Origin of the sequence: Pseudomonas putida, assembly GCF_002025705.1 — a bacterium.
Taxonomy (GTDB): domain Bacteria; phylum Pseudomonadota; class Gammaproteobacteria; order Pseudomonadales; family Pseudomonadaceae; genus Aquipseudomonas; species Aquipseudomonas putida_J.
Window position 1 is genome coordinate 6060201 of the sequence record NZ_CP018846.1, and the last position, 56191, is coordinate 6116391.

Sequence of the window (56191 nt, forward strand, 5' to 3'; positions counted from 1 at the left end):
GTCGGCGTTGGACAATCCGTCGATGAGCCTTTACCTGCTGCTGGAAACCTATCCGTGGAGCAAGACGGTGATCGCCGTGACGGTGTTCATCAGCTTCGTGTTCTTCGTTACCTCGGCCGATTCCGGCACCGTGGTGCTGTCGACCCTGTCTGCCAAGGGCGGCGGTGCCGACGAGGACGGGCCGAACTGGCTGCGCATTTTCTGGGGCGCGATGACCGCGCTGATCACCAGCGGCCTGCTGTTCGCCGGTAGCATTGACTCGCTGAAGTCGGCGGTGGTGCTGACCTCGCTGCCGTTCTCGTTGATCCTGCTGTGCATGATGTGGGGGCTGCACAAGGCCTTCTACCTGGAGAGCCAGCGGCAGATCGCGCAGATGCACTCGCTGGCGCCGTTCGCCCAGTCACGCCGTGGCCGTGGTGGCTGGCGTCAACGCCTGAGCCAGGCTGTGCACTTCCCGTCGCGTGATGAGGTGTACCGCTTCATGGACGATGTGGTGCGCCCGGCGATTGCCGATGTGCGTGAGGTGTTCGAGCAGAAGGGCCTGGTGCTGGTGACCCAGGACGACCCGAGCCATGACAACGTCAGCCTGAAGGTTGGCCATGGCGAGGAGCAGCCATTCATCTACCAGGTGCAGATGCGCGGCTACTTCACGCCGTCGTTCGCGCTGGGTGGGTTGGGTACGCAGGAGTTGAAGAACCGCCGTTACTACCGGGCCGAGGTGCACCTGAGCGAAGGCAGCCAGAACTATGACCTGGTGGGCTACAGCAAGGAGCAGATCATCAACGACATCCTCGACCAGTACGAACGGCACATGCAGTTCCTGCACCTGGTCCGCTAGATCGCCGGGGCCGCTTTGCGGCCATTTCCGACCGGTCCGGCGCCCCGGCAAGGCCGCTCCTACAAGGGAACGCGATCTCCTGTAGGAGCGGCCTTGTGTCGCGAAAGGAGGCCGAAGGCCTCCCCTGGGCCCATCAGAAAGGCGCATCCCCCAGGATGGTCGCCCGGTGCATCACCCGCCGGTTCGGCCGGTAGTCATCCACCGCAAAATGCTGGGTCACGCGGTTGTCCCAGAACGCCACGTCATTCTCCTGCCAACGCCAGCGAATGCTGAACTCCGGCCGCGTCGCATGGGTGAACAGCAACTTAAGCAGCGCCTCGCTCTCCAGCTCGCTCAGTTCATTGATGCGCGTGGTAAACCCTTCATTGACGAACAACGCCTTGCGCCCGCTGACCGGATGCGTGCGCACCACCGGGTGCGACAGCGGTGGGTTGTTGCGCCGGGTCGCCTCCCAGCGGGCCAGGTCTTCTGCCGTGGTGCCAAAGCGCTCCAGCGGGAACGACTTGGTGAAGTCATGGGTCGCGGTCAGGCCATCGAGCATCTCGCGCAGCGGCGCCGACAAGGCTTCGAACGCCGCAATACCACTGGCCCACAGGGTGTCGCCACCATAGGCCGGCAACTGCTTGGCGCTGAGCACCGCGCCCAGCGCGGGGGTCGGCAGGAAGGTCACGTCGGTGTGCCATACGGCATTGTCGCGCACGTCGGTGACCGCCGTGTCGAGAATCAGCACCTGCGGAGTCTCTGGCACGTTGGGGTAGATCGGGTGGATGTGCAGGTCGCCGAAGCGAGCGGCGAAACGCGCTTGCTGCTGCGGATTGATCGGCTGGTCGCGGAAGAACAGCACCTGGTGCTGAAGCAGCGCCTGCTCGATGGCGTCCCGCTGTTCGGCAGTGATGTCGCGGCTGATGTCCACGCCGCTGATCTGCGCGCCGAGCGCCGGGCTGAGGGGGGTGATGGTCAGGCTCATGTCGGTCTCTTCAATCAGGCGCCAGGCTGCTGGCGTGGTCAACAGGAATTCAGTGGCTCTGCCCGTGCCAAGGCACCAGCTTGCGTTGCAGGGCGCGCAGGCCCATCTCCAGGGCGAAGGCGATCAGGGCGATCAGCAGGATGCCCAGCACCACCACGTCGGTCACCAGGAACTGCGCCGCCGACTGCACCATGAAACCCAGGCCGCTGGTGGCAGCGATCAGTTCGGCGGCAACCAGGGTCGACCAGCCGACACCCAGGCCGATGCGGATGCCGGTCAGGATGTCGGGCAAGGCACTGGGCAGGATCACGTGGCGAATCAGCTGCGCCCGGGTCGCACCCAGCGACTGCGCAGCGCGCAGCTTGGCCGGGTCCACGGTGCGCACACCAGTGGCCGTGGCGATGGCGATCGGGGCGAAGATCGCCAGGTAGATCAGCAACACCTTGGACAGCTCACCGATGCCGCACCAGATGACGATTAGTGGCAGATAGGCCAGCGGCGGGATCGGCCGGTAGAACTCGATCAGCGGGTCGAGGATACCGCGGGCCACGCGGTTGTAACCGATGGCGATGCCGACCGGGATGGCGGTCAGGGTCGCGGCACCCAGTGCCACGCCAATACGGCCCAGGCTGGCGCCCAGGTGCTGCCACAGGCTGGCGTCCATGTAGCCCTGGGTGAGCAGGGCCCAGGCCTTGGCCAGGATGTCACCGGGCGAGGGCAGGAACAACGGCTCGATCCAGCCGGCGGCAGTCACCAGCCACCAGGCGAGCAGCAGGCTGGCCAAGGTCAGGGTGCTGATCCAGCGGGTAGACAATGGGCGGCGCGCCAGGGGGGCGGGCCGGATGTGGCTGTCGCGTTTGCCGGCGACCGGCAGATCCAGGCTGCTCATGCGCGCTCCTGCAGGCTTTGGCGTTGGGAGAACACGCGGGCCAGGACATGCTCGCGGGTTTCGATGAAACGTGGGTCGGACTTGATCGCCCGGGCCGACTCGCCAGCCGCATAGCGTTGGCCGAAGTCCAGTTGCAGGCGCTCGACCACGCGGCCGGGGTTGGGTGCCAGCAGCACCAGCTCGCTGGCGAGGAACACTGCTTCTTCGATGTCGTGGGTAATCAGGAATACCGGTTTTGCGGTGCGCTGCCAGACCTGCAGCAGCAGTTCCTGCATCTGTTCACGGGTGAAGGCGTCGAGCGCGCCGAACGGTTCGTCCATCAACAGCACCCGCGGGTCGGCGGCCAGCGCCCGGGCCAGGCCCACGCGCTGCTTCTGGCCGCCGGACAGTTGCCAGATGCGCCGCTCGCCGAAACCGTCGAGGTCGACCAGCGCCAGCATCTCGCGGGCTTTGGCTTCACGCTGGGCGCGTGGCACACCGGCCAGCTCCAGGCCGAAGGCAACGTTGCCCAGCACGTTCTGCCATGGCAGCAGGGCATCATCCTGGAAAACCACGCCACGCTCGGCACTCGGGCCCTGTACGGGCACGCCGTCGAGGGTGATGCGCCCAGCGCTGGGGGCGACGAAGCCGGCGATCAGGTTCAGCAGCGAGGTCTTGCCGCTGCCGGATGGCCCCAGGGCCACCAGCAGCTGGCGTGGGCCCAGGCTCAGGTTGATGTCGGCCAGCACCGGGGCGGTGGCGCCGGGGTACTGTGCGCTGATGCGCTCCAGTTCGAGCAAGGCCATGGCAGGCTCCGTGCAATTGCAGTCTTAGTTGGGGATGTACTGGGCGCTGACGTACGGCGAGTAGTCCGGCAGCACCGCTTCAACCTTGCCTTGCTGCTTGAGGAAGGTGGCCGTGTCGGTCAGCGCCTGGGTGGTTGGTGCGCCCAGTTCCTTGGCCTGGTCGGCGGCCAGCGGGTAGACGTTGCCCTGCAGCAGCACCGGGATATCAGCCGGTTTGGCACCAGACAGCTTGGCCAGCTTGGCCACGTTGTCCGGGTTGGCCAGCCAGGCTTGCGGGTCCTTGCGGTAGTCGGCGTAGGCGTCGAGGGTGACCTTGGCGAAGGCCTTGACCACGTCCGGGTGCTTGGCGGCGAAGTCCTTGCGCACGATCCAGGCATCGAAGGTCGGTGCGCCTTTTTCGGCCAGCTCACCCGAGGTGATCAGCACCTTGCCGTTTTCCTTGGCCACGCCCAGGGCCGGGTCCCAGACGTAGGTGGCATCGATGTCGCCGCGCTTCCAGGCCGCGATGATTGCCGGTGGTGCGAGGTTGAGGATCTGTACCTTGGACGGGTCGATGTTCCAGCTTTTCAGTGCGGCCAGCAGGCTGTAGTGGCCGGTGGAAACGAACGGCACGGCGACTTTCTTGCCAACCAGGTCCTGCGGGGTCTTGATGCTGTCGCGGGCGACGAGGGCCTCGCCGGCACCGATCTGGGTGGCGATGAGGAAGGTCTCGACCGGCAGCTTGCGGGTGGCGGCGGCAGCCAGCGGGCTGGAACCGAGGTAGCCGATCTGCACGTCGCCGCTGGCCACGGCAGTGATCACGTCTGCGCCGTTATCGAACTTGCGCCAGTCGATGCTGGCCTTGCTGGCTTTTTCGTAGTTGCCATCGACCTGGGCCACCTTGGCCGGGTCGACCGTGGTCTGGTAGGCAACGGTCAGGTCGGCGGCCTGGGCCAACCAGCTGGCGCTGGCGAGGGTCAGGGCGGCGAACAGGCGCAGCGGAGCATGCGGGATCATGGTGAACCTCTCGTCAGGCAATGGATGTCTTGGATGGCGAGAAGACTAGATGATCTAAGAAATCGAAAATAAATAACTTTTTAGAATTAGCTTAGGAGCCAAACGCTTTAACGCTGGCCAATGGCTGAAAAGGCGACTGGCGCAACAGCATTCCGCTGCTACTCTTTTTTCCCTTCGTGAGGGCGAGTAACCGGTTGTTGGTCGGCAAACGTTTGCAAATAACCTAAAGGTATGATTGACGGCGCCGATACAACTTTTCGCAGTAAAGGTTCCTACGATATTCCTTAAAAATCTTACAATTTCATAAAACGGTCATTTTGGATTTATAGGATTGTCATTATCCTGTAGCGCAGGGGGCGTCTTAGACCAAAGTCGAGAAACGTTTGGAAACGATTGACTAAATGGTCGCGCTTTGGGGCTAATCGCCCATCCACGGTAGAGCGGGGCAACAGATCCTGCCGCCAGAGATACACAAGAATTAGAACGTAGAGGAGCAAAACATGTACAAGTCCAGCCTGGCTCTGGCCGTGGCAGTGGGGGTTTTCGCCCAAGCAGCAGGTGCCGCCGGTTTCGTTGAGGACAGCAAACTGTCGCTGAGCTCGCGCACCATGTACTACAACAACGACAACCGTGACGCGCATGCCAGCAGCTCGACTAATTTCGAGCGTCCGGACCAGCGCGAGTCGGGTCAGGGCTTCAAGCTTGACTACATCTCGGGCTTCACTCCAGGCACCGTAGGCTTCGGTGTTGACGCTCAAGCCCTGTGGGGTATCCACCTGGATGGTGGCGAGGGTTACCACAAAACCGGTTTCTTCCCGGATGATGGCAAGGGCGCAGCTGCCCAGTGGGCTCGCTTCGGCGCCAACGCCAAGGCTCGTTTCTCGAAGACCGAAGTGCACTTCGGTAGCGCCCTGGCACCGAACCTGCCAATCCTGGTTGCCAACGACGGCCGTCTGCTGCCACAAACCTTCGAAGGCGGCACCATCCAGTCGAAAGAAATCGACAACCTGACCGTCAACGCAGGTCAGCTGACCCACGCCATGGGTCGTGCTTCGAGCAACCGTACCGGCCTGTCGGTCGCTGGCGCCACTGCTGACAGCAACAAGTTCCGCTACGGCGGCCTGGATTACAAGCTCACTCCAGACCTGACCCTGCAGTACTACTACTCGAACCTGGAAGACTTCTACAAGCAGCACTTCCTGGGTGCGACCCACGTCTTCAAGATCGCTGACGACCAGTCGTTCAAGACCGACCTGCGCTATTTTGACAGCAGCAGCGATGGCAACAACGGTCACGGCGGCGGTTACAACTTCAACAACAACGGTGGTTATGCCAAGAACACTGGCAAGGTGGATAACAAGACCTGGTCTGCCATGTTCACCTATACCCTCGGTGGTCACGCGCTCATGCTCGGCCGTCAGCAAGTCAGCGATGACGGCGGCTTTGTCTGGCTGAACCAGGGTAACGTGGTTGATGGCAATGGTGACAATGAAGGTGCCGCTGGCTCCAGCTTCTACCTGTTCACCGACAGCATGATCAACCAGTTCGCCCGTGCTGGTGAAAACACCAACTTCGGTCAGTACTCGTATGACTTCGCCTCGCTGGGCGTTCCAGGCCTGAAGGCTTCGATCGCTTACCTGCGTGGTGACGACATTCGCTACAAGAGCGGCCACGGCACCTACAACGAGTGGGAACGTGACGCACGCGTCGACTACACCATTCAGGAAGGCACCCTCAAAGGCCTGGGCTTCAGCCTGCGTCAGGGCGTCTACCGTGGCGGTAGCAACGAAGCCAGCGCTGACCAGGATCAGGCTCGCTTCATCGTGAACTACACTTACAGCTTCCTGTAAGTCGTAGCCACACAGAAAGCCTCGCCTAGTGCGAGGCTTTTTTGTGGCCGCAATTTCGTATGCTGAAAAGTTATAAATAAATCATTATTTATTCTTTTTGTTTCTCATCGATTGCGGGCACATTGAACCCATCAGCCAGAACACAGCACAGGAGCCGCACCCCATGAGCCTCAAACTCGGCGACATCGCCCCGGACTTCGAGCAGGAATCCAGTGAAGGCAAGATCCGCTTCCACGAATGGCTGGGCAGCAGCTGGGGTGTGCTGTTCTCCCACCCGGCGGACTTCACCCCGGTGTGCACCACCGAACTGGGCCTGACCGCCAAGCTCAAGGACGACTTCGCCAAGCGCGGCGTGAAAGCCATCGCCCTGTCGGTCGACCCGGTCGATTCGCACCACAAGTGGATCGAGGATATCAACGAGACCCAGAACACCGTGGTCAACTTCCCGATCATCGCCGACGCCGACCGCAAGGTGTCGGACCTGTACGACCTGATTCACCCCAATGCCAGCGACACCCTCACCGTGCGCTCGCTGTTCGTCATCGACCCGAACAAGAAGGTGCGCCTGACCATCACCTATCCGGCCAGTACCGGGCGCAACTTCAACGAGATCCTGCGGGTGATCGACTCGCTGCAGCTCACCGACAACCACAAGGTCGCTACGCCAGGTAACTGGCAGGACGGCGATGAAGTGGTGATCGTGCCTTCACTGAAGGACGAGGAGGAGATCAAGCAGCGCTTCCCGAAAGGCTACCGGGCGGTGAGACCTTATCTGCGGCTGACCCCGCAACCCAATCGTTGATGGATTCCTCGTTGCATTGCTCTTAGCCATAGCAGGGATATTCGGGCCGTTTCGACGGCCCTTTTTTTGTTTGCCTGGGCATTTGTAGCGCCAGTGAGATCGAGCGCCGCCCGCGCGGCGCATCGCGGATAAATCCGCTCCTACGTCCGTTTCGGGCCAGTCCATCCTGTGAGGTCACCGCTGTCCGCCTTGTTTGTTCCATTCGAATCGATTGGTGTCGCTGCTGCCGCTTCACCTATCTCCTGCCATGCACCAAGGGTGCGCGCGCCAATGGCGCAGGAATAAATAGCCCGAAACAGATGTAGGAGCGGATTTATCCGCGATGCGCCGCGCGGGCGGCGCTCGATCTTGCGGGCGATGAAAGCGTCACGGCGTAAGGATTAAATGGAATAAACAAATGAAAAAATATGATTTCTAGATATATGTGTGGCCTGTTAATGTCACTTCAACAGAACACAAGGCAACGCCGAAACCACTGACCGGCCGAGCCATCGCTCCACCACCTTACTCGCCCGTCAACGAGGCAAGCAGGTGCAACCCGAACCCCAATCGCACAGGAGAGCGCCATGCGCACAGTCTTCTTGCGTCGTGGTCTGGTCGCCCTGTTTGCGGCGGCTGTATCCTTCGGCGCCATCACCCAAGCCCAGGCCGAGAGCCTGCGTATCGGTTATCAGAAATACGGCACCCTGGTGCTGCTCAAGGCCAAGGGCACGCTGGAGAAGCGCCTGGCCGAGCAGGGCGTGCAAGTTCAGTGGACCGAGTTCCCCGGCGGCCCGCAGCTGCTCGAAGGGCTGAACGTCGGCTCGATCGACTTCGGCGTCACCGGCGAGACGCCACCCGTGTTCGCCCAGGCCGCTGGCGCTGACCTGCTTTATGTGGCCTACGAGCCGCCTGCGCCGCACAGCGAAGCCATCCTCGTGCCGAAAGGCTCGCCGATCCAGTCGGTGAAAGAGCTCAAAGGCAAGAAAGTCGCCCTCAACAAAGGCTCGAACGTTCATTACTTGCTGGTCCGCGCCCTGGAAGACGCCGGCCTCAAGTACAGCGACATCCAGCCCGTCTACCTGCCACCTGCCGACGCCCGCGCCGCCTTCGAGCGTGGCAGTGTCGATGCCTGGGTGATCTGGGACCCGTACCAGGCTGCCGCCGAGCAACAGCTGCAGGCCCGCACCCTGCGTGACGGCAAGGACCTGGTCGACAACCACCAGTTCTACCTGGCCACCCGCAACTACGCCACCCAGCACCCGGCGGTGATCAGCACCCTGATCGACGAAGTGCGCGCCGTGGGCCAGTGGTCCCAGGCCAACCCGCAGGAGGTCACCGACCAGGTCGCGCCCCTGCTCGGCCTGCCCGCCGACATCACCCTGACCTCGGTCAAACGCCAAGGCTACGGTGCCCAGCCGCTCACCCCGCAAGTGGTGGCCGCACAACAGAAGATCGCCGACACCTTCCAGGCGCTCAAGCTGATTCCCAAGCCGCTGAGCATCAAGGATGTGATCTGGACACCCCCGGCCAAGGTCGCCACAGCGCCTTGATTGATTCGCCTGCGCCGGGGCGCCGCCCCGGCTTGAGCCACCCTTGAGGAGACAACTCCAATGAGCCTTAATATTTTCTGGTTCCTCCCTACCCACGGTGACGGCAAGTACCTGGGCACTTCCGACGGCGCCCGCGCAGTCGATCACGGTTACCTGCAGCAGATCGCCCAGGCTGCCGACCGCCTTGGTTTCGGGGGTGTGCTGATCCCTACCGGGCGTTCCTGCGAGGACTCCTGGCTGGTGGCAGCGTCGCTGATCCCGGTGACCCAGCGCCTGAAGTTCCTGGTGGCCCTGCGCCCAGGCATCATTTCGCCGACCGTGGCCGCACGCCAGGCCGCGACCCTCGATCGCCTGTCAAACGGCCGTGCGCTGTTCAACCTGGTGACCGGTGGCGACCCGGACGAACTGGCGGGTGACGGCCTGCACCTGAACCATCAGGAACGCTACGAAGCCTCCGTCGAATTCACGCGCATCTGGCGCAAGGTGCTGGAAGGCGAAACCGTCGATTACGACGGCAAGCACATCCAGGTGAAGGGCGCCAAACTGCTCTACCCGCCGATCCAGCAGCCGCGCCCGCCGCTGTACTTCGGTGGCTCGTCGGAAGCGGCCCAGGACCTCGCGGCCGAACAGGTCGAGCTGTATCTGACCTGGGGCGAGCCGCCAAGCGCCGTTGCCGAGAAGATCGCCCAGGTGCGTGAGAAGGCCGCAGCCCAGGGCCGCGAAGTACGCTTCGGCATCCGCCTGCATGTGATTGTGCGCGAAACCAACGAAGAGGCTTGGGCCGCCGCCGACAAACTGATTTCGCACCTGGACGACGACACCATTGCCCGTGCCCAGGCCTCGCTGGCGCGCTTCGACTCGGTCGGCCAGCAACGCATGGCTGCCTTGCACAACGGCAACCGCGACAAGCTGGAAGTCAGCCCCAACCTCTGGGCCGGTGTCGGCCTGGTGCGTGGCGGCGCCGGTACTGCGCTGGTTGGCGATGGTCCGACCGTGGCAGCGCGGGTCAAGGAATATGCCGACCTGGGTATCGATACTTTCATCTTCTCCGGTTACCCCCACCTGGAAGAGTCATACCGCGTCGCCGAACTGCTGTTCCCGCATCTCGATGTGCAGCGCCCTGAGCAGGCCAAGAGCGGTGGCTATGTGAGCCCGTTCGGCGAAATGGTCGCCAACGACATCCTGCCCAAGTCCGTCGCGCAGAGCTGAGGGCCGGGCCATGAGTCGTGCAACCTCCACCACCCTGAGCCAGCGCCTGGCGCCGTGGGCCTTGCCAGTGCTGCTGCTGGCGGCCTGGCAACTGGCGGTCAGCGCCGGCTGGCTGTCGACCCGCATCCTGCCTGCGCCGAGCGCAGTGGTCAGCGCCGGCGTCGAGCTGGTACGCAGCGGTGAGATCTGGACCCATCTGGCCATCAGTGGCTGGCGGGCCGGGCTGGGCTTCGTGATCGGCGGCAGCATCGGCCTGGTGCTGGGTTTCATCACCGGCCTGTCGAACTGGGGCGAACGCCTGCTCGACAGCTCGGTGCAGATGATCCGCAACGTGCCGCACCTGGCGCTGATCCCGTTGGTGATCCTGTGGTTCGGTATCGACGAGTCGGCGAAGATCTTCCTGGTCGCGCTGGGTACGCTGTTCCCGATCTACCTGAACACCTACCACGGCATCCGTAATGTCGACCCGGCATTGGTGGAGATGGCCCGCAGCTATGGCCTGTCCGGCTTCGGCCTGTTCCGCCAGGTGATCCTGCCCGGTGCGCTGCCATCGATCCTGGTCGGGGTGCGCTTCGCGCTGGGGTTCATGTGGCTGACGCTGATCGTTGCCGAGACCATTTCGGCCAACGCCGGCATCGGTTACCTGGCCATGAACGCGCGTGAGTTCCTGCAGACCGATGTAGTGGTGCTGGCCATTGTCCTGTACGCCGTGCTCGGCAAGCTCGCCGACCTCGCCGCCCGCGGCCTGGAACGTGTCTGGTTGCGCTGGCACCCGGCCTATCAAGTGGCCAGGAAGGAGGGCGCATGACCGTGCTCAAGGAACAGCCGCCACGCCTGCTGCGTGGCATCCCGCTGGCCGCCAACGGCCTGCGCAAGGCCTTCGGCCAACGGGAAGTGTTGAAAGGCATCGACCTGCATATCCCGGCAGGCCAGTTCGTCGCCATCGTCGGCCGCAGCGGCTGCGGTAAGAGCACCTTGCTGCGCCTGCTGGCCGGGCTCGATCAGGCAACCTCCGGCGAGCTGCTGGCCGGTGCCGCGCCACTGAGCGAGGCCCGCGAAGAGACCCGTCTGATGTTCCAGGATGCGCGCCTGCTGCCCTGGAAGAAGGTGATCGACAACGTCGGCCTGGGCCTGCGTGGTGACTGGCGCCAGCGTGCGCTGGATGCCCTGGAGGCGGTCGGCCTGGCCGATCGCGCCAATGAATGGCCGGCGGCCTTGTCCGGTGGCCAGAAACAGCGTGTGGCCCTGGCCCGCGCCTTGATCCACCAACCGCGCCTGCTGCTGCTGGACGAGCCGCTGGGTGCGCTGGATGCGCTGACCCGCATCGAGATGCAGCAACTGATCGAACGTCTGTGGCGTCAGCACGGTTTTACCGTCCTGCTGGTCACCCACGACGTCAACGAAGCGGTGGCCGTCGCTGATCGGGTGATCCTGATCGAGGACGGCGAAGTCGGCCTGGACCTCACTGTCGACCTGGCACGGCCCAGGGCGCGCGGTTCGCACCGCCTGGCTGCGCTGGAAAGCGAAGTGCTCAACCGTGTTCTGTCGGCCCCGGGCGCTGCGCCCGAGCCGGACCCTGTAGCTCCCTTGCCCACGCAGCTGCGTTGGGCGCACTGAATGACTCACTTACCAGACTGAAGCCAAAGAGAAGGAATCAAGCCATGACTATCAAAGCGATCAACGTCCGCAACCAGTTCAAAGGCACTGTGAAAGAAATCCTCGAAGGCCCGGTACTGTCGGAAATCGACGTGCAGACCGCCTCCGGTATCGTCACTTCGGTGATCACCACCCGCTCTGTGAAAGAGCTGGAATTGCAAGTGGGCAGCGAAGTGATTGCCTTCGTGAAGTCGACTGAAGTGTCTATCGCCAAGCTGTAAGCACTCACCACCCGGGCTGCTTCGGCAGCCCAGATGGTAATGTAATCCAGCGTTAACTCGCCGGGCGCAGGTTGCCGAACAGCTGGTTGGCTTGTGTCTCGTTCATGCTGCCTCGCCACGCACCGTCACCCAGGTTGCGTTCGCTTGCCAGTTTCAGGTGGCCTGCTTCCAGTCGGGTAAAGCCTTGCGCTGGTCTCTGCCGGAAGTGGAAGTGTGCATACCACAACGGCTGCTGGCTACTCGTATCGGTGATGTGGTACTCCTCCAGGTATTCGACAGGTTTGCCTTTGCGGTCAAGCTTCGGCTTCAGTGTGCGTGACCAGCCAACTTCCACCTCTTTTTGTTCGAGCAGGTACTCCAAGTGACCGACTATTGGCTTGCTGGACGTTTTGGTCTGGGCGATCCGTAGCTGTCTGCCAAGTGCCTGCATCTGCTCAGCTGCAGCCTCCAGCCTTTGCGTGAGGGATACTTGCTCGAGAGAGATCGAGTTGCCGGCTTTCTGGCGAATCCTTTCGGCGATGAAGCGAAGTTGCTGTGAGTGCCCTTGGGCAATGTCCTCCAGGTCGACGGGTATCGCCTGGGGTGTCTGGTACTGACGCAACCGGTTTTGCTGCCTCGGGATATCGTCCAGTCGAGCAGTCGCCGTTTCAACCAGGCTCGATATCGTTTGTGTGGGTGCTTCACGACCTGGTGTGGATAACTGCCATTGGCCCGCCTCATTCCTGGCATAGACCGTATGGGTTTGATCGGAGTTGGGCTGGTTGATGCGCATGCGGGCCTGCCCGTGCTCGGCATATTCATTGCCGATCAGAGGCCCTTCGACGGTTTCGAACAGGCGGGGGCGGCTGGGGCCACGGCCGGGCTGAGCTTTGAGTTGCGGCCGGCGCGCATTGGCCCTGCTCAGGTTGTCTTCGATTTCAGCGATGAGTTGGCGCAGCAGCTGTCGCAACGACTGGGTTTCGTTTGTCGACAGCAGGCCCTGGAAGCTGTCCTCCCAGGCGGTGACATGACTGAGGAAGCGGGCATAGTGATTTTGCGCACTGCTCAGGAAACTGCGCTCCTGGGCACGGGTCAGGCTGGCCTGGGGCAGCTGCACGTGGCTGAAAAGCCTACTGCGCAGGGCAACGCCTTGTTCGTGGAAGTGCGCCATGAATACGCCCATCTGCGGATGCTCCAGGGCACTGGTGTTGAACAGTGTCGATGAAAGGATGGAAGCGCGCACGAGCCGTGCATTGGCCACATCGAGCGTCAGCCCCGTTTTTTGTACCTTAGTCAGGTAGTCGCTCAGCACGAGGCCCTGCAACTGATTGCACCTGGCATGATGACGAATGGCCAGGCGCTCTACCTCCAGCAACGTCTCGACCATTTCCTGATTCGCCCTCAAGGTATTCTGCGTCAGGCGTTTCGCCAAAGCGCTGGAGACTTGGCTCCCTTGTAGGGACCGGATGGCATCGATTGCCTGCTTCACCTGATCCGTGGCGAGGGTGAAACGATCGGACACCAGGTGCATGTCGAGCACGCTCAACTCGTTGATGTTTTCCTCGCACCGTGACGTGAACCTGGTGTAGTCCGACCTGTTCAGCGTTGAGCGGTGCTCCCTGAGGCGCGCTATGCTGCGCGTGTTGAATTCCAGGCTCTGGTTCAGCTCAATGCTCAGCTGCCGGCGTGCATTGACGATTGCCGACAGCTGAGCGTCGGTGGGTTGTGCGCCTTCGTTGGTTGCTTGCCCGGCTGCCTTTTCGGCCGAGCGCAGCGCCGCCTCTTTTGATTTCATGCGTACGACGATGCGTTTGAGCTCGTCGTTTATGTCGTGTACCAGTTCCATGCCGGTCAACTGTGGTGGTTGCCTGCGAAGCATCAGCCGCCAGTAGCCAACGCCCTGGTTGTAAAGGGTGGTGAGTGCGCCGCCGCCGCCAGCCAGGCCACTGTCGACCAGCAGGCCATCCAGCCGGCCCGGGGTTTCCCAGATGCCCTGCTCACTCAGGCGCACGGGTTGGCGATAGGTACGATTACCCTGAGGCTTGAGCCGCCAAGTGAAGTACGCCGGGTCCCACTCGACCCCATACCAGGCGTTGTTCCGAGCAATAAAACGCTGTTGAGTGGCCGCATGCTCGAACACGCCAGCCCCTTGCGGCAGCGTGACGTTCGTCATCGGGCCTGCTGGCAACTCTACCTCGTAACCCCTGAATGGGCTGGGAGGCGTCTTGCGAACATTCCCCACCGGCCTGAACGGCTCAAGACGCTGGCGTTTCTGGGTCAGCAGGCGCGCCGCCGTCGTCGGATTGCCTGGGGCAGCTGCCAGCGGTGCGAGTGTGAGGATGGCATCGGTGAACGATTGCAGCACGCTGACCAGGTGTTGAAGGCCCTCATCCAGGTTGCCTTTGCCGAATGCCGTGACCGCCGCGTTCGCTGCTTGCCAGCCATCGTACAGCGCCAGGACCGTGCCCGCGCCAGGCAACAGGCCGAGTGCCAATCTGAGCCCGAAGAAGAAATAACGATCGAACACTTCGGGGGCGCCAAGGGCCACGTCCGTCTGGCTGCGTGAAGTGGCACGGTGAGCGCGAATGAGTTCTCCCATGTCTTGGCGGCATTCAAGGGTGGGCAATGTTGCGACCTGTGACGGCCCGATCTCTATGAAGCCATGAAAGCCTTTCTGAAGTGAGGTTTTGATGTAGCTTTCATGGACATCAGGGTTGCCGGACTGGGTCTGGGTCGCCAGGTAGCGGGCCATCTTCGGGTCCACTGCCATGCTTTGCAACGCCTTACAGGCTGCAACGTCGCTTGCATACTGGCTGATGACGCTGCCATTGGGCGCCTCGGGCATATACAGCAGTACAGGGCTGCCCACGCCCTTGATGACATGAATGGCTGACAGCCCCACTTGGTTACTGGAGCCGTCCGCTGCGGTGCCCGGCCTGAGCACCAGGGAGTGGTACGCGATCGTTCTGGCAGAAGCGGTTTCGACCTGCTCGCGGCAGAATGTTTCCAGCAGTTGCTGGCCTTCGGCGTCGAGGGTGGCAGGCTTGCTCAGTGCCAGCAAACGCAGTCGAACTTCGTACGGGGCGCGAAGCGTCTCGTGGCGCCAATCCACTTGCCAGAGTGATTCATGCTCAAAACCCAGGTACGCATTGGTGATACGCGTCTCATATTTACCGGCGGCGTCCAGCTGCGTGATCAGGTCGGCAATATAGGTCGGCGTGAGGGCGCGTTCCAGTGACGAGTTGCCTGCCGGCTCGAACTTGACGGTGGCATTGTTCAGGCGCAGCCGTCGTTCATCGTCCAGTGCCACGAGGATGAAGGACTCGAGGCTGATGTCACTGCGCGCGGTGCTGAACACGGGCACGTCTCGTGAACCCGCCCCGCCCATTGCAGATTGGCCGGTCACTTTCTTCACCACGGTGACGCTGTCGGCGATGTCGAGGGTGATCCGCGGGATGTCCTGCACGCTGAATTTACTGCGCAGGTGCTCGTTCAGCGTGTGCCATGTGTATTGCTCACGTGATGGCAAGCTTGTCTTGAGTACGTTGGCCGATGCACCTAGCGCGTTGTGCAGTGCGTCAACCTGATCGGCCAGCTTAGCAAGCTGGCCGGCGTCCAGATGGTTCAATGACGTGAGATGTCGCTCGATGTGGCTGCTTCGATTCTTTTCTGCGAGCCGCGCCAAGGCGGTTGCCCTGGCGCGGTTTTCGCTAATGCACAGGCGCTGTCGGGCTTGTTCCCTTGGGGTGTTGGCAGGCAGGGCCTGGATGATGGCTTTCACGCAGTGCTGCATGAAGTGCGCGTAAATCGGCGGATGCTCGAAGCTGATCGATGGTGCATTGGCAAGCGCATCCAGCAGTGGCGTTGCATCGGATGAATGCGCCGACTCCAGCAGGCCGTCCGGCCATGTGCCCTGAAGTGTCGCAAGCAGGCAACGGGCAAGCGCTGGTTCGTCATCGAAGGCCATGAGGCCGCCCCGTTGGCCTGGCCGGTACAGCAGCAGGGAGGTGTCCTGGCTGTCATCGTCGTCCATGGGGGCGTTGCGGAAGGTCATGTACCCGGCTAGTTGCCATGTATGTTCTGCCACGCTCACCTGCAGTGCGCAGGCCTGCACGGAGCGCTGCAAGCTCGGCTCGGGCCGGTCGACAAGCTGCTCGATCCAGCCAAGGTGGGTTGCTGACAGGTCACCCAAGGTGTTCTGCAGGCGGGCTTCCTTCAGTAGGGCCTGGCATAGCCCTTCAGTGATCTGTTCGGCTCGGGTCTTTTCACCGAGACTCGCCTGCAGGTCAGTGGCGTTCACCTGGTCGGGCAACTCAAGAAGGTAGCTGTCGTGCGAGTCCTGAAGCAAGTCCAGTGCGGCTTGGCGCTCTCGTAGTAACGCCACCTTGGCGGACTCGGGCTCGGTGTCCTCACCGAGGTACTGTTCCAGCAGGGTTTCCTGGTGCTCGATGAGCGCTTGGCGCCACCCTAGCGGCAGGTGCTGCTCAAGGCTGGCAAAGTGGGCTTCTTCTTTTGCCAGCGCCGCATCGCTTGCAGTCACCTCATCGATTGCGGTTGCGACACTTGTGGCCAAGGTTTCGCGAACCATCGCGCTGCGCTGGCTCTCCCAGGTTTGCAGGTGGGTCAGATCCAGCAGGCCGGTGGTACTTTGCTCGATGGCTTGCTGCAGATGATGGTCGGCGATCTCCTGGTAATGCCACAGCGCGTGCGCCATCTGGGCGTCGATGCCGTCGCCTTGCAGCGTTGCGATGATAATGTCGTCAGCCGTGCCTGTGGTGACAGCAGACCTGGGGTCTGACCAAAGCCTGGAACGGTTTTGAAAGGCCCAATCGCGCAAACGCTGCAAATCGCTGAATACCTGAACACTGTCCAGCATGTCCGGTAGGTAGATCAGCCAACGTGATTCATCTGGCCCAGGGCCTACCAATAACGCGACAGCGCTGGTCAGCGTTGCGCCTGAAGCGAGCCGCCATTTCAGTTGCGCGAAATGTGGCAAAGGCTGGCTTCCTTGCAGCCAAGCGCTGGTATCCAACGTACCCAGGCCGTAGCCAATGTCCAGGCTGCTGTTGAAATGCTTGCGCAGCAGGTCGCTTGCGTGGCTTTGGCGGGAAACAGTGGTGCCTGGCATGCGCGCGTCCCAGTAGCCGCGCGCGGCATGCAATTTCGCAGCACTCACGATCGGGTTGAGATAGCGCGTCCAGTCAGCGACGGTCATTGTTGATTGTGCTGCGGTGTCAGCAAATCCCCAGGTAGACCAACCGGTAAACCGGTTGGCATGCACCGGCCCTGAAAGCAGGTAGGTGGCGAAAGTCAAAAGGGTCACTTGGCTGCCGCCGTGGCGAAGGCCGCACTGGTAGGGGTCTACCTGCAAATGGCTCAGCAATGCGCGATGCACGCAATGCTGCAAGCTGGGTGCATCACCCAACAGGCTGCGCAATTGCTTGGCGCTGTGGTCGCGGGTGTAGCGCGCAAGCGTGAGCAGATTGCCTTTGCCTGCCAATGGCTGGTCAGGGCTTGGGGTGCCCGTGAGCGGTAGTGTTTTGACGATGTCGGGCTTGCTGATATCGGATGTGGGCATGAGCGATGATCTCTCTGGGTCTGCATGTGCGGAACCCTTATTGAAATGGTCGCTGTGCTGCGCCTGGTGGTAGTTATATCAGTTCAGCCGGTGACTCTCTGGGGCAGGAAGGGCGGTAGGTAGAGTGAAAGGTAGGCCTCGAATACGCGCATGCCTTCCTCCGCCATGCGTGGCGTGATCTGTTCGAACAGCTGCATCGAACGGGCGTAGACGCGGTCGCTCAGTTCCATCGCCAGGGCGAAGACATCCACATCGCCCGGCATCGCCGGCAGCTGGAAATGCCGATCGAACAGGCTGTGCATCAACTCACCCAGCTCCATGTCGTGCTGACGGTCGGCCTGCACCACTTCGCTGAGCCCATGCTGGGCCAGGATCAACTGACGCGCCGCCGCATCTTCGTTGTAGATATCGAGCATGCGTTGCTCGATCAGGCGCGAGAGCTGGTGCCAGGTAGTGAACGCACGGCTGTCGATCGGTGCGCTCAGGGCTTCGCGAAATGCCCGGTGCACATCGGCGGTCAGCGCTTCGAGCAGCGCCGGAACGCTGGCGAAGAAGTGGTACACCGACGACGGTGGAATCTGTGCTCGCTCGGCGACGCTGTAGATCGATAACGCTGCCACCCCTTGCTCGGCCAGCAGCTCGCGTGCCGCCGCCAGGATCGCCTCGATCCTGGCCTGGCTGCTGGCGCGCGGCTTGCGCTGGGCGGCGGTGCGATTCATCAGTTGCTGATCGCCAGGATGCTGGCCTGGTAAGCGCCGACGAACAGGTCGAAGTCACCGACCTCTTCTTGTTCCAGCTCGGACTGCTTGGCCAGCGACTCGCGAGCCAGGGTCTCGAAGGCCAGTTGCTGCTCGGCCGACAGCGGTTGCTCGCGGAAGGTCTCGGCGTGCAGGCGGCTTTGGCGCAGGGAGAACTGGACGAAGTTTTCGTCATGCTCGGTCATGCGTGCCAGCACCTGGGCCGACGGGGTCAGCGAGGCGTCGTCGACTTTGGCTTGTTGTGCAGCCAGGGCCTTGGCGTGATCGTCACTGCCCTGAGCCTGGTCGAGCAGGTCGGCCAACTGGCCGATGCGTTCGATCAGTTCGCTGGCCCACTCACGCAGGCCGACAGGCTGGCCGTTGCGGTGCAGTTCCAGGCCGGGGCGGCGGCCTTCCTTGACCACGGTGAGGAAATTGCTGGTGCACTGGCCGCACTCGCCGTTGTCCAGTTGCGGGCTCTCTTCGAGGGCGCAGAACAGCAGGAACGCGTCGAGGAAGCGCGCCTCGGTCAGGTCGATGCCCACCGGCAGGAACGGGTTGATGTCCAGGCAGCGCACTTCGACGTACTGCACGCCACGCGAGGTCAGGGCCTGGATCGGCCGCTCGCCGGTATAGGTGACGCGTTTCGGGCGGATGTTCGAGTAGTACTCGTTCTCGATCTGCAGGATGTTGGTGTTCAACTGCACCCATTCGCCATCCACGTGCGTACCGACCTCGACATAGGGCGGGTAAGGCGTGCCCACCGCCTTGCGCAGGCTGTCGGTGTAGCTGGCGAGGTTGTTGTAGCAAGGCGTCAGGCCGGCCTGGGCGTTGCTCTGGTAACCCAGGTCGCTCATGCGCAGGCTGGTGGCGTAGGGCAGGTACAGGGTTTCGGCATCCAGCTCTTCGAGCTGATGCGGGCGACCACGCAGGAAGCCCTTGTCCAGCGCCGGCGAGGCACCGAACAGGTACATCAGCAGCCAGCTGTAGCGACGGAAGTTGCGGATCAGCGCAATGTACGCCGAGGACTGGTAGTCGCGGTCGCTTTCCTCGCCGCCTTCGGCATCGCGCAGCAGTGGCCACAGCGCTTCAGGCAGCGAGAAGTTGTAATGAATGCCGGCGATGCACTGCATGGTGCGGCCGTAACGCAGGGCCAGGCCCTTGCGGTAGACGTGCTTGAGCTTGCCGATGTTCGAGGTGCCGTACTCGGCGATCGGGATGTCCTCCTCGGCTGGCAGCGTGCATGGCATCGACGGGCTCCACAGGTATTCGTCGCCGAGCTTGCTGTAGACGAAGCGGTGGGTTTGTTCGAGGCTTTCCAGCACCTTGGCCGGGTCGGCCAGGGCCGGGGTGATGAACTCCAGCAGCGACTCGGAATAATCGGTGGTGATCTGCTCGTTGGTCAGCGCCGAGCCCAGTGCTTCCGGGTGCGGGGTCTGGGCCAGGCGACCTTCGTCGGTCACGCGCAGGCATTCGCGCTCAATACCGTGCAGGCACTGCTTGAGCAGGGGGAGATTGGCGCCGAGCAGGCTCAGGCGGCGGTTGAGGAGGTCGCTCAAGATGTATTCCTTCACGCGTCAGTCGCCCCAATATGGGGGTAGCAAAGACGGTCTACAAGGGTAGGAGAAAAGGAACTGGCGTTGTCGCCTGGTTTACGCGGTTCCGGCAGTGCCAGCGCACTGCCGAAAAATACCGCAGATACCCCTTGGTGAGCTAGAGAACCGCGAAGGTTCCTTGCGCTTTGGCCACCAGTTTGTCGCCTTGAACTACGTCGGCGTCGACCACCAGGGTGCGGCGCCCGGCATGCAGTACACGGGCCGTGCACAGCACCTCACCGTCGCTGACGGCGCGAAGGTAGTTGATCTTGCATTCGATGGTCACGCTCTGCTGGTCAAAACCATGGCTGGCCGAGCAGGCCAGGCCCATGGCGATGTCCACCAGGCTGAAGATGGCCCCGCCGTGCAGCTTCTGGCCGCGGTTGCGCAGATGCGGCTCCAGCGCCAGGGCCACCTCGGCCACACCTGTATCCAGGCGTTGCACGCGGCAGCCAAGGAGCTGGCTATAGGCGCTTTCGAGCAATTCCTTGGGAATGTCCATCACTTCTTCTTCAGCGTCTTGGCGTTGGCGAACAGTGCGGCCATGGCGTTGTTGGCCGGGGCGGCAGTGGCGGTTTCACGCTGACGTGGCGCCTGCTGCTGACGGTTGCCGCCATTGCCACGGTTGCCGCCGCGGTTGCCTTCGACCTTTTCGCCCGGGGTGTCGCCCATGCGCATGGACAGGCCGACCCGCTTGCGCGGGATGTCCACTTCCATGACCTTGACCTTGACCACGTCGCCGGCCTTGACCGCTTCGCGTGGGTCCTTGATGAACTTTTCCGACAGTGCCGAGATGTGCACCAGGCCGTCCTGGTGCACACCGATGTCGACGAAGGCACCGAAGTTGGTAACGTTGGTCACCACACCTTCGAGGATCATGCCGGGTTCCAGGTCCTTGAGGTCCTCGACGCCGTCCTGGAAGGTAGCGGTCTTGAACTCGGGGCGAGGGTCGCGGCCGGGCTTGTCCAGCTCTTGCAGGATGTCGGTAACGGTCGGCAGGCCGAAGGTCTCGTCGGTGAATTTCTTCGGGTCAAGGCGCTTGAGGAAGCCGCTGTCACCGATCAGCGAGCGGATGTCACGGTCGGTGCCAGCAGCAATGCGCTGCACCAGCGGGTAGGCCTCGGGGTGCACGGCGGAGGCGTCGAGCGGGTTGTCGCCGTTCATCACGCGCAGGAAGCCGGCGGCCTGCTCGAAGGTTTTCTCGCCCAGGCGGCTGACCTTCTTCAGTGCGGCACGGGTAGCGAACGGGCCGTTGGCGTCGCGGTGGGCGACGATGTTCTGGGCCAGGGTGGCATTGAGGCCGGAAATGCGCGTCAGCAGCGCCACCGACGCGGTGTTGACGTCGACGCCCACGGCGTTCACGCAGTCCTCGACCACGGCGTCCAGGCCGCGGGCCAGTTTGATTTGCGAGACGTCGTGCTGGTACTGGCCGACACCGATGGATTTCGGGTCGATCTTCACCAGCTCGGCCAGCGGGTCCTGCAGGCGTCGGGCGATCGACACGGCGCCGCGGATCGACACGTCCAGGTCCGGGAACTCACGGGCGGCCAGCTCCGATGCCGAGTACACCGAAGCGCCAGCCTCGGAGACCATGATCTTGGTGATCTTCAGTGCCGGGTATTTCTTGACCAGCTCGGCCACCAGCTTGTCGCTCTCGCGGCTGGCGGTGCCGTTGCCGATGGCGATCAGCTCCACCGAGTGCTTGGCGCATAGGGCGGCCATGATGGAAATGGTGCGGTCCCAGTCGTTCTTCGGTGCGTGCGGGTAGACCGTGGTGTGGTCCAGCAGCTTGCCGGTGGCATCGACCACGGCGATCTTGCAGCCGGTGCGCAGGCCCGGGTCGAAGCCCAGGGTGGCACGCGGACCGGCCGGCGCGGCCAGCAGCAGGTCGTGCAGGTTGTGGGCGAAGACGTTGATCGCCTCGCCTTCGGCATTGTCGCGCAGCTCGCCGAACAGGTCGGTTTCCAGGTGGGTGTAGAGCTTGACCTTCCAGGTCCAGCGCACCACCTCGCCCAACCATTTGTCGGCCGGGCGGCTGCGGTTTTCGATGCCGACATGGTTGCCGATCATCAGTTCGCACGGGTGCAGGGTGCCGGGCAGCTCTTCACCGACCTTGAGCGAGGCGCTCAACACACCTTCGTTGCGCCCGCGGAAGATGGCCAGGGCACGGTGCGAAGGGGCAGTACGCAGCAGTTCGTCATGGGCGAAGTAGTCGCGGAACTTGGCGCCTTCTTCTTCCTTGCCGGCCACCACGCGGGCGCTGAGCACCGCTTCCTGCTTGAGGAAGTTGCGCAGCTTGTCGAGCAGGGCAGCGTCTTCGGCGAAGCGCTCCATGAGGATGTACTTGGCGCCTTCCAGCGCGGCCTTGACGTCGGCCACGCCTTTTTCGGCATCGACAAAACGCGCTGCCTCGGTTTCCGGAGCGAGGTTCGGGTCGTTGAACAGGCCGTCGGCCAGTTCACCGAGGCCGGCTTCCAGGGCGATCTGGCCCTTGGTGCGGCGCTTCTGCTTGTACGGCAGATAGAGGTCTTCGAGGCGGGTCTTGGTGTCGGCCAGCTTGATTTCGCGTGCCAGTTCCGGGGTCAGTTTGCCCTGTTCCTCGATGCTGGACAGGATGCTGGCGCGGCGCTCGTCGAGTTCGCGCAGGTAGCGCAGGCGCTCTTCCAGGTGGCGCAGCTGGGTGTCGTCGAGGCTACCGGTCACTTCCTTGCGGTAACGGGCGATGAAGGGCACGGTCGAGCCTTCGTCCAACAGGCCCACGGCCGCCTCGACCTGCTGGGGGCGTACGCCCAGTTCCTCGGCGATACGGCTGTTGATGCTGTCCATGTAAACCACCTGACATTTGTGAATACGGGGGTCGCCGGTGGGCCTTCGGCCCGGTGGCGCTGGATGAAAGCCGCGCATTATACCCATCGCAAACGGCTTGCGGTGATGGCGCCCGGCCAGCCGGAACTGGCGCCCGGGGAAAAATCTGCTAACAATGCTCACGCAACGTGCAGCAATGGCTACGCCATAATGCGCGGCGAAATCAGAGGAGTTATTCATGACCGGCACCCCAAACACCGCTGAAGGTGACAAGATTCTCATCGTCGACGACGATCCGGGGCTCAGCAGCCTGCTGGAACGTTTCTTCACCAGCAAGGGCTATCGCGCCCGCGCGGTGCCCAACACCGAACAGATGGACCGCCTGCTGCAGCGCGAGGTGTTCAACCTGGTGGTGCTCGACCTGATGCTGCCGGGCGAGGACGGCCTGTCCGCGTGCAAGCGCCTGCGTCAGCAGAACAACCAGATCCCGATCATCATGCTCACCGCCAAGGGTGACGAGCTCAGCCGCATCAAGGGCCTGGAGCTGGGTGCCGACGATTACCTGGGCAAGCCGTTCAACCCGGACGAACTGATGGCGCGGGTCAAGGCCGTGCTGCGTCGCCAGTCGCCAAGCGTGCCGGGTGCCCCGGGCAGCGAGGACGAGTCGGTCACTTTCGGCGACTACGAGCTGTCGCTGGCCACTCGCGAACTCAAGCGTGGCGACGAAGTGCACATGCTTACCACCGGTGAGTTCGCCGTGCTCAAGGCACTGGTAATGCACGCCCGTGAGCCGCTGACGCGCGACAAGCTGATGAACCTGGCCCGTGGCCGTGAGTGGGATGCCCTGGAGCGCTCCATCGACGTGCAGATCTCGCGTCTGCGCCGCATGATCGAGCCGGACCCGTCCAAGCCTCGCTATATCCAGACGGTATGGGGTGTAGGTTACGTGTTCGTACCAGACGGAAACGCCGGCAAATGATGCTTCGTCGTCGATGAAAACACCGCTCTGGTTTCCGCAAAGCTTCTTCGCCCGCACGTTGTGGCTGGTGCTGATCGTTGTCCTGTTCTCCAAGGCACTGACGCTGGTCTACCTGCTGATGAACGAGGACGTACTGGTGGATCGGCAATACAGCCACGGTGTGGCGCTGACCCTGCGCGCCTATTGGGCAGCGGATGAAGAGAACCGCGACAAGATCGCCGAAGCCGCCGGGCTGATCCGGGTCACCGGTTCCGGCGTGCCGGAGGGCGAACAGCACTGGCCATACAGCGAGATCTATCAGCGGCAGATGCAGGCCGAGCTGGGTGAAGATACCGAAGTGCGCCTGCGTATCCATGCGCCGCCAGCGCTGTGGGTGAACGCGCCAAGCCTGGGCCCGGGCTGGCTGAAGGTGCCGTTGTACCCGCATCCGCTGCGTGGGCAGAAGATCTGGAACGTGCTGGGCTGGTTCCTGGCCATCGGCCTGTTGTCGACCGCCTCGGCCTGGATCTTCGTGCGTCAGCTCAACCAACCATTGAAGCGCCTGGTATTCGCCGCCCGGCAGGTCGGCCAGGGGCGCAGCGTGCGGTTGCCGATCAGCGACACGCCCAGCGAGATGACCGAGGTCTACCGCGCCTTCAACCAGATGGCCGAAGATGTCGAACAGGCCGGCCGTGAGCGGGAACTGATGCTGGCGGGGGTTTCCCATGACCTGCGTACGCCGCTCACGCGCCTGCGTCTGTCGTTGTCGTTATTGAACAGCGATAGCGAGCTGAGTGACGACATGGTCCGCGATATCGAGGACATGGACGCAATTCTCGACCAGTTCCTCGCGTTCATTCGCGATGGGCGGGACGAGCCGGTCGAGGAGGTCGACCTGGCCGATCTGGTGCGCGAGGTGGTGGCGCCCTATAACCAGCCGGAAGAGCGTGTGCGCCTTTGCCTGGAGCCGATTCCGCCGTTTCCGCTGCGTCGGGTTTCGCTCAAGCGCATGCTCGGCAACCTCATCGGCAATGCTCTGCATCACGCTGGCAAGGGCGTCGAGGTGGCTGCCTACGTGTCCGGTGACGAGAGCGCGCCTTATGTGGTGCTCAGCGTGTTGGACCGGGGTACCGGGATCGACGAGTCGGAGCTGGAGACCATCTTCAACCCGTTCATCCGCGGTGACCGTGCCCGAGGGGGCAAGGGGACCGGGCTGGGGCTGGCGATCGTCAAGCGGATCGCGGCGCAGCATGGCGGGAATGTGGAGTTGCGCAACCGGTCCGGTGGCGGGATCGAGGCGCGGGTAAGGCTGCCGTTGGGGTTGCTGCTGCCTCGCAATGCTGTGTGAGGTTCTCCGGCCTCTTCGCGGCTAAAGCCGCTCCTACAGGTGCTGCGCGGTCCCTGTGGGAGCGGCTTTAGCCGCGAAGAGGCCAGTGCAGGCTGGAATCAGCCTTTGCCCTTGGTCCGGGTCTGATTCGGCCCGCCATTCTTCTCCAGGTGCTCGAAGATCATCCCGGCGACGTTCTTGCCGGTGGTCACCTCGATGCCCTCCAGCCCTGGCGATGAGTTCACCTCCATCACCAAAGGCCCGTGATTCGAACGCAGAATATCCACACCGGCAACGCTCAGCCCCATCACCTTGGCCGCACGAATGGCCGTCATACGCTCTTCGGGGGTGATCTTGATCAGGCTCGCGACCCCACCGCGGTGCAGGTTGGAGCGGAACTCTCCTGGCTTGGCCTGGCGCTTCATCGAGGCGATCACCTTGTCGCCCACCACGAAGCAGCGGATATCCGCACCGCCGGCCTCCTTGATGTACTCCTGGACCATGATGTTCTGCTTCAGCCCCATGAATGCCTCGATCACCGACTCGGCAGCCTTGGTGGTCTCGCACAGCACCACACCGATACCTTGAGTGCCTTCGAGTACCTTGATCACCAGCGGTGCGCCGTTGACCATCTGGATCAGATCGGGGATGTCGTCCGGTGAGTGGGCGAAACCGGTGATCGGCAGGCCGATGCCGCGACGAGACAGCAATTGCAGTGAGCGCAGCTTGTCACGTGAGCGGGCGATCGCCACCGATTCGTTGAGCGGGTACACGCCCATCATTTCGAACTGCCGCAGTACCGCGCAGCCATAGAAAGTCACCGAGGCGCCGATGCGCGGGATCACCGCATCGAAGCCCTCCAGCGGTTTGCCGCGGTAGTGGATCTGCGGCTTGTGGCTGGCGATGTTCATGTAGGCCCGCAGGGTGTCGATCACCACCATTTCATGGCCCCGCTGGGTACCGGCTTCGACCAGACGGCGGGTGGAATACAGACGCGGATTGCGCGACAGCACAGCGATCTTCATGCAGCACCTGTGACAGGGGAGAGGGTGGCCGGATAGGCCGGTTTGTCTTGTACGTATTTCAGGCCAGGGTTGACCACCAGTTGGCCGTGTATGAGTGCCTTGGAGCCCAGCAACAGGCGATAGCGCATGTTCTTGCGACAGGCCAGGGTGAACTCGACTTCCCAGACGGCGTCGCCCAGGGCCAGTGTGGTGCGGATCACATAGCGGGCCTGCGCCTGGCCGTTGGAGCTCTTGATGTTCTTCATGGTCACCAGCGGCGCTTCACAGCGGCGGTGGCGCAATTGCACCACCGAGCCGAGGTGAGCGGTAAAGCGTACCCAGGGTTGGCCGTCACGCTCGAACGGCTCGACTTCGGTGGCGTGCAGGCTGGAGGTGCTGGCGCCGGTGTCGATCTTGGCGCGCAGGCCCGCCACGCCGAGGTCGGGCAAGGCCACCCACTCACGCAGGCCGATCACTGTCAGATGGTCAAATTTCTTCACGAAGCACACCCTGCGGATAAGGTGGTGAACTGTAAGCACGGCGGGGACTTTTTGCATCCGTCAGTTACGGTAGTACAGTTCGATGAAAGACAGAATTCGAGGTAACGAGATGGCACAAAAAGCCGAGGACGACGACAAGGTCCGCCTGGACAAATGGCTGTGGGCGGCGCGGTTCTACAAGACCCGTGCGCTGGCCAAGGCGGCGATCGAAAGCGGCAAGGTGCATTGCCGGGGCGAGCGCTGCAAGCCGGGCAAGGAGCCGCGGGTGGGGGATGAATTCGTGCTACGCACCGGGTTCGATGAGCGCACGGTCGTGGTCAAGGCGCTGTCGGTGGTGCGACGCGGGGCGCCTGAGGCGCAGACGCTGTACGAAGAGACCGAGGACAGCGTGCGCCGCCGCGAGCAGGCGGCCGAGATGCGCAAGGCGGGGGCGATGGGGGTGACCACCGATGGTCGGCCGAACAAGAAGCAGCGGCGGCAGATTCACCAATTGCACGGGAGCTTTGAATAGCCGGGGCCGCGGTGCGGCCCTTTCGCGGCACGAGGCCGCTCCTACAGGGGATCGTGTTCTTCTGTGGGAGCGGCCTCGTGTCGCGAAAGGGCTGCAAAGCAGCCCCAGGGGCCTAGCGGATCACCGCCAATCGTCCGACCAGCGGTAGTTTGGCCGCGATCGCAAGCAACGGCGCCGTCCAGCGCAGCAGCAAGGCACTGCCCTTGGCCGCCAACGGTGTATGGCAACTCCAGCCCAACGCCAGCACCGCCATCAGCAGGCCGCCGATGTAATCGTCCTGCCCCCAGTGCGCCCCGGCCACCAGCCGCGGCATCATGAACAGGAATGCCAGGCCCCAGACCACCAGGTGTTGCACCAGGCGGCGGCTGAACAGGCTCATGAACAATGCCCAGATTAACAGCACCGAGGCGTGATCGCCTGGGAAGCTGTTGCTGGACCGGTCCTTGAGTTCCCAGGCCTTTTCCAGGTTCGGGTAGTAGCTGCTGAGGTGCACCACGTTGTCGAATACCATCGATGGGCTGTCATGTTGCCAGCCCATTGCATCCACCCACTTGGAAAACAGCGCGCGAATCACCACTAATAGGAGCAGCGTGACCAGAAAGCCAAAGAAGGCTTCGCGAACCTGGCTGGCCCTGAACACCCAGTTGCCCCGAATCAGCACGGCCAGCAGGATCAGGCCGACGACGATATCGAAGGGGCGAAGGCTGCCGACGGTCCAGATGTAGCGCCAGGCCGTATGGTCGGCCAACGGGCCATTGAGGCTGTGGAACAACCATTCGTCGAAAGTCAGGCACAGGATCTGGCCAATGGGCCATAACCAGAAACACAGTAGGGCAATGGGCAGCAACGTGCAGGCTGCCAAGGGGCCCCAGGACCACCTTGCTTGGAACAGTGGTCGATTGTCCATAAAATACCTCGATCTCCAGCAGTAAATGAGCGCCTTGTGGGCGCTCTGCGACGGGACTTTCAAATCCCGGTAATTATTTTGTCATCATTTTCAGATAGCCAGACAACCATGAGCGACTTGCCAGATACAGATTTCACCCAACGTTTCATCTTCGACGAGCGCGATGTGCGCGGCGAGTGGGTGTCTCTCGATGACAGCTACGCCGCGGTGCTGGCGCGTCACGAGTACCCGCAGCCGGTGCAGGCACTGCTTGGCGAACTGATGGCTGCCACCGCCTTGCTGGTGGGCGCGCTGAAGTTCGACGGCCTGCTTATTCTGCAGGCGCGTTCCGAAGGGCCGATCCCGCTGCTGATGGTCGAGTGCTCGGGCGAGCGTGATATCCGTGGCATGGCCCGCTACGAAGCGGACCAGATCCCGGCCGATGCCACCCTGGAGCAGTTGATGCCCGGCGGTCACCTGACCCTGACCATCGACCCGGTCAAAGGCCAGCGCTACCAGGGCACCGTCGACCTGGACGGCGCCAACCTGTCGGAGTGCTTCACCAACTACTTCGTGCAGTCCCAGCAGCTCAATACCCGTTTCTGGCTCAACGCCGAAGGCGGCAAGGCCCGTGGCTTGCTGCTGCAGCAGCTGCCGCGCGATCGCCAGCCGGACGATGAGGAGCGCGAAGACAGCTGGCAGCATGTGATTGCCCTGGCCAAGACGCTCAAGCCTGAAGAGTGGTCGGAAGACAACGAAACCCTGCTGCACCGCCTTTATCACGAAGACGCGGTACGCCTGTTCGATATCCAGCCGCTGCGCTTCAAGTGCAGCTGCTCGCGCGAACGTTCCGGCAATGCGCTGGTCAGTTTGGGCGAGCACGATGCCAAGGCGCTTGTCGAGGAGTGCGGTGGTACGGTAGAGATCGATTGCCAGTTCTGTAACCAGCGCTATTTCTTCGATGCCAGCGATGTGGCGCAGCTGTTTGCTGGTGGCGGCACGGATGCGGCGTCAGAAACTCGCCACTGAAACGTTTAATTTCAGGAGAATCTCCTGTCGAATTGCGCAAAAGCGCGGTTCTGACAGGAGGGGCCTACTTTTTTTGGGCGTTTCTGGCATAATCCGGCCACTTTTTTCGCTGTAGTAGTTTTTTCGAGACAACTACAAAACGTTTGGAGCACTCGGCCTCGGGCCGGATGGGGTATCTCATGACGCAAGCCAACAACACCGTGTACACCGACCTGAGCGTCGATGAGCTGGTAAAAGAAGCGCTGCAACGCGGTGAAGGCGTGCTAGCCGATACTGGCGCACTGGTAGTCGAAACTGGCCACCGTACTGGCCGCTCGCCGGCTGACCGTTTCATCGTCGAAGAACCTTCCACCCAGGCCGCCATCGCCTGGGGCCCGATCAACCGCAAGTTCCCGGCCGACAAGTTCGATGCCCTGTGGGACCGCGTCGAGGCGTTCAACAACGCTCAGGATCACTTCGTTTCCTACGTTCACGTAGGGGCTGCTGCCGAGCACTACCTGCCGGTAAAGATGACCACCCAGACCGCCTGGCAGAATCTGTTCGGCCGCTGCCTGTTCATCAACCCGGAGCAAGGCCAGTTCAACCCGGCCAAGCGCGACCAGTGGCAGATCCTCAACGTTGCCAACTTCGTCTGCGAGCCTGAGCGTGACGGCACCAACTCCGACGGTTGCGTGATCATCAACTTCGCCGCCAAGAAGGTGCTGATCGCTGGCATGCGCTACGCCGGCGAAATGAAGAAAGCCATGTTCTCGGTGCAGAACTTCCTGCTGCCGGCCGCCGACGTGCTGCCAATGCACTGCGCTGCCAACATCGGCGAAGAAGGCGATGTGACCCTGTTCTTCGGCCTGTCCGGCACCGGCAAGACCACCCTGTCGGCCGACGAAAGCCGTTACCTGATCGGTGACGACGAGCACGGTTGGGGCGAAGGCGTTGTCTTCAACATGGAAGGCGGCTGCTACGCCAAGTGCATCGACCTGTCCGAGAAGAACGAGCCGGTCATCTGGAAAGCCATCAAGCATGGCGCCGTGCTGGAAAACGTCGTTCTCGACGCCAACAAGCACGCCGACTACGCCGATGTCAGCCTGACCCAGAACAGCCGCGCCGCCTACCCGCTGGAGCACGTCGCCAAGCGCGCCGAGGCCAACCTGGGTGGCGAGCCGAATGCAGTCATCTTCCTGACTTGCGACCTGACCGGTGTTCTGCCTCCGGTTTCGATCCTGAACAACGAGCAGGCGGCCTACCACTTCCTGTCCGGCTACACCGCGCTGGTCGGTTCCACCGAAATGGGTTCGGGCGGCGGCATCAAGTCGACCTTCTCCACCTGCTTCGGCGCACCATTCTTCCCGCGCCCGGCTGGTGAATACGCCGAGCTGCTGATCAAGCGTATCAACGCTTTCGGCTCCAAGGTCTACCTGGTCAACACCGGCTGGACCGGCGGTGGCTACGGCGTTGGCAAGCGCTTCAGCATCCCGACCACTCGTGGCGTGATCGCTGCCATCCAGAGCGGTGCTCTGGTCGGCGCCGAAACCGAGCACCTGGACATCATCAACCTGGACGTGCCGAAGGCCGTTCCGGGCGTTGATACCGAGCTGCTCAACCCACGCGCTACCTGGACTGACAAAGCAGCCTACGACGAGGCCGCTCAAGGCCTGGCCAAGCTGTTCATCGAAAACTTCAAGAAGTTCGAAGTTTCCGACGCCATCAAGGCTGCTGGCCCACAGCTGTAAGCTGAACCCAGCCGAAACGAGAAAGCCGCCCCTAGGGGCGGCTTTTTGTTTTTCTGAGGTGCTGCCCCGCCAGTGTGGGAGCGGCCTTGTGTCGCGAAAGGGGCGCGCAGCGGCCCCAGGATCTGGGTGCAAAAGCATAAATTGCTGGGGCTGCTGCGCAGCCCTTTCGCGACACAAGGCCGCTCCTACAGTAAATGGTGAGGCCAAATAGTCGTAGGGCGGTTCAGTCGAGACCTGATGGTTTGATCAATCACCCAGCAGTTCTTGACCTTTTCTTGCAAAGAAAATGGATGCTGTTTCGTCATCCACCACTACACCGTCATCGTTCAAACTTGCTTCAATCTGAATTTTGAACCACTCGGCATAGTCATCCTGAACCTCATCATCATGGACGGTCGTGGCGTTCTCAAGTGTTGTGCACATCACGAAGTACCTCGGCTATATGGGCTCATTGCTAGCGGCTGTATTGCTTGCAGTGCCAGCTATGCTCCATTGAATTGCATAAATGTCCTAAATGGATCTGACTCTCCTGTAGGGCAATTCCTCTTTAAATTTCTAAGGTTGAGCTCTGTGACCGAATCTCCGAACCGCACGGCCTTCTCCCACTTCCATCCGATCCTCACCCGCCCCCAGGACAACGACGTCAACGGCCACATCGCTGGCGCCACCGTGCATGGCTTCTTCGAAACCGCTATCCAGGCCTTCCTCGCCGAACAGGCGGATATGGACCTGCGCGATGGCGAGCTGGCGGCCTTCGTGGTGAGCTCGGCGGCAGACTTCTTCGCCTTGCCGGGCTTCCCGGATGTGCTGGAGGTGGGGCTGGGGGTGACACGGCTGGCAGGCAGTACGGTGGAGTACCGCCTGGCGCTTTACCGGCCAGGGGAGGCCGATGCGTGCGCTGCGGGGACGGTGGTGCAGGTGTTCATCGAGCGCGCCAGCGGCAGGCCGGTGCCACTGCCTGAGGCGTTGCAGGTGATCCTGGGCGGCCTCCAACTCGATACACAGGCATGAAAAAGCCCTGCCGGTGAGGGCAGGGCTCTTTTTACCCGTGGGCTTGGCGTCAGGTATCAGTCACGCCAGTGACGGTGCTTGCGGTGGCCATAGTGACGGCCACGGTCATAGTGGCGACGGTCGTCGTAGTCACGACGGTAGCGGCGGTCGTCATGGCGCTCGTCTTCATCGGCCTTGTTGCCCATGTAGTTGCCCAGCGCACCACCGGCACCGCCACCTGCGGCCGCACCAATGTAGCTACCAGTGGTGCCGCCCATCGAGCGACCTACCACGTTACCGCCTGCAGCGCCCAGTGCGCCACCAATGGCAGCCTCACCACGCTGGCGCTTGTCGGCACCCAGGGCACCGCCCGCCGCGCCGCCCAAGCCTGCGCCAATGGCACCGCCGGTGCTACCACCGATGGAGTTGCCCACTACGGAGCCGAGTACCCCACCCAATGCGCCGCCAATGCCGGCCTCGGTATTGCCACCGGCCATGGCAACGCCGCTGAGCAAGCTGAAAGACAACAACAGAATCGAGGAGTACTTCTTCATCAAGAGAGCCTCAGAGGGATGACGAGGGCGAATTTGAGGCTACGAAGGGCGGCTGGCAACGAAAATCCGACGAGTAACACGAGTTGTACACAATTCTCTAAGTTGCTGTATTTGCAGTGAAACTTTATCGTTTTTCGCTTGTCAGAGCTTATTGTGACAAAGCCCTGGACCTTGCGGTTCAGGGCTTTTTTCGTTTTTGCCGGGCTACTTTTACTTACAGGATCCGGCCATCGTCGCGCGCTCGTTCCAGCTTGATGGCAACGAATTTGGACGTCGGCGTATGGCTGCCGTCGCCGATGCTTTCCAGCGGAATCAGCGGGTTCACTTCCGGATAGTACGCCGCTGCCTGCCCGGCAGGGATGTCGAATGCCAGTAAAGTGAAGCCATGCACGCGGCGCACATGTTCATCGCCCCACAACGAGACGATGTCGACCTTCTGGCCCGGTTGGAAGCCCAGGCGCATGATGTCGGCCTCGTTGGCGAACAGCACCTCGCGCTGGCCACGCACGCCGCGGTAGCGGTCGTCCAAACCATAGATGGTGGTGTTGTACTGATCGTGGGAGCGCATCGACTGCATGATCAGGTCCGGCAACTGGCCGCTGGCGCGCACACGTTCGTCGATCAGGGTGTCGGGTAGCAGGTTGGCCTTGAAGTTGGCGCGGCCAGTGGTGGTTTTCCACTGGCGGCTGGCGGCGCTGTTGCCCAGGTAGAAACCGCCTGGGTGGGCCAGGCGCTGGTTGAAGTCGGCAAAGCCGGCAATGGTGTCGCCGATCAGGTCGCGGATGCGAGCGTAATCAGCCACCAGCCAGTGCCAGTCCACCGGTTGCTTGCCCAAGGTGGCGGCCGCGATACCGGCAACCACGGCAGGTTCCGAGCGCATCTGGGTCGACAGCGGCTTGAGTTGGCCATTGGAGGCGTGGACCATGCTGAACGAATCTTCCACGGTGACTGCCTGCGGCCCATCAGCCTGCAGGTCGATGTCGGTGCGGCCCAGGCACGGCAGGATCAGTGCCTGCTTGCCGTGAATCAGGTGGCTGCGGTTGAGTTTGGTGCTGATGTGCACGGTCAGTTCGCAGTTGCGCAGGGCCTGGGCGGTACGTTCGGTGTCCGGGGTGGCCTGGGCGAAGTTGCCGCCAAGGCCGATGAACACTTTCGCACGGCCGTCGAGCATGGCGTGGATCGCTTCGACGGTGTTGTGGCCGTTGTGCCGTGGCACCGGGAAGTTGAAGCGCTTTTCGATGGCATCGAGCAGGGCCACCGGCGGGCGCTCGTTGATGCCCATGGTGCGGTCGCCCTGCACGTTGCTGTGGCCACGTACTGGGCACAGGCCGGCACCCGGGGCGCCAATGTTGCCGCGCAGCATCTGCAGGTTGACGATTTCCTGGATGGTCGGTACCGAATGGCGGTGCTGGGTGATGCCCATTGCCCAGCACATGATCACCCGCTTGCCGCGGCAGTACATGCGTGCAGCCAGTTCGATGTCGGCCAGTGTTAGGCCGGATTGCTCCTGGATGTGCTCCCACGAGGTGGCGTCTACCGCTGCCAGGTAAGCCTCCACGCCATGGCCATGCTCGGCGATGAACACATGGTCGAACACCGCCGGCTCGCCCTTGGCCTGCGCTTCGCGCTCCCATTGCAGGACGAACTTGGCCATGCCACGCAGCATTGCCATGTCGCCGCCCAGCGCCGGGCGGAAGAACGCGGTGTTGGTCGGGCGGTCACTGTTGGTCAGCATCTCCAGCGGGTTCTGCGGGTGCTGGAAGCGCTCGAGGCCACGCTCCTTGAGCGGGTTGACGCAGACCACCTGGGCGCCACGTTTCACCGCGTCGCGCAGTGGGTCGAGCATGCGCGGGTGGTTGGTACCGGGGTTTTGGCCCCAGACGAAGATCGCGTCGGCGTGCTCGAAGTCGTCATACGTGACGGTGCCCTTGCCGACCCCCACGCTCTGGCCCAGGGCCACGCCGCTGGCTTCGTGGCACATGTTCGAACAGTCGGGGAAGTTGTTGGTGCCGTAGGCGCGCACGAACAGCTGATACAGGTAGGCCGCTTCGTTGCTGGCACGGCCAGAGGTGTAGAACTCGGCCTGGTCAGGGGTGGCCAGCTTGTTCAGCTCACGGGCGATCAGGGCGTAGGCGGCCTCCCAGGCGATTGGCTGGTAGCGATCGCTTAGAGGGTCGTAGACCATCGGCTCGGTAAGGCGGCCCTGATACTCGAGCCAGTAGTCACTTTGCTGCAGCAGTGCGCTGACGCTATAGCGGGCGAAGAACGCCGCATCGACGAGGCGTTTGGTGGCCTCCCAGTTGACCGCCTTGGCGCCGTTCTCGCAAAACTTGACCATGCCGCTCTCGGGCGAATCGCCCCAGGCGCAGCCAGGGCAGTCGAAGCCGCCGTTCTGGTTGGTCTTGAGCAAGGCGCGGATGTTCTTCAGCGCGTTGTCGCTGCCGACCCAGGCCTTGGCCACGCTGCGCAGCGCGCCCCAGCCGCCGGCGGGGCCGTGGTAGGGCTGGTAGCGAGGGGTGGAGGCTGGGGCGTTGTCCGGAAGTTGCTGGTACGAGGTCACGACTGTTACGACTCCGCCGCTGGGCTGTAGACCCGCGGTGCACTGTGTTTGGGCAGATGGATGAGGTTGAGGTTGTGCTTGCGCGCCCATTGCAGGGCAAGGCCGGTGGGCGCCGAAAGGCTGACCAGTGTCTGGATGCCGGCGCGCAGCACTTTCTGGATCAGCTCCAGGCTGCAGCGGCTGGTGACGATGGCCAGGCCGCCCTCGGTGCTGATGCCTTGACGCAGCAGGGCGCCGATCAGCTTGTCGAGGGCGTTGTGCCGGCCGATATCTTCGCGGCCCATTAGCAATTCGCCTTGGGCGTTCATGAACAGGGCTGCGTGTACGGCACCGCAGTGCTGGCCCAGCGGGGTGAACGCATCGATGCGCTCGCGCAGGCCCGCCAGCCATTGCGCTGGGGGCAGCGGGGCGCCAGGCAATGCGGTCAGTTCCGGCAGCGCCTGCTCCAGGGCTTCCACCCCGCACAGGCCGCAGCCGCTGGTACCGGCCAATTGGCGTCGCTGGTTTTTCAGGTTCCAGAACGCACGGCTGGAGATCTCCAGGTCGGCATACATCGCCGAGCCGCTGCCGGAAAGTTTCAGGTCATAGATTTCCGCCGTGCCTTCGACGATGCCGCTGCCGACACTGAAGCCGACCGCGAAGTCCTCCAGGTCGGTGGGGCTGACCAGCATCACCGCCTGGTTCAGGCCGTTGTAGGCAATGGCCAGGGCGACTTCTTCGGCCAGCGGCGTGCAGGCGCGCTCGCCGTCGCTGAGCTGGACGTAGTCGTAGGTATTGCTGGCGGCGGGCAAGGCCAGAGGCATGGAGGCCGCGCAGACCGGAGGTTTGCTTTGCATCGGAGGCTGACTACCGGCGGCTGTTTGATATCACCAAGCCTAGGCTTGTGGGCCGGTCGCGTCTAATCGCTAGGGTCTATGCCTTGATAGACCGCGTCGATTGGTCGCAGTGGGGCGGGCGGGGCAATCCTGGCCTAGACTCCTTGCTCCGAGGTTAACGTCAACAAGGAGCGCGTCATGAGCCTGTTCAGTTTCGTGAAGGAAGCCGGCGAGAAGTTGATCGACCTGCTGACTCCCGGCAACGCCAATGCCGAAGAGCAGCTGAAGAAACACGTGGAAAGTGTCGGCCTGGGCAACCCGAACATCTCGGCCACTGTAGAGGGTGACAAGGTCATTCTCAAGGGCGAGGTGGCCAGCCAGGAGGAGAAAGAGAAGATCATTCTCGCCGCAGGCAACATCGAAGGGGTGGCCAGCGTCGACGATCAGATCACCGTGACCGGGCCGGTCGTGGCGGCGGCAAGGTTCGTTACCGTGAAGAAGGGTGACACGCTGTCGGCGATTGCGGTGGTCGCGTATGGCAAGGCCGATTACAACAAGATTTTCGAGGCCAACAAGCCGATGCTCAAGCACCCGGACAAGATTTATCCGGGGCAGGTGCTGCGTATTCCAGACTGATCTCTGCTGCCTGGTCCGGCCCTATCGCGGATAAATCCGCTCCTACAGGAGATTGCGAGTCTCTGTAGGAGCGGATTTATCCGCGAAGGGCCCTCACAGGCCAACCAGCAACTCCCGGTAATCTTCGACCGCCGCGAACTCTTCGGTATCACGCGGCTGCGCCTTGCTGTCTGGCTGGCGTACCGCCAGCAGATGCCCTACGCCAAACCGCCGCGCGCTGCGCAGGATGGCCAGGGTGTCGTCGATGAACAGGCTGCGCTGCGGATCAAAACCGATATCCGCCTGCAAGGCATCCCAGAACTGCGGGTTCTCCTTTGGAAAACCGTAATCGTGCGAGCTGATCAGCCGCTCGAAATACGGTGCCAGTTCCACCCGCTCCAACTTCAGCGACAGTGAATCGCGGTGGGCATTGGTGATCATCACCACGCGCTTGCCCGCCTTGCGGATGGCCGCGAGGAAGGTATCGGCATCGGGCCGCAGGGCGATCAGGTCGGCGATTTCACGCTTGAGGTCGCGAATCGGCAGTTTCAGCTCGCGGCTCCAGAAGTCCAGGCAATACCAGTTGAGGGTGCCGGCGTTGCGCTCGAACAGTGGTTGCAGTTCCAGTTCCGCCATGGCCCGGCTCACCCCGTGCAGCTCGGCGTAGCGCTGGGGCAGGTGGTCGAGCCAGAAACGGTTGTCGTAGTGCAGGTCGAGCAGGGTGCCGTCCATGTCCAGCAGGACGGTATCGATGGCGGACCAGGGAAGAACAGGCATGGGAAACTCTCGTTCAGTCGGCTAGCCACGGTATAGTAACGCGTTCACGCCAAGGAGCCGCCCCATGCGCCAGAAACCCACCGTCCTCAGCCGCGAAATCGTCGCCAGCAGCCGCCTGTTCCGGGTTGAGGCCGTGCAACTGCGCTTCAGCAATGGCAACGAGCGCACCTATGAGCGCCTGGTTGGCCGTGGCAATGGCTACGGCGCGGTGATGATCGTGGCCATGCTCGATGCCGAGCACGCGGTGCTGGTGGAGGAATACTGCGGCGGCACTGATGAATACGAGCTGTCGTTGCCCAAAGGCCTGATCGAGCCGGGTGAAGACGTGCTGGCCGCCGCCGACCGTGAGCTCAAGGAAGAAGCCGGCTTTGGCGCTCGCCAGCTGGAGCACCTGACCGAGCTGTCGCTGTCGCCTGGCTACATGAGCCAGAAGATCCAGGTGGTGCTGGCCAGCGACCTCTACGAGGAGCGCCTGGAGGGTGATGAGCCGGAGCCCATGCGGGTCGACAAGGTCAACTTGCGCGAGCTTGCGGCTCTGGCCATGCACCCACAGTTCAGCGAGGGGCGGGCGCTGGCGGCGCTGTACCTGGCCCGCGACCTGCTGATCCAGCGGGGGCTGCTCGAAGCATGAACGACCAACAACTGATGCACGAAGTGGTCAAGCTCGCGCAGGTGGCCGGCGAGGCCATCATGCCGTTCTGGCGGGCCGATGTGGCCGTGACCAACAAGGCGGATGATTCGCCGGTGACTGCCGCCGACCTGGCTGCACATCGGGTCATTGCCGATGGCTTGCTGGCGTTGGCGCCGCAGATTCCGGTGCTCTCCGAAGAGGACTGCAATATCCCGCTGGCCGAGCGCCAGGGCTGGAGCCGCTGGTGGCTGGTCGATCCGCTCGACGGCACCAAGGAATTCATCGCCGGCAGCGAGGAATTCACTGTCAACATCGCGCTGGTCGAGAACGGCGAAGTGGTGTTCGGCGTGGTTTCGATGCCGACCAACGGCCGCTGTTATTTCGGCGGTCGTGGCCTGGGAGCCTGGCGCTCCGAAGGGGCTGCTGAGGCACTGCCTGTTCACGTGCGTAATGCGCCGCCTGCCGGTGGCCGTTTCACCGTGGTGGCCAGCCGTCGTCATTCCAGCCCGCAGCAGGAAGCGCTGCTGGCTGGCCTGGGCGCTGCTGTGGGTGAACTGGAGCTGGCGAATATCGGCAGCTCGCTGAAGTTCTGCCTGCTGGCCGAAGGCAGCGCCGACTGTTACCCACGCCTGGCGCCGACTTCGCAATGGGACACGGCGGCGGCGCAGGGTGTACTGGAAGGTGCCGGTGGCGAGGTGGTCGAGGTGGATGGCCAGCCGTTCCGCTACCCGGCGCGTGAATCGTTGCTCAACCCGTTCTTCCTGGCCTTGCCTGCAAACGCTGCCTGGCGCCAGGCATTCCTGAGTCTGATCTGATCGCGGCCCTCGTGGGAGCGGCCTTGCGTCGCGAAAGGGCTGCGTAGCAGCCCCGGCGATTCATGCTTTTGCAATAAGATCCTGGGGCCGCTGCGCGCCCCTTTCGCGACGCAAGGCCGCTCCCACAGGGGGGCGCGCCAGCTTTGTCAGCGGTGCAGGACGTACTGCCCGCTGAAGGTGACGGCGGGCTCGTCAGTGCCGGCATTGCTGACCGTGGTCTGCAGCGTCAGCCGGGCCCGGCCACGGCGCTGATACATCGTCAGGAACCGCTCCCAGGTCTTGTCGTCCGGCGCCGGGCAACGAGCCACCGCGGTGCCGGTCACCGGTAGCGGATAATTGATCTGGCCTTCCTGAATGACGATATGCCCGTCATCGATCCCCAGTTCGCGCAGGCGCAGGTGCAGCCAGCCCCAACCCACCAGCACAGCGGCGCAGTACAGGCTGCCGCCGAACATGGTGCTTTTGTGATTGACGTTGGCCGCCAGCGGCAGTTGCAGGCGCAGGGTCTGGGCTTGCCAATCGATGACCTCCAGGCCCATTTCACGGGTCAGTGGAATGTCGCCGTGCAGCACGGACTGCAGGTATTGGCTATCGGAACTCATGGGCGATTTTCCTCGTGGTCGTCACTGCCGCTGCTACCGCCTTCGAAATGCAGGCCGTGCTTGCGCAGCTTGTCGTGCAGGGTCTTGCGCGGGATGCCGAGGGCTTCGGCGAGGCTGCGCATGGAGCTGTGGGGCTGGGCCAGTTCGGCAGCGATCAGCGAGCGTTCGAACTGTTCGACCTGTTCGCTGAGATTGCCCAGCAGGATCGGCGCCGCGGTGGCAGCCGCCGCCGGTGCCTGGCCATCGAGGGCCAGCTCAAGGCCCAGGGCAAAACGTTCGGCGGCGTTTTGCAGTTCGCGCACGTTGCCTGGCCAGTCATGGCGCAGCAGCATGGCCCGCTGGGCAGGTTGCAGGCTGTGAGGTGGCAGGCCATGGCGCTGGCTGGCGGCATCGGCGAAGTGCTGGAACAACACCAGGATGTCGTCGCCGCGTTCGCGCAAAGGCGGTATGCGCAGCGGCGCCACGTTCAGGCGGTAGTAAAGGTCGGCGCGGAAGCGGCCCTGGTCGGAGGAGGTGCGCAGGTCTTCCTTGGTGGCTGCGATGACGCGGATGTCCAGCGGGATAAGCTGGTTGCCACCGAGTCGCTCGACCACCCGCTCCTGCAGCAGGCGCAGCAGCTTCACCTGCACGTCCAGGCTCATGCTCTCGATCTCGTCGAGGAACAGCGTGCCGCCGTTGGCGAACTCGAACTTGCCGATACGGCGCTTTTGCGCGCCGGTGAAGGCACCTGGCTCGTGGCCGAACAGCTCGCTTTCGACCACAGATTCGGCCAGCGCGCCGGCATTGATGGCCACGAATGGGCCTGCGCGGCGGCTGGACAGGTCGTGCAGGGCGCGGGCGACCACTTCTTTGCCGGCACCGGTTTCACCGAGGATCAGGACGTCGGCGCGGGTGCCCGCCAGGGCGCCAATCTGCTCACGCAGGCGCTGCATCGACGGTGAGTGGCCGACCAGCCGGGTGGCCAGTTGCTGGCGGTCACTCAGGGCCAGGCGCAGGCTGCGGTTGTCCAGCACCAGGCGGCGCAAGGCCAGAGCCCGGCGCACGCTGTCGAGCAGGGCGTCGCTGGCAAAGGGCTTCTCCAGGAAGTCGTAAGCGCCCGCGCGCATGGCCTGCACCGCAAGCGGCACATCGCCGTGGCCGGTGATCAGCAGCACCGGCAGTTCACTGTCGCGGCCGTGCAATTGCTCGAGCAGCTGCAGGCCGTCGATGCCGGGCATGCGGATATCGCTGACCACCACGCCCGGCCAGTCGGGCTCGATGCGCTCGGCCAGGCCTTGGGCGTCAGCCAGGGCGACCACCTTGAGCCCGGCCAGATCGAGGGTCTGGCTCAGGGCCTGGCGTAGATGTGGGTCGTCATCGACCAGGATCACCTGGGCCTGGCTGTCGATGTAAGGCTCGGTCGTCATGCCGAGGAGTCCTCCGAAGTGGGCAAGGTAGCGCCGGGTGGGGCCACGCGCAGTTGCAGGGTGAGCAGGGCGCCACCTTCGGGGTGGTTGGCCAGCAGCAGTTCACCGCCCAGGGCGCGCATCAGGCTTTCGCAGATGGCCAGGCCCAGGCCCAGGCCTTGGGTCCGGGTCTTGGTGGTGAAGAACGGCTCCTTGGCGTGCTCCATGGCCTGGCGGCTGAAGCCCGGGCCGTTGTCGCGAATGTACAGGTAGACGTAGTCATCGCGCTGTTCGGCACTCAGCCACAGACGACGAGGATTGGCCTTTTCGGTCAGGGCGTCGAGGGCGTTGGCCAGCAGGTTGCCGAGTACCTGGCGCAGGCGGGTTTCGCCGGCCTGCACCCACAGCGTGGCCTCGGGCAGGTCGCGGATCAGCTCCACGGCCATGGCCCGGCGGCGCTTGGCCAGCAGGGCCAGGGCGTCATCCAGTGCCGGTTGCAGGGCAACGCTTTCCGGCGCGTGGCGGTCGCGGCGGGCGAAGGCGCGCAGATGGGCGATGATCGAGGCCATGCGCCCGGTCAGTTCACCAATCAGCTTGAGGTTGCCGCGGGCGTCCTCGGTGCGCTGGTGGTCGAGCAGGATTTCGGCGTTTTCCGCGTAGCTGCGGATCGCCGCCAGGGGTTGGTTGAGCTCGTGGCTGATGCTCGCTGACATGGTGCCGAGCACCGACAGCTTGCCGGCCTGGACCAGTTCGTCCTGGGCGCGCACCAGCTCCTGCTGAGCGTTCTCGCGCTCCAGCACGGCACTTTTCAGCCGGGTGTTGAGGCCTTCGAGGGCGGCGGTACGCTCGGCCACACGTGATTCCAGCTCCTGGCGGCCACGGGCCTCGAAGTCGATGCGGTCGATGTAATGGCGCCGCCGCTGCATCACCAGGCCGGCGAACAGCATCAGCACCAGCAGTGCGCCGGCGCCGATCGCCATTACCGTCTGCACCGAGCGGTCGACCAGCAGGCGGGGGGCGAGGATGCTCACCTGCCAGCCGGTTTCCTTGATGTCGCGGGTCTGGGTGAGCCAGGCGTCCTGGTTGAGCACCAGTGGCTGAGGGGCCTGGGTCGGGTAGGGCTGTATGGCGATGATCGCCTGGCGCTCGGCTTCGGTCAGCGCGCGGGTGGCGCGAAAACGCCAGTCGGGGCGTGAGGTGAGGATCACCACGCCATTGTGGTCGGTCAGCAGCAGTTGCTCGGGGGTACGGCCCCAGAGGGTTTCGGTGTGGTCCAGGTCGACCTTGACCACCAGCACGCCAACGATGCGCTCGCGGTCTCGTACGGCGGCGGCGAAGAAGTAGCCGCGCTTGGCCGAGGTGGTGCCCTGGCCGAAGAAGCGCCCCAGGTGCCCGGCCATCGCTTCGTTGAAATATGGGCGGAAGGAGAAATTGCGGCCGACGAAGCTGTCCTGCTTGTCCCAGTTGGAGGCAGCCAACGTGTTGCCGCTGACGTCCATCAGGTACATCACTTCAGCGCCAGTCTGGTGGACGATGTCCTTGAGCAGGCGGTTGGCATTGGTCACCGCCTCAAGGCGGAACGGGTCGGCCAGTACACCGCGCAGCGCCGGCAGGTCGCCGAGGATCTGCGGCAAGGTTTCGTAGCGGTGCAGGGTGCCGAGCAGGTTGGCGACGTACAGGTCGAGGGTCTGGCGGTTCTGCGAGGCCAGCTCGTCCTGGTAGTAGCGCTCGGCCAGATGGTGCAGTGGCCACAGCAGGGGTGTCAGGCACAGGGCCAGCAGGGCCAGGCTGCGCCAGCGGGGACGGCGAGGGGGCGTGGGTTTTGCAATCATCGCGTAAATGCGCCAGATGGGTCTGGCGCAATTATGCGCTACTTGAGGCAGTCGATCAGCGCTTGCTGCCAGTGCGGCAGGTGTACGTCCCACTCACGGGCCAGGCGCGAGCAGTCCAGGCGTGAGTTGGCCGGGCGACGCGCCGGGGTCGGGTACTCGCTGGAAGGAATCGGCAGCAGCTCGGCGCAGGGCAGGCCGCGCGCCTTGAGCTGTTCGCCAATAGCCTGGGCGAAGCCGAACCAGGACGTTTCGCCCTGGGCGGCCAGGTGGTAGGTGCCCCAGGCGCCGCGCTGCCCGGCTTGCAAGCGCTCGATCAGTTCGCGGGTGGCGATGGCAATGGTCGTGGCCCACGTGGGCGCGCCGATCTGGTCGCTGACCACGCGCAGCTGCGGTTTTTCCTGCAGCAGGCGTTGCATGGTCAGCAGGAAGTTGCGCCCGTACAGCGAATAGACCCAGCTGGTGCGCAGAATCAGGTGCTCGCCATCCACTGCAGCTATCGCCTGCTCCCCGGCCAGTTTGCTGCGGCCATAGATACCCAGCGGGTTGGGGCGGTCGAGCTCGGTGTAGGGAAGGGCTTTTTCACCATCGAAGACATAGTCGGTGGAGTAGTGAATCAGCGGCGCCCCCAGGCGCACCGCCTCTTCGGCCAGAACCCGCGGGCCGTCTGCGTTGATCGCGAAGGCCAGGTCAGGTTCGCTTTCGGCCTGGTCCACCGCAGTGTGGGCGGCAGCGTTGATGATCAGCTGCGGGGCCAGGCGCCGCAGTGGCTCGCGCAGCGCCTCTGGGCGAGCCAGGTTCAGTTGATCGCGGCCAAGCACATGCACTTCGCCGTGCCCGCTCAACTGTGCCTGAAGTGCCTGAGCGACTTGGCCATTGTGGCCACAGACGAGGATTTTCATGGGAACAGGTCCGCGTCTTTCAACAGCACGGCTGCCTGGTCCTTGGCCGACAGGGTCGGGTTCTCGACGCCCCAGTCGATGGCCAGGTCAGGGTCGTCCCAGCGGATCGAGCGTTCGGCGGCAGGGTTGTAGTAGTCGGTGGTCTTGTACAGGAAGTCGGCCGATTCGCTTAGCACCAGGAAACCGTGGGCGAACCCGGGCGGGATCCAGAACTGCAGGTGGTCAGTGGCGGTCAGGCGCCGGGCCACCCAGCGTCCGAAGTAAGGCGAACTGCGGCGGATGTCCACCGCCACGTCCAGCACTTCGCCCTGCACCACGCGCACCAGTTTCCCCTGAGGGTTGTCGATCTGGTAGTGCAGGCCGCGCAGCACGCCGCGCTGTGAGCGCGAATGGTTGTCCTGGACAAAATGGCCGTCGAACCCGGTCTGTTTCTTGAATTCGCGGGCATTGAAGCTTTCGAAGAAGAAGCCGCGGCTGTCGCCGAAGACCTTCGGTTCGATGATGACTACGTCGGGTATCTCGGTCGCTATGATGTTCATGGAAATTCTTCGGTCAGTGTGCTGATGGTCCGACCTTGAAAGGTCCGCTCTAAGTCCGCCACCTTGGCCAACTGAGCCTAGATCGGCTGGCGGTGAGCCAGCACGAGCCCACCTGTGGATTTCATCTTCGTACCGGGTTATCGGCCACAAGCACGGTTTCCCAAGCTTGAAGATGAAACAGGTTTCATCTTGAGGCTTTTTGGCACCCTGGTGCAGCTTGCGCCAAGCGATTATATCGAACGTCGAGCCTGGATTGACCTTGGCTGACCGCTTGTCGATCTATATCGATAATAATTGGGGTTTTATTGATTACTCATCGTTAAAAAGGCTTCTAAAGTCGATATCTATCGGTTATAAATTAGCCAATCGCGACGGGCATGACGCACCGCCGGAAATGTCACATTCACTTGCTATCCATCGACCATCGGCCTAGTGCCTTTGCAGAGGTTACCCATGAAAACCCTCAACTCCACCCCCCGTGCCGACGGTTTCCACATGCCCGCCGAATGGGCCCCGCAAAGCCAGGTCTGGATGGTCTGGCCAGAGCGTTCGGACAACTGGCGCCTGGGCGGCAAGCCAGCCCAGGCAGCGCACGTCACCCTGGCCAAGGCCATCGCCCGCTTCGAACCGGTAACCGTGGCCGTTTCCGCAGGCCAGTACGAAAACGCCCGTCGCCAGCTCGACCTGCCGAACATTCGTGTGGTTGAAATCAGTAACGACGATGCCTGGGTGCGCGACACCGGCCCGACCTTCGTGATCAACGATCACGGTGAAGTGCGTGGCGTGGACTGGGGCTTCAACGCCTGGGGCGGCTTCGACGGTGGCCTGTATGCGCCCTGGAACCGGGATGAGGAACTGGCGGCCAAGGTGCTGGAAATGGAACGCTGCCAGCGCTACCACACCGAAGGGTTCGTGCTTGAAGGCGGTTCGATCCACGTCGATGGCGAAGGCACCCTGATCACCACCGAAGAGTGCCTGCTCAACCGCAACCGCAACCCGCACCTGAATCGCGAGCAGATCGAAGAGATCCTGCGCGAGCAGCTGGCGGTGGAAACCATCGTCTGGTTGCCCGATGGCCTGTACAACGACGAAACCGACGGCCACGTCGACAACTTCTGCTGTTACGTCAGCCCGGGCGAAGTGTTACTGGCCTGGACCGATGATTCCAACGACCCCAACTACGCCCGTTGCCACGCCGCCTACGAGGTGCTGAAAAACACCCGTGATGCCAAAGGCCGCCAGTTTGTGGTGCACAAGATGCCGATCCCCGGCCCGTTGTTCGCCACTGAAGAAGAATGCGCTGGTGTCGATCAGGTGGCCGGTAGCCAGGAGCGCGACCCGTCGGTGCGCCTGGCCGGTTCCTATGTGAACTTCCTGATCGTCAACGGCGGCATCATCGCACCGAGCTTCGACGACCCGGCAGATGCGCAGGCCAGAGCGATTCTGGCCAAAGTCTTCCCGGACCACGAAGTGGTGATGATCCCGGGTCGTGAACTGCTGCTTGGCGGTGGCAACATCCATTGCCTGACCCAGCAGCAGCCGGCACCGGCCAAGCGCTGAGACCTGCCACACGAAGAAGCCCGTCAGATGACGGGCTTTTTTTTGCTCCGACGATATCCGGAAGCCTGGGTGGCATACGTTTTGTATTGTTTTCAGAGAGTTACCCAGGCAGGCCGGGCTCTCCGTACTGTAACAATCACGACGTAAATTAGCCGCTCACGGGCCCAGGGAGTACGTGTGGACATGAACGCAGCAAGTGAGTCGGCTTTGCGCCCATCGGCAGTCAATCATCAATCGCTCGGCATTCTGGCGCAGTGGTTGAAACACCATGGAGGCAAACGGGTCAGGACGACCGACCCACGACGTCTGCTTGACGGCCGCTATCCTCAAGGGCTGATCAGCGATGCTGAGCTGGATGCGCTGCTGGGGGTCTGGCACTGACCAGGGCAGGAGCCCGCCCCATGAAAACGCCACCGCAAATGCGGTGGCGTTTTCATTTGTGCACGGAGCAAAAAGCTGATCAGAAACTGTAGGTACCGGTCACCACCAGGCTGCGCGGGTCGCCGACCTGGATCTGCGCGGCGCTGGTCGCCGAGCTGTAGTAGGTCTTGTCGGTGATGTTGCTCAGCGCTGCCCGCACATCCCAGTCATGGGTACGGAACCCCGCCAGAGCATCCCAGCGGCCATAGCCTGGCATGACCGTGGTGTTCTGGTTGTCGGCGTAGCGTTCGCCGACCAGCGTCAGCCCGGTCTCGGCATACCAGCCCAGTTCGGGTTTCCAGGTCAGGAACAGGCTGGCGTTGCGTTTTGCCACATCGTTGATGCGATTGCCTTCCAGGCCATTGTTGTCCTTGACGATGGTGGCGTCCTGCAAGCCAATGCCGCCACGTACGTACCAGTTGCCGACGACATTGCCGGTGGCAGTCAGTTCGATGCCGCGCGAGCGCTGCAGGCCGCTAAGCAGGGTGATTTCCGGGTTGTTCGGGTCGCGGGTGCGGCGGTTGTAGAGTTCCAGTTCATAAATGGCGAGGGTGGTGCTCAGGCGTTCGTCCAGCCAGTCGCTCTTCACCCCGATCTCTTTCTGCCGGGTCAGCTCCGGGCTGGTGTCGTTGGTGTTGCCCGGCGCGCCTGGGGTAATGCCGATCAGACCACCGCCGACGGGCGAGAATGTCTTGCTCCACGAGGCATAGAAGGAGTGATCACGCCACGGTGTGTAGACCACGCCCAGGCGCGGGCTGGTGGTATTGCTGTCCTGCTTCTCGGACAGGTTGCGGACCTTGTTGGTGGTCTGCACCTCGAACTGGTCGAAACGCACCCCGGCCAGCAACTGCCATTGGTCATTCAGGCGGATCTGGTCTTGCAGGTAGAGCCCGCGGCTGTCGACCACGGTGTGATTGTCGCTCGACACCACCATACGGCCATTGTGCTGCAGGCTGCGGTCGGGGTGGTAGACATCAAGGCTGGGTACCGGGCTGCCACCGGCCGAGACCGGTGCGGCGGTATACAGTGTCGGGTCACGGCGTTGATTGCCGAACTCCAGCCCGATCAACAGCTTGTGTTCCAGGCCAAGGGTGGCGAAATCACCTTCGGCTTCCAGGTTGTTGAACAGGTTGCGGGTGGTCAGGTCTTGCTGCCAGCGCTGGCGGGTAACCGTCCTGGTCTTGGCGTTGTAGCCAGTCAGGTAGGTGTTGTCGAACTCGCTGTCGAGCTTGAACAGGCCTAGGGTGTGGCGCAGTTGCCAGGTTTCGTTGAGCTGGTAATTTAGGCGAGAGCGCAACGACTGCGCACGGTCGTCGATGTAGTCGCGCTGGGTGTCGCCGTAGGTGGTGCTGCGGCCGACATCCGCCGGGCGCCCGTCGACACCGGGAATGCCACGGTCAGGCGTGCGGTTGTAGCGGCTGTATTCGTACTGCACCAGCCAGTTGAGGTCGGGCGAGAGCTGCCAGCTCATCGACGGCGCGAACAGCTGCCGGCTACCGTCGATGCCATCGCGGAAACTGTTGTTGTCCTGGTTGCCCATGTTCAGGCGCAGGCTGATGTTGTCGGTCGGGTCGGTACTGAGGTCGGCATACAGGCTGCGCAGGTCTTCACTGCCACCCTGGGCTTCGATCGACGAGCGCCGCCCTTGCTCGGGTGCCTTGCTCACCCGGTTGACGATGCCACCCTGGCTGCCACGGCCATACAGCACAGCGGCCGGCCCTTTGAGTACTTCGACCCGCTCGATGTTATGCAGGTCGCGAATGTATTGGCTGTCGTCGCGGATGCCGTCCAGATAAAAGTCGTTGCTGGCCTCGAAGCCACGAATACGTACGCTGTCGAAGCGCGTATCGGCACCACTGCTGACGTTGGGAATGCCTTCCAGCGCCTTGCCCAGCGTATTGCTGCCGTAGTCCAGCACGTTGGCGGTCTTCACCGTGTCGATGGCTTGCGGCACATAGCGCACCGGCGTCGACGTACGGGTCGCGGTGCTGACCTCTTTGACCTGTGGGTTGTCTTCTTCGCGCTCGCTTTCTGCAGTTACCGAGAGTTCGGGAAGTGTGGTGCTGGTGGCGCTGGCCAGGCTGGCGCTGATCAACAGTGACAGGCCAAGGCCAAGTGAGGGCAGGCGATTGGGGGCAAGCATCAGAACATCCGGGCAGGGGTAAATGAAAAATAGGCGCGAATGGTAATGCTTGTTATTTACTGCTGCCTGGGTATTTGTAAAGGCTTGTCTTTACATATGTATCAGTTTGTAAATTCCGCTTTCCTCGGGCCGAACCCGAACAGCCTTACAGAAGAAAAAATGCCTGCCGATTGCTTCTGGCGATATGAGAATGCACCAGCTACAGCCGTTAAATTGGTTATATCAACCTGCAATTCACGAGTTTTTGACATTTGTAATCGCACACAGCTAGGATTCGGCCAACGCTTGCTGGCCACCCATGGCCATGCTGCTGCGAAAGGCCCGCCACACGATGATCGGCGGGCTTTTCAGTTCGGATCCGCATAGCGTCGAACCTACGAAGGGGCGTTGGTTCCTGGCGTAATTGTGCAAAGCGTTTTTGATTTAGAAATAAGGAAAACAACATGTTGAAAACCAGGATCAGCCTGGTCGCCCTGGCGATGATCGCCGCGACCCAGGCTCAGGCCAACGATCAGGCCGACAGCAAGGGCTTCGTCGAGGACAGCCACGCCAACGTCCTTCTGCGCAACGCATACATCAACCGTGACAAGAAGCACGGTACCGATGACCAGATCGAATGGGGCCAGGCAGCCATTGCCAACTTCTCCTCTGGCTTCACCCAGGGCACCGTCGGTGTCGGCGTCGATGCATTCGGCCTGTACGCCGTGCGTCTGGACGGCGGCAAAGGCCACAACGGTGGCGCCGGTGTCGACTTCTTCAAGCCGCACAACACCGTGAATGCCGATGGCAACGCCAGCGGCCCGCACGACCTGGCCCGTGCCGGCGCGGCCGTGAAGTTCCGCATCTCCAACACTGTGCTCAAGTACGGTGACCAGATGCCGGCACTGCCAGTGCTGCAATACGACGATGCCCGCCTGCTGCCAGAAAGCTTCACCGGCACCCTGATCACCTCCAAGGAGATCGCGGGCCTGGAGCTGAACGCTGGCCGTTTCACCCAGGAAGCTCGCAAGAGCGCCGAGCGTCGTGACGGTGGCGGCCTGAAGTCGATCAACGTCTTCGGCGGCAGCTATAAGTTCACCGACAACTTCACCGCTTCGCTGTACACCGCAGACAACGAAGACGTGATGAAGAAGCACTACCTGGGCCTGAACTACGTCTTCCCGATCGCCAGCGACCAGTCCCTGACCCTGGACTTCAACGGCTACAAATCGGACATCGACCACAAGTACGTGCAGGAAGCCGGCCTGAACGGCGACTCCAACACCATCTGGAGCCTCGCTGCGACCTACGCCTACGGCGCGCACTCGTTCACCCTCGCGCACCAGCGCAGCACTGGCAGCACCGGCTACAACTACGGCTGGTACCAGAATGAAGGCGGCGTGGGTGACGGTGGTTCGACCATCTACCTGGCCAACTCCTACTGGTCCGACTTCAACGCTGAAGACGAGCGCTCCTGGCAGCTGGGCTACGGCCTGGACTTCGGTGCCTACGGCATCCCGGGCCTGACCTACAAGCTGGCCTACGTGGTGGGTGACAACATCAACACCCGCAACGTCAAGAACCCGCAGGGCTTCGGCGAAGGTAAAGAGCGCGAGATCTTCAACCAGATCCGCTACGTCGTTCAGGGCGGCCCGGCCAAGGACCTGTCGATCAAGCTGCGCAGCTCGTTCGTTCGCACCAACAACGCTGTACAGCAGAACGGTTACAACGACGACGGCAACGAAGTCCGCGTATTCGTCGAGTACCCGATCAGCATCTTCTGATCCTGACCGAGCGTCTCGAGCAGCCCCGGCCTATGCCGGGGCTGTTTCTTTACGGCGCACGCTGGCCGCTGCCGGCGTAGCCGGTACTTCTCCCGTCTCCGGCGCAAAGCTGTCACTGCGCGCCATCCGCCACATCCGCGCATAGAACTCGCTTTCAATCGAGCCACTGAGCAATTCGCCAGGCTTGAGGAATTGGTGCAGGTCGGAAAACAGGCTGATCTCACTGGTGCTGATACGTCGCGCCAGGTGTTTGGGCTTGAGCTCCGATGGGTGTTCCAGCCCCGCTGCGGCGAGCATCTCGGCCAAGGCATGCAGCGTGTTGCGATGGAAACTGGCCACCCGCTCGGCTTTATCGGGTACGACCAATGCGCGCTGGCGCAACGGGTCTTGCGTGGCGACGCCGGTCGGGCACTTGTTGGTGTGGCAGCTCTGCGACTGGATGCAGCCGATGGCGAACATGAAGCCACGTGCCGAGTTGACCCAGTCGGCGCCAATGGCCAATACGCTGGCGATATCGAAAGCACTGACGATCTTGCCCGCTGCACCGATGCGGATGCTTGAACGCAGGTTCAGGCCGACCAGGGTGTTGTGCACGAACATCAGGCCTTCGCGCATTGGCACACCCATGTTGTCGCTGAACTCCCGAGGTGCCGCGCCGGTGCCGCCTTCCTTGCCGTCGACGACGATGAAGTCCGGGGTAATGCCGGTGGCCAGCATGGCCTTTGCGATGCCCATGAACTCCCATGGGTGGCCCAGGCAGAACTTGAAACCCACCGGCTTGCCGCCTGACAGTTCGCGCAGGCTGGCAATGAAGTGCAGCAGCTCCACCGGGGTGCGGAACGCGCTGTGCGCGGCGGGCGAGATGCAGTCTTCGCCCACGCGTACGCCACGGGTTGCGGCGATTTCCGGGCTGACCTTGTGTGCCGGCAGAATGCCGCCGTGGCCGGGTTTGGCGCCCTGGCTGAGCTTGAGCTCGATCATCTTCACCTGCGGGCTGCGTGCCTGCTCGGCGAAGCGTTGCGCGTCGAAGCGGCCGTCTTCGGTGCGGCAACCGAAGTAGCCGCTGCCAATTTCCCAGATCAGGTCACCACCGTGCTCGCGGTGGTATGGGCTGATGCTGCCCTCGCCAGTGTCATGGGCGAAGCGGCCAAGGCGTGCGCCCTGGTTGAGCGCGGCAATCGCATTGGCACTGAGCGCGCCGAAGCTCATGGCCGAGATATTGAAGATCGAAGCGGAGTAGGGCAGGCGGCATTGCGGCCCACCAATGGCAATGCGAAACGAGGCCGGGTCGGGTGTGGCGACCGGTAGCATCGAGTGGCTGATGAACTCGAAGCCTGGCTTGTAGGCGTCATTGAGCGTGCCGAAGGCTTTCTCGGCACTCTCGTTTTTGGCCCGGGCATACACCAGTGAGCGCTGCGAGCGGGAGAACGGAAGCTTGTCGTCATCGCCTTCGATCAGGTACTGGCGGATCTCTGGGCGGATGGTCTCGATCAGGTAGCGGATATTGCCCAGGATCGGGTAGTTGCGCCGCACCGCGTGGTGGCTTTGGCGCAGGTCGTTGAGACCAACCAGGCTGAGCAGGGTGGTGACCACCGTCAGCGGCCAGAGCCAACTGTGCTGGGCAAGGAACGGGATGCTGGCGAAGGTGAACAGCAGGCACAGGGCCAGGCAGGCATAACGGCTGGGGAGCGAATCTTTCATGGGTCCATCGCAGGCTGGATGACGCGGCCTAGGATAGGCAAACCGCAGGTTCGGAAAACCTGGGGTTTTGGTAAAAGACTATTACCTGAACGAGGGGGGCTGGCTCACCTGGGCAGCAATACACTCACGCGCAAACCGCCGCCCTCGCGGTTTTGCAGCAGCAGTTCGCCGCCATGGCTGCTGGCGATGCGCTGGGCAATGCTCAGCCCCAGGCCATAACCCCCGGACGCCTGGTTGCGCGAACCCTCGCCACGTACGAACGGGTCGGTGATGGTGGCCAACAGGCCTGGGGCAATGCCGGGGCCGCGGTCGTCGACGTGGATGTACACGCCGGTGATGGCGGTTTCCAGCGTCACCGATACCTGGCTGGCATAGCGCAGGGCGTTGACCACCAGGTTCTGCAGGCAGCGCTGCAGCAACAGGGCATCGACCCGCAGGCTGCCGCCCTTGCCATGCACAGGCAAGGGCTCCGCGTTGCTGGCAAGGTCGGCGCACAGCCGCGCCACCAGGCGGTCGAGGTCGACTTGCTGGAGGTTCTGCTGCTCGCCGGCGCGCAGGTAGTCGAGCACCTGGCCGATCATGTCGTCCATCTGGGTGATGTTCTGCCGCAGGCGTTCGCGCTGCTCGTCGTCCGGCAGCCGCTCCAGGCGCAGGCGCATGCGCGTCAGCGGGGTGCGCAGGTCGTGGGAAACGGCAGCCAGGAAGTAGGCCTTGTCGTTGACCATGGCGATCAGGCGCTGCTGCATGGCGTTGAAGGCCAGTGCGGCCTGGCGCACCTCCTCTGGGCCGTCCAGGGCCAGCGCCGGCTGTTCCAGGTTGCTGCCCAGCCCCCGGGCTGCGTCTGCCAGGCGCCTCAGCGGGCGCAGGCACAGGCGCACAGCGATCAGGCACACCAGCAGCACGGCGACGATGCGCAGCGCGTAGACCCGCAGCAGGTAGTCGCTGATCAGCACCCACGCCGACTCGCCGCTCCAGCCCTGCAGCTCCTGGCCATCGATGCTCAGCCAGTGGCCATCGGCCAACGGCACGGCGAACTGGATGTGCGCCTGGGCGGTGCGCAGGCCGAACAGGCTGCGCCAGACGATCGGCTGGCCCAGTTCATCGGTCAGTTGCACCTTCAGCAGGCGCACTTCCTGGGCGTGGCCCAGTTCGTAGTTGAGCGCCTGTTGCAGCAACAGCTCGACGCGCCGGTGACCGCGTCGCTGATCCTCCTGTTGCCCGGGTTCGCTTTCGGCGCAACGCAGTTGATAGTGTGCGGGCACCTGCAGGTTCTCTGTGTGGCAATCGGCCTGGGCAATCAGCGGGGCGCTGCGTGCGGCCATGAGGCGGACCGGTGCCTCGAGCACCTGGGCGAAACGCACATCGAACCAGATGCTGCTCGACATCAACTGGATCACCAGCGTGCCGCTGACCATGATCAGCAGCAGCTGACCAAACAACGTGCGCGGCCACAGGCGACGGAGCCAACGCATTTCAGCAGTCGGCCTCGGTGCGGGCGATGCTCAGCAAATAGCCCTCGTTGCGGATGGTCAGGATCTGGATATTGCCGGTTGGCGCGCGGCGCAGTTGCTGGCGCAGGCGGCTGATGCACATGTCCACCGAGCGATCGTCGGGGTGGTGATCGCGGCCAAACGCGCTGCGTGTCAGCTGATCGCGCGAGACCACGCGGTTGTTGGCCTCCAGCAGTTCACGCAGCACCCGGTAATCGGAGCGCGGCAGGGTCAGGGTTGCGCCGTCCGGGCGGGTCAGCAGGCGCTTGACGTGGTCGAGGCTGAAGCCGGCGAAGCGCTGGGCTTCGCCGGCTGGCTCTTCGACAGCGGTATCCAGGCGTTGCGGGCGGCGCAGAACCGCCTTGATGCGGGCGATCAGCTCACGGGGTTCGAAGGGCTTGGCCAAGTAGTCATCAGCGCCCACTTCCAGGCCGATGATGCGATCCAGCGTGCTGCCCTTCGCCGACAGCATGATCACTGCCATGCCCGGCGTCGCCTGCAACTGGCGGCACAGGCTCAAGCCGTCCTCGCCAGGCAGCATCAGGTCGAGCACCACCAGGTCGACCTTGCTCTCGGCCAAGAGCTGGCGCATGCCCTCACCGTCGGCGGCTGCCAGAACGTTATAGCCGGCATCTGTCAGGTAATCGCAAAGAAGTTCGCGAATCTCGTCGTCATCGTCGACAACCAGCAAGGTTGTGCTCATCGGGAAAAACACCTGTTCGGGGAGGGCCGGCAGCGCTCGTTACGTTCAATTACATCCCCGTACAAGCCGGGCATGGAGCCCAAGGGGCGGATCCCTAGAATCGTAACAAAAAATCATCTGCGAATACGAAACCTTCCCAAATGAATCATAAGAGCGCCATGAACGACTTCACTTCTGTTGTCCGGGGCGGCAGCCGCCTGCACCCGCTTGCCTTCTTCGTTGCTGTCGCCATCAATGGCAGCGCCTTGGCTGCCGAAAGCCAGCCTTTGGAGCTGGATGCCACGCAGATCGAGGACAGTGCGCTTGTGTCCGCAGATGAAACCGGCCAGCTCGGCTACACGGTGGAAAGCACCCGCAGCTCCACCGGCCTGAAGCTGACCCCACGGCAAACACCGCAATCGGTCACCACCATCACCCGCCTGCAGCTGGATGACCGCGACGTGCACTCCATCGAGCAAGCCCTGGACACCACGCCAGGTGTGAGCACCAGCAAGTCCGAAGTGGGCGGGCGTACCGATTTCCGTGCCCGGGGCTACTCGATCAGCAACTGGAAGGTCGATGGCCTGCAGTTCCAGGGTGGCTCCGACTTCAGCGGCGGCGGCAATGCGCTGAACATGGACCTGTACGAGCGCATCGACATCGTCCGCGGCGCCAACGGCCTGCTTGGCGGCACCGGCGACCCGTCAGCCACCGTCAACCTGATCCGCAAGGCACCTACCAGGACATTTGGCGGCAGCGCCTACGCCACCTACGGCAGCTGGGACAAGCGCCGCCTGGGCGCCGACCTCAACCTGCCGCTGTCCGAAGACGGCCGCTTGCGTTCGCGGTTCGTGATGACCCAGGGCGACGCCAACTCGTTCCGCGACAACCAGTCCGAACGCTCGCGTGCTGCCCTGGCCAACTTCGAGTTCGACATCGACGACGCCACGACCTTGGGTGCCGGATACCAGTACGAGTACAACAAGGTGGTTGGCGGCGGTTGGGGAGCGAACATCCCGATCTGGTATCGCGACGGCAGCACGACCGACTTGCCACGCAGCACCAACGTGGTACCAAGCTGGAGCTTTGGCGAGTACACCACCCGCACTGCCTTTGGTTCGTTGCAGCACCGCTTTGACAACGACTGGACCCTGGACCTGAAAGCAGCCCAGAGCACTGCCGAAGTGCTTAACCACCGTGGCCTGGCCAAGGTCAACTCGGCTGGCCGTGGCAGCTACGGCGGCTACTGGGACCAGGATGGCAGCGGCGCAGTGCTCAACGGCCTGCACAGCTCCAGCGACACCACCCAGCAGTCCGCGCAGATCGACCTGACCGGCCCGTTCCAGCTGTTCGGCCGCACCCATCAGGCGATGGTCGGCTACAACGACAGCCGCACCGTGGCCTGGTCGCCGGAATACAGCTGCACCATGGCCAGCGACGACCGCGTCAGCGCGCCCTCGGTAGGCTGCCAGTTCCGCGCCAACAACGGCCTCCCCCTCACCGACTGGCACAACGGCGTGGACAGCGACTACGACATGATCGCGTCACGCACCGGCCGCCACAGCAAGACCACCACCCGCCTGCAGGGCATGTACGCCGCTACCCGGCTGAGCATCACCGACCCGCTGTCGGTGATCGTCGGCGTGCGCACCACCGACTATTCGGCGACCACCAACAGCGTCGCCGGGGTGCGCAGCAATCAGCAGAATAGCGGCATCGTCACCCCGTACCTGGGCGCGGTGTATGACCTCAACGACACCTACTCGCTGTACGCCAGCTACACCGATATCTTCAACCCGCAGACAGCCGAGACCGAGAGCGGCACCAAAGTCGAGCCGATTCGTGGCCAGAGCTACGAGACCGGTATCAAGGGTGAGTGGCTGGATGGCCGCCTCAACGCGTCGGCCGCGTACTTCCGCACCAAGCAGCAGAACAAGGCAGTGCTCGACGATGGCCTGACCACGCCAACCGGTGGTGACGCCTACAAGGCTGGCACCGGCCAGGAAACCGACGGTATCGACTTGGAAATTGCCGGTGCGCTGACGCCGAACTGGAACGTATATGGCGGTTATACCTACCTGCACTTCCGCCGTGTCGACAGCGACGGGCGCAGCGACCCGTCGCACCTGTTCAAGGCTTCGACCACCTATCGCCTGTCCGGCCCGCTGGACCGCCTGACTGTTGGTGCAGGGGTGAAGGCGCAGACCAACATCCGCGCCATCTCAAGCCCGGCGGGGCAGCCGGTGAACGGTGTGAGTGCGGGGGCGACCGATGTGAACTGGTCCGGTTATGCGATCTGGAATGCCATGGCCAAGTACCAGCTGACTGATGACACTACGGTGAGCCTCAATGTCGATAACCTGTTCGACAAGCACTACTACACCCAGTACGGGTTCTATGCCGGGGCTATTTACGGTGATCCGCGGAACATGTCGCTGACGGTCAGCACCGTGTTCTGATCAAAGGGGGGGGCCGCAGAGCGGCCCCTTTTGCGCGGGGGCTAGAGCCCAACCTCTTCATGTGGCATTTCATCCGTAACCATGACTCGCACATGTGCGCCGCACGGGTCTTCCATGCGCAAGCCAAAGTAACGGGAGTCGTTGGCATCCCAGAATGCCTCGACCTGCGCCATGGAGGCATTGGCAAGCAGCACTTCAGCGTTGTGCTCCAGGATGATCGAGTAACGGATTTCGGCATTCATTACAGAGGGGCTCGCAACGGCGGATTGATGGAAGTGATGGGCGGGTTAACCGCGATGCCATTATGCCAACCTGTTGATTCTCAATATTCGCCACCCGTCGCGCAGCGCATACCGTTTGGGAGCCTCTCTTGCTGGCGATGGGCTGCAAAGCGGCCCCCGGTTTCTCCCTCCGGTTCGCAATCGAGCTTGGGAGTGCGGCGCACTGTGTCTAGTCCTGAAATAGGTTTACACCTGTTCAGGTAGGCCGACAGGCCTCAAAACGCCCGATGCACTGCATCGGGCGTTTTGTTTTTCAGGGCCATATGGGGCCGTTCTGTGTTGTAGATCTGCACTGCC

At 62.9% G+C, this 56191-nt stretch carries 50 protein-coding genes (2 of these 50 only partly in view); 22 read left to right on the top strand and 28 right to left on the bottom strand.

Going from position 1 to position 56191, the window contains the following annotated elements; translation table 11 throughout:
- On the top strand, positions 1–838 hold the 3' end of the coding sequence (gene betT / locus BUQ73_RS27350; protein ID WP_192858735.1) for a choline transporter BetT. Its footprint begins 1124 nt before the window's first position; 838 of the gene's 1962 nt are visible here — the last part of the coding sequence; its start codon lies beyond the left edge, outside the window; the stop codon is at positions 836–838.
- A gap of 133 nt (positions 839–971) precedes the next feature.
- On the opposite strand, the gene tauD is transcribed toward betT, so the two are convergent.
- From tauD to tauA, 4 genes are read right to left on the bottom strand one after another with little or no spacing between them, the layout of a single operon-like run.
- On the bottom strand, positions 972–1805 hold the full coding sequence (gene tauD, locus BUQ73_RS27355; RefSeq protein WP_079230633.1) for a taurine dioxygenase: 834 nt from the start codon (positions 1803–1805) through the stop codon (positions 972–974).
- A gap of 49 nt (positions 1806–1854) precedes the next feature.
- Positions 1855–2694, bottom strand: a complete 840-nt coding sequence (gene tauC, locus BUQ73_RS27360; RefSeq protein WP_079230420.1) for a taurine ABC transporter permease TauC — start codon at positions 2692–2694, stop codon at positions 1855–1857.
- Positions 2691–3479: a taurine ABC transporter ATP-binding subunit gene (gene tauB, locus BUQ73_RS27365; RefSeq protein WP_079230421.1), complete on the bottom strand. Its 789-nt coding sequence runs from the start codon at positions 3477–3479 to the stop codon at positions 2691–2693. The genes tauC and tauB overlap by 4 nt, the downstream gene beginning before the upstream one ends.
- 24 nt (positions 3480–3503) lie before the next feature.
- Positions 3504–4475: a taurine ABC transporter substrate-binding protein gene (gene tauA / locus BUQ73_RS27370; RefSeq protein ID WP_027917626.1), complete on the bottom strand. Its 972-nt coding sequence runs from the start codon at positions 4473–4475 to the stop codon at positions 3504–3506.
- Positions 4476–4975: 500 nt separating this feature from the next.
- On the opposite strand from tauA, the gene BUQ73_RS27375 reads away from it, so the two are divergent.
- The 7 genes from BUQ73_RS27375 (at position 4976) to BUQ73_RS27405 (ending at position 11745) form a co-directional block, all read left to right on the top strand.
- Positions 4976–6325, top strand: a complete 1350-nt coding sequence (locus tag BUQ73_RS27375) for an OprD family outer membrane porin (RefSeq protein ID WP_079230422.1) — start codon at positions 4976–4978, stop codon at positions 6323–6325.
- A 163-nt stretch (positions 6326–6488) separates the two neighbouring features.
- Complete coding sequence (locus tag BUQ73_RS27380) at positions 6489–7127, top strand: peroxiredoxin (RefSeq protein WP_079230423.1); 639 nt, start codon at positions 6489–6491, stop codon at positions 7125–7127.
- 566 nt (positions 7128–7693) lie between these two features.
- The gene (locus BUQ73_RS27385) at positions 7694–8659 is read left to right on the top strand and encodes a sulfonate ABC transporter substrate-binding protein (protein WP_079230424.1); all 966 of its coding nucleotides are present in this window, start codon (positions 7694–7696) and stop codon (positions 8657–8659) included.
- 60 nt (positions 8660–8719) lie between these two features.
- A complete protein-coding gene (gene ssuD / locus BUQ73_RS27390; RefSeq protein ID WP_027917622.1) occupies positions 8720–9868 on the top strand; it encodes an FMNH2-dependent alkanesulfonate monooxygenase in 1149 nt (382 codons plus the stop codon).
- Between the two features lie 10 nt (positions 9869–9878).
- Positions 9879–10676 (top strand): aliphatic sulfonate ABC transporter permease SsuC, encoded by a 798-nt coding sequence (gene ssuC / locus BUQ73_RS27395; protein ID WP_027917621.1) that lies wholly within the window; start codon positions 9879–9881, stop codon positions 10674–10676.
- Complete coding sequence (gene ssuB / locus BUQ73_RS27400) at positions 10673–11485, top strand: aliphatic sulfonates ABC transporter ATP-binding protein (protein WP_027917620.1); 813 nt, start codon at positions 10673–10675, stop codon at positions 11483–11485. The genes ssuC and ssuB overlap by 4 nt, the downstream gene beginning before the upstream one ends.
- A 44-nt stretch (positions 11486–11529) precedes the next feature.
- Positions 11530–11745: a TOBE domain-containing protein gene (locus tag BUQ73_RS27405; RefSeq protein ID WP_008095172.1), complete on the top strand. Its 216-nt coding sequence runs from the start codon at positions 11530–11532 to the stop codon at positions 11743–11745.
- A 52-nt stretch (positions 11746–11797) separates the two neighbouring features.
- Here the strand turns inward: BUQ73_RS27405 and BUQ73_RS27410 are convergent, their stop codons facing one another.
- The 5 genes from BUQ73_RS27410 to BUQ73_RS27430 all read right to left on the bottom strand — a co-directional run bounded on the left by BUQ73_RS27410 (position 11798) and on the right by BUQ73_RS27430 (position 22460).
- Positions 11798–17302, bottom strand: coding sequence for a dermonecrotic toxin domain-containing protein (locus BUQ73_RS27410; RefSeq protein WP_079230425.1), 5505 nt, complete (start codon positions 17300–17302; stop codon positions 11798–11800).
- An 83-nt stretch (positions 17303–17385) separates the two neighbouring features.
- Positions 17386–18021 (bottom strand): TetR/AcrR family transcriptional regulator, encoded by a 636-nt coding sequence (locus BUQ73_RS27415; protein ID WP_079230426.1) that lies wholly within the window; start codon positions 18019–18021, stop codon positions 17386–17388.
- A complete protein-coding gene (gene gshA, locus BUQ73_RS27420; RefSeq protein ID WP_192858677.1) occupies positions 18021–19598 on the bottom strand; it encodes a glutamate--cysteine ligase in 1578 nt (525 codons plus the stop codon). Before gshA ends, BUQ73_RS27415 begins: the two co-directional genes overlap by 1 nt.
- Before the next feature lie 154 nt (positions 19599–19752).
- A complete protein-coding gene (locus tag BUQ73_RS27425; RefSeq protein ID WP_050437180.1) occupies positions 19753–20136 on the bottom strand; it encodes a PaaI family thioesterase in 384 nt (127 codons plus the stop codon).
- Entirely contained in the window at positions 20136–22460 is a 2325-nt protein-coding gene (locus BUQ73_RS27430; protein ID WP_079230428.1) for a Tex family protein, read from the bottom strand. Before BUQ73_RS27430 ends, BUQ73_RS27425 begins: the two co-directional genes overlap by 1 nt.
- Positions 22461–22677: 217 nt before the next feature.
- Between BUQ73_RS27430 and ompR the strand changes: the two genes are divergently transcribed.
- Together ompR and BUQ73_RS27440 are read left to right on the top strand one after the other, a co-directional pair.
- Positions 22678–23418, top strand: a complete 741-nt coding sequence (gene ompR, locus BUQ73_RS27435; protein WP_079230429.1) for a two-component system response regulator OmpR — start codon at positions 22678–22680, stop codon at positions 23416–23418.
- 13 nt (positions 23419–23431) lie between these two features.
- Positions 23432–24745 carry an ATP-binding protein gene (locus BUQ73_RS27440; protein ID WP_079230430.1) on the top strand — a complete coding sequence of 438 codons (1314 nt, stop codon included), beginning with the start codon at positions 23432–23434 and terminating at the stop codon, positions 24743–24745.
- 98 nt (positions 24746–24843) lie between these two features.
- Here the strand turns inward: BUQ73_RS27440 and rimK are convergent, their stop codons facing one another.
- Together rimK and BUQ73_RS27450 are read right to left on the bottom strand one after the other, a co-directional pair.
- Positions 24844–25749: a 30S ribosomal protein S6--L-glutamate ligase gene (rimK, locus tag BUQ73_RS27445; RefSeq protein WP_079230431.1), complete on the bottom strand. Its 906-nt coding sequence runs from the start codon at positions 25747–25749 to the stop codon at positions 24844–24846.
- Positions 25746–26162 carry an ATP-dependent zinc protease gene (locus tag BUQ73_RS27450; RefSeq protein WP_237772803.1) on the bottom strand — a complete coding sequence of 139 codons (417 nt, stop codon included), beginning with the start codon at positions 26160–26162 and terminating at the stop codon, positions 25746–25748. The genes rimK and BUQ73_RS27450 overlap by 4 nt, the downstream gene beginning before the upstream one ends.
- Before the next feature lie 175 nt (positions 26163–26337).
- Between BUQ73_RS27450 and BUQ73_RS27455 the strand changes: the two genes are divergently transcribed.
- Complete coding sequence (locus tag BUQ73_RS27455) at positions 26338–26739, top strand: RNA-binding S4 domain-containing protein (protein WP_027917614.1); 402 nt, start codon at positions 26338–26340, stop codon at positions 26737–26739.
- A 112-nt stretch (positions 26740–26851) separates the two neighbouring features.
- Here BUQ73_RS27455 and BUQ73_RS27460 read toward each other — a convergent pair whose 3' ends face one another.
- Positions 26852–27646 (bottom strand): phosphatase PAP2 family protein, encoded by a 795-nt coding sequence (locus BUQ73_RS27460; protein ID WP_079230433.1) that lies wholly within the window; start codon positions 27644–27646, stop codon positions 26852–26854.
- Between the two features lie 108 nt (positions 27647–27754).
- Between BUQ73_RS27460 and hslO the strand changes: the two genes are divergently transcribed.
- Together hslO and BUQ73_RS27470 are read left to right on the top strand one after the other, a co-directional pair.
- A complete protein-coding gene (hslO, locus tag BUQ73_RS27465) occupies positions 27755–28654 on the top strand; it encodes an Hsp33 family molecular chaperone HslO (protein ID WP_079230434.1) in 900 nt (299 codons plus the stop codon).
- Positions 28655–28833: 179 nt separating this feature from the next.
- Positions 28834–30381 (top strand): phosphoenolpyruvate carboxykinase, encoded by a 1548-nt coding sequence (locus BUQ73_RS27470; RefSeq protein WP_079230435.1) that lies wholly within the window; start codon positions 28834–28836, stop codon positions 30379–30381.
- 246 nt (positions 30382–30627) lie between these two features.
- Here the strand turns inward: BUQ73_RS27470 and BUQ73_RS28425 are convergent, their stop codons facing one another.
- On the bottom strand, positions 30628–30804 hold the full coding sequence (locus BUQ73_RS28425) for a hypothetical protein (RefSeq protein WP_161492858.1): 177 nt from the start codon (positions 30802–30804) through the stop codon (positions 30628–30630).
- A gap of 147 nt (positions 30805–30951) precedes the next feature.
- On the opposite strand from BUQ73_RS28425, the gene BUQ73_RS27475 reads away from it, so the two are divergent.
- Entirely contained in the window at positions 30952–31392 is a 441-nt protein-coding gene (locus BUQ73_RS27475; protein ID WP_079230436.1) for an acyl-CoA thioesterase, read from the top strand.
- A gap of 56 nt (positions 31393–31448) precedes the next feature.
- Here BUQ73_RS27475 and BUQ73_RS27480 read toward each other — a convergent pair whose 3' ends face one another.
- The 3 genes from BUQ73_RS27480 to fdhD all read right to left on the bottom strand — a co-directional run bounded on the left by BUQ73_RS27480 (position 31449) and on the right by fdhD (position 35321).
- Positions 31449–31925: a glycine zipper domain-containing protein gene (locus BUQ73_RS27480; RefSeq protein WP_079230437.1), complete on the bottom strand. Its 477-nt coding sequence runs from the start codon at positions 31923–31925 to the stop codon at positions 31449–31451.
- A 214-nt stretch (positions 31926–32139) separates the two neighbouring features.
- Positions 32140–34485, bottom strand: coding sequence for an FdhF/YdeP family oxidoreductase (locus BUQ73_RS27485; RefSeq protein ID WP_079230438.1), 2346 nt, complete (start codon positions 34483–34485; stop codon positions 32140–32142).
- A gap of 5 nt (positions 34486–34490) precedes the next feature.
- Positions 34491–35321 (bottom strand): formate dehydrogenase accessory sulfurtransferase FdhD, encoded by an 831-nt coding sequence (gene fdhD, locus BUQ73_RS27490; RefSeq protein WP_027917607.1) that lies wholly within the window; start codon positions 35319–35321, stop codon positions 34491–34493.
- A 177-nt stretch (positions 35322–35498) separates the two neighbouring features.
- Here fdhD and lysM point away from each other — a divergent pair, with 177 nt between their 5' ends.
- Positions 35499–35936 (top strand): peptidoglycan-binding protein LysM, encoded by a 438-nt coding sequence (gene lysM, locus BUQ73_RS27495; RefSeq protein ID WP_079230439.1) that lies wholly within the window; start codon positions 35499–35501, stop codon positions 35934–35936.
- A gap of 93 nt (positions 35937–36029) precedes the next feature.
- Here the strand turns inward: lysM and yrfG are convergent, their stop codons facing one another.
- Positions 36030–36692, bottom strand: coding sequence for a GMP/IMP nucleotidase (gene yrfG / locus BUQ73_RS27500; RefSeq protein WP_079230440.1), 663 nt, complete (start codon positions 36690–36692; stop codon positions 36030–36032).
- 64 nt (positions 36693–36756) lie between these two features.
- Here yrfG and nudE point away from each other — a divergent pair, with 64 nt between their 5' ends.
- Positions 36757–37323: an ADP compounds hydrolase NudE gene (gene nudE / locus BUQ73_RS27505; RefSeq protein ID WP_027917604.1), complete on the top strand. Its 567-nt coding sequence runs from the start codon at positions 36757–36759 to the stop codon at positions 37321–37323.
- Positions 37320–38138, top strand: coding sequence for a 3'(2'),5'-bisphosphate nucleotidase CysQ (gene cysQ / locus BUQ73_RS27510; RefSeq protein ID WP_079230441.1), 819 nt, complete (start codon positions 37320–37322; stop codon positions 38136–38138). Before nudE ends, cysQ begins: the two co-directional genes overlap by 4 nt.
- A gap of 146 nt (positions 38139–38284) precedes the next feature.
- Here cysQ and BUQ73_RS27515 read toward each other — a convergent pair whose 3' ends face one another.
- The 5 genes from BUQ73_RS27515 to rfbC are packed head-to-tail and all read right to left on the bottom strand — an operon-like array spanning position 38285 to position 43395.
- Positions 38285–38740 (bottom strand): YiiD C-terminal domain-containing protein, encoded by a 456-nt coding sequence (locus BUQ73_RS27515; protein ID WP_079230442.1) that lies wholly within the window; start codon positions 38738–38740, stop codon positions 38285–38287.
- Positions 38737–40146: a sigma-54-dependent transcriptional regulator gene (locus BUQ73_RS27520; protein ID WP_079230443.1), complete on the bottom strand. Its 1410-nt coding sequence runs from the start codon at positions 40144–40146 to the stop codon at positions 38737–38739. Before BUQ73_RS27520 ends, BUQ73_RS27515 begins: the two co-directional genes overlap by 4 nt.
- Positions 40143–41957, bottom strand: coding sequence for a sensor histidine kinase (locus BUQ73_RS27525; RefSeq protein ID WP_079230444.1), 1815 nt, complete (start codon positions 41955–41957; stop codon positions 40143–40145). Before BUQ73_RS27525 ends, BUQ73_RS27520 begins: the two co-directional genes overlap by 4 nt.
- A gap of 38 nt (positions 41958–41995) precedes the next feature.
- Positions 41996–42856, bottom strand: coding sequence for a dTDP-4-dehydrorhamnose reductase (gene rfbD / locus BUQ73_RS27530; protein WP_079230445.1), 861 nt, complete (start codon positions 42854–42856; stop codon positions 41996–41998).
- The gene (gene rfbC / locus BUQ73_RS27535) at positions 42853–43395 is read right to left on the bottom strand and encodes a dTDP-4-dehydrorhamnose 3,5-epimerase (RefSeq protein WP_060485626.1); all 543 of its coding nucleotides are present in this window, start codon (positions 43393–43395) and stop codon (positions 42853–42855) included. The genes rfbD and rfbC overlap by 4 nt, the downstream gene beginning before the upstream one ends.
- A gap of 114 nt (positions 43396–43509) precedes the next feature.
- Between rfbC and BUQ73_RS28430 the strand changes: the two genes are divergently transcribed.
- The 3 genes from BUQ73_RS28430 (at position 43510) to BUQ73_RS27545 (ending at position 45336) form a co-directional block, all read left to right on the top strand.
- Complete coding sequence (locus BUQ73_RS28430) at positions 43510–43662, top strand: hypothetical protein (protein ID WP_161492859.1); 153 nt, start codon at positions 43510–43512, stop codon at positions 43660–43662.
- Positions 43663–43848: 186 nt separating this feature from the next.
- The gene (aguA, locus tag BUQ73_RS27540; RefSeq protein WP_079230446.1) at positions 43849–44955 is read left to right on the top strand and encodes an agmatine deiminase; all 1107 of its coding nucleotides are present in this window, start codon (positions 43849–43851) and stop codon (positions 44953–44955) included.
- Between the two features lie 183 nt (positions 44956–45138).
- Positions 45139–45336 (top strand): hypothetical protein, encoded by a 198-nt coding sequence (locus BUQ73_RS27545; protein ID WP_079230447.1) that lies wholly within the window; start codon positions 45139–45141, stop codon positions 45334–45336.
- 79 nt (positions 45337–45415) lie between these two features.
- Here the strand turns inward: BUQ73_RS27545 and BUQ73_RS27550 are convergent, their stop codons facing one another.
- Positions 45416–47518, bottom strand: a complete 2103-nt coding sequence (locus BUQ73_RS27550; protein WP_079230448.1) for a TonB-dependent receptor — start codon at positions 47516–47518, stop codon at positions 45416–45418.
- A 443-nt stretch (positions 47519–47961) separates the two neighbouring features.
- On the opposite strand from BUQ73_RS27550, the gene BUQ73_RS27555 reads away from it, so the two are divergent.
- Entirely contained in the window at positions 47962–49281 is a 1320-nt protein-coding gene (locus BUQ73_RS27555; protein ID WP_079230449.1) for an OprD family porin, read from the top strand.
- 30 nt (positions 49282–49311) lie between these two features.
- On the opposite strand, the gene BUQ73_RS27560 is transcribed toward BUQ73_RS27555, so the two are convergent.
- The 3 genes from BUQ73_RS27560 to BUQ73_RS27570 form a co-directional block, all read right to left on the bottom strand.
- Positions 49312–50982: an FMN-binding glutamate synthase family protein gene (locus tag BUQ73_RS27560; protein ID WP_060485624.1), complete on the bottom strand. Its 1671-nt coding sequence runs from the start codon at positions 50980–50982 to the stop codon at positions 49312–49314.
- 104 nt (positions 50983–51086) lie between these two features.
- A complete protein-coding gene (locus BUQ73_RS27565; RefSeq protein ID WP_079230450.1) occupies positions 51087–52454 on the bottom strand; it encodes an ATP-binding protein in 1368 nt (455 codons plus the stop codon).
- Between the two features lies 1 nt (position 52455).
- Positions 52456–53175, bottom strand: a complete 720-nt coding sequence (locus BUQ73_RS27570) for a response regulator (RefSeq protein WP_079230451.1) — start codon at positions 53173–53175, stop codon at positions 52456–52458.
- Between the two features lie 140 nt (positions 53176–53315).
- Between BUQ73_RS27570 and BUQ73_RS27575 the strand changes: the two genes are divergently transcribed.
- A complete protein-coding gene (locus BUQ73_RS27575) occupies positions 53316–55613 on the top strand; it encodes a TonB-dependent siderophore receptor (RefSeq protein WP_079230452.1) in 2298 nt (765 codons plus the stop codon).
- A 41-nt stretch (positions 55614–55654) separates the two neighbouring features.
- On the opposite strand, the gene BUQ73_RS27580 is transcribed toward BUQ73_RS27575, so the two are convergent.
- Positions 55655–55855: a hypothetical protein gene (locus BUQ73_RS27580; protein ID WP_079230453.1), complete on the bottom strand. Its 201-nt coding sequence runs from the start codon at positions 55853–55855 to the stop codon at positions 55655–55657.
- A 254-nt stretch (positions 55856–56109) separates the two neighbouring features.
- The gene (locus BUQ73_RS27585; RefSeq protein ID WP_152031491.1) for an IS3 family transposase occupies positions 56110–56191 on the bottom strand (it continues 1138 nt past the right edge of the window). Within the gene, positions 56110–56191 belong to an annotated coding region that runs on past the window's edge; the region does not span the whole gene.

Excerpts from the sequence above, each read along its gene's own strand:
- tauD (WP_079230633.1), bottom strand. The coding sequence starts at position 1,805 with ATGAGCCTGACCATCACCCCCCTCAGCCCGGCGCTCGGCGCGCAGATC.
- tauC (WP_079230420.1), bottom strand. The coding sequence starts at position 2,694 with ATGAGCAGCCTGGATCTGCCGGTCGCCGGCAAACGCGACAGCCACATC.
- tauB (WP_079230421.1), bottom strand. The coding sequence starts at position 3,479 with ATGGCCTTGCTCGAACTGGAGCGCATCAGCGCACAGTACCCCGGCGCC.
- tauA (WP_027917626.1), bottom strand. The coding sequence starts at position 4,475 with ATGATCCCGCATGCTCCGCTGCGCCTGTTCGCCGCCCTGACCCTCGCC.
- BUQ73_RS27375 (WP_079230422.1), top strand. The coding sequence starts at position 4,976 with ATGTACAAGTCCAGCCTGGCTCTGGCCGTGGCAGTGGGGGTTTTCGCC.
- BUQ73_RS27380 (WP_079230423.1), top strand. The coding sequence starts at position 6,489 with ATGAGCCTCAAACTCGGCGACATCGCCCCGGACTTCGAGCAGGAATCC.
- BUQ73_RS27385 (WP_079230424.1), top strand. The coding sequence starts at position 7,694 with ATGCGCACAGTCTTCTTGCGTCGTGGTCTGGTCGCCCTGTTTGCGGCG.
- ssuD (WP_027917622.1), top strand. The coding sequence starts at position 8,720 with ATGAGCCTTAATATTTTCTGGTTCCTCCCTACCCACGGTGACGGCAAG.
- ssuC (WP_027917621.1), top strand. The coding sequence starts at position 9,879 with ATGAGTCGTGCAACCTCCACCACCCTGAGCCAGCGCCTGGCGCCGTGG.
- ssuB (WP_027917620.1), top strand. The coding sequence starts at position 10,673 with ATGACCGTGCTCAAGGAACAGCCGCCACGCCTGCTGCGTGGCATCCCG.
- BUQ73_RS27405 (WP_008095172.1), top strand. The coding sequence starts at position 11,530 with ATGACTATCAAAGCGATCAACGTCCGCAACCAGTTCAAAGGCACTGTG.
- BUQ73_RS27410 (WP_079230425.1), bottom strand. The coding sequence starts at position 17,302 with ATGCCCACATCCGATATCAGCAAGCCCGACATCGTCAAAACACTACCG.
- BUQ73_RS27415 (WP_079230426.1), bottom strand. The coding sequence starts at position 18,021 with ATGAATCGCACCGCCGCCCAGCGCAAGCCGCGCGCCAGCAGCCAGGCC.
- BUQ73_RS27425 (WP_050437180.1), bottom strand. The coding sequence starts at position 20,136 with ATGGACATTCCCAAGGAATTGCTCGAAAGCGCCTATAGCCAGCTCCTT.
- BUQ73_RS27430 (WP_079230428.1), bottom strand. The coding sequence starts at position 22,460 with ATGGACAGCATCAACAGCCGTATCGCCGAGGAACTGGGCGTACGCCCC.
- ompR (WP_079230429.1), top strand. The coding sequence starts at position 22,678 with ATGACCGGCACCCCAAACACCGCTGAAGGTGACAAGATTCTCATCGTC.
- BUQ73_RS27440 (WP_079230430.1), top strand. The coding sequence starts at position 23,432 with ATGAAAACACCGCTCTGGTTTCCGCAAAGCTTCTTCGCCCGCACGTTG.
- rimK (WP_079230431.1), bottom strand. The coding sequence starts at position 25,749 with ATGAAGATCGCTGTGCTGTCGCGCAATCCGCGTCTGTATTCCACCCGC.
- BUQ73_RS27455 (WP_027917614.1), top strand. The coding sequence starts at position 26,338 with ATGGCACAAAAAGCCGAGGACGACGACAAGGTCCGCCTGGACAAATGG.
- BUQ73_RS27460 (WP_079230433.1), bottom strand. The coding sequence starts at position 27,646 with ATGGACAATCGACCACTGTTCCAAGCAAGGTGGTCCTGGGGCCCCTTG.
- hslO (WP_079230434.1), top strand. The coding sequence starts at position 27,755 with ATGAGCGACTTGCCAGATACAGATTTCACCCAACGTTTCATCTTCGAC.
- BUQ73_RS27470 (WP_079230435.1), top strand. The coding sequence starts at position 28,834 with ATGACGCAAGCCAACAACACCGTGTACACCGACCTGAGCGTCGATGAG.
- BUQ73_RS28425 (WP_161492858.1), bottom strand. The coding sequence starts at position 30,804 with ATGTGCACAACACTTGAGAACGCCACGACCGTCCATGATGATGAGGTT.
- BUQ73_RS27480 (WP_079230437.1), bottom strand. The coding sequence starts at position 31,925 with ATGAAGAAGTACTCCTCGATTCTGTTGTTGTCTTTCAGCTTGCTCAGC.
- fdhD (WP_027917607.1), bottom strand. The coding sequence starts at position 35,321 with ATGCAAAGCAAACCTCCGGTCTGCGCGGCCTCCATGCCTCTGGCCTTG.
- lysM (WP_079230439.1), top strand. The coding sequence starts at position 35,499 with ATGAGCCTGTTCAGTTTCGTGAAGGAAGCCGGCGAGAAGTTGATCGAC.
- yrfG (WP_079230440.1), bottom strand. The coding sequence starts at position 36,692 with ATGCCTGTTCTTCCCTGGTCCGCCATCGATACCGTCCTGCTGGACATG.
- nudE (WP_027917604.1), top strand. The coding sequence starts at position 36,757 with ATGCGCCAGAAACCCACCGTCCTCAGCCGCGAAATCGTCGCCAGCAGC.
- cysQ (WP_079230441.1), top strand. The coding sequence starts at position 37,320 with ATGAACGACCAACAACTGATGCACGAAGTGGTCAAGCTCGCGCAGGTG.
- BUQ73_RS27515 (WP_079230442.1), bottom strand. The coding sequence starts at position 38,740 with ATGAGTTCCGATAGCCAATACCTGCAGTCCGTGCTGCACGGCGACATT.
- BUQ73_RS27520 (WP_079230443.1), bottom strand. The coding sequence starts at position 40,146 with ATGACGACCGAGCCTTACATCGACAGCCAGGCCCAGGTGATCCTGGTC.
- BUQ73_RS27525 (WP_079230444.1), bottom strand. The coding sequence starts at position 41,957 with ATGATTGCAAAACCCACGCCCCCTCGCCGTCCCCGCTGGCGCAGCCTG.
- rfbD (WP_079230445.1), bottom strand. The coding sequence starts at position 42,856 with ATGAAAATCCTCGTCTGTGGCCACAATGGCCAAGTCGCTCAGGCACTT.
- rfbC (WP_060485626.1), bottom strand. The coding sequence starts at position 43,395 with ATGAACATCATAGCGACCGAGATACCCGACGTAGTCATCATCGAACCG.
- aguA (WP_079230446.1), top strand. The coding sequence starts at position 43,849 with ATGAAAACCCTCAACTCCACCCCCCGTGCCGACGGTTTCCACATGCCC.
- BUQ73_RS27545 (WP_079230447.1), top strand. The coding sequence starts at position 45,139 with ATGAACGCAGCAAGTGAGTCGGCTTTGCGCCCATCGGCAGTCAATCAT.
- BUQ73_RS27550 (WP_079230448.1), bottom strand. The coding sequence starts at position 47,518 with ATGCTTGCCCCCAATCGCCTGCCCTCACTTGGCCTTGGCCTGTCACTG.
- BUQ73_RS27555 (WP_079230449.1), top strand. The coding sequence starts at position 47,962 with ATGTTGAAAACCAGGATCAGCCTGGTCGCCCTGGCGATGATCGCCGCG.
- BUQ73_RS27560 (WP_060485624.1), bottom strand. The coding sequence starts at position 50,982 with ATGAAAGATTCGCTCCCCAGCCGTTATGCCTGCCTGGCCCTGTGCCTG.
- BUQ73_RS27565 (WP_079230450.1), bottom strand. The coding sequence starts at position 52,454 with ATGCGTTGGCTCCGTCGCCTGTGGCCGCGCACGTTGTTTGGTCAGCTG.
- BUQ73_RS27570 (WP_079230451.1), bottom strand. The coding sequence starts at position 53,175 with ATGAGCACAACCTTGCTGGTTGTCGACGATGACGACGAGATTCGCGAA.
- BUQ73_RS27575 (WP_079230452.1), top strand. The coding sequence starts at position 53,316 with ATGAATCATAAGAGCGCCATGAACGACTTCACTTCTGTTGTCCGGGGC.
- BUQ73_RS27580 (WP_079230453.1), bottom strand. The coding sequence starts at position 55,855 with ATGAATGCCGAAATCCGTTACTCGATCATCCTGGAGCACAACGCTGAA.